Source organism: Nitrosomonas ureae (genome assembly GCF_900206265.1).
Lineage (GTDB): Bacteria > Pseudomonadota > Gammaproteobacteria > Burkholderiales > Nitrosomonadaceae > Nitrosomonas > Nitrosomonas ureae_C.
In genome coordinates, this window is record NZ_LT907782.1 from 2,998,287 (window position 1) to 3,053,021 (window position 54,735).

A 54,735-nucleotide genomic window follows, 5' to 3' on the forward strand; every position below is an offset into this window, starting at 1 on the left:
TGACGGGAGCGATAGAGTTGCCAGCGGGAACAGAGATGGTGATGCCTGGGGATAATGTTTCGGTGACGGTAAACTTAATAGCGCCAATTGCGATGGAAGACGGATTGCGTTTTGCGATACGTGAAGGTGGAAGAACTGTTGGTGCAGGCGTTGTGGCTAAAATTATTGAGTGATATGAGAGAAGGTAAGGAAAAATAAGCTCAATATTTGGCTTGGTGTTTTTAAATATTAAATATTGAACTTATTAACTCAGGAACGAGTGTATGCAAAATCAAAAAATCAGAATTCGTCTCAAAGCTTTTGATTATCGTTTGATAGATAAATCGGCTATAGAAATTGTTGAGACAGCAAAGCGAACAGGGGCGGTAGTTAAAGGGCCAATTCCATTGCCCACTAAAATTGAGCGTTTTGATGTGTTGCGCTCGCCTCATGTAAATAAGACTTCGCGTGATCAGTTCGAAATTAGAACGCATTTAAGGTTAATGGATATAATAGATCCGACAGATAAGACAGTAGATGCGTTGATGAAGTTAGATTTGCCTGCAGGCGTTGATGTAGAGATAAAGCTGTAAATGAGAATACAATACTCATAATTAATTAATATACTTTTTATTTTAAGAAATTAAATAAGAACGCTCCTAGAAAGAGAGATGAAATGAGTTTAGGATTAATTGGACGTAAAATTGGTATGATGCGGATTTTTACAGAAAATGGAGATGCTTTTCCGGTAACGGTAATTGATGTTGCCAGTAATCGTATAACTCAGATAAAGAAAACCTCTTCTAATGGTTATTGTGCAGCTCAAGTATCGTTTGGTCAGAAAAAGATATCAAGGGTGAATAAACCAACAGCAGGCCATTGTGCTAAAGCTGGCGTGATAGCTGGAAGTATCATAAGAGAGTTTAGAGTAAAGGATGATTCTATTCTAGGTTCATTCCAAAATGGAATGGAAATTAAAAGCGATATATTTAAAGTAGGGCAGAAAGTTGATATATCTGGGATTACGATAGGAAAAGGTTTTTCTGGGGCAATAAAGTTGCACAACTTTTCTTCGAATAGAGCAAGTCATGGTAATTCAAAGGCGCATAAAAAAACCGGCTCTATTGGTATGGCACAGGATCCAGGGCGTATTTTTCCAGGTAAACGTATGGCGGCGCATATGGGAAATGTCAAAAGAACTATACAAAATCTTGAGATATTACGAATTGATAGTGAAAGAAATTTGTTGTTAGTCAAAGGTGCAATTCCAGGATCAAAAGATGGATATGTAGTAATTCGATCAAGCGTAAAAGAAAAGAAATAAATTGATAAAGACAAAATATAAACAAGTAAGGTGAATGGGCAATGAAAATAGAGCTTATTGGCAATGAAGATCAGAAAACAGCAAGCATAATTGTTTCTGATGAGCTTTTTATGAGAAATTATAATGAAGCACTCGTTCATCAAGTTGTTACTTCATATTTATCTAACGCACGTACTGCAACTCGAGCGCAAAAAGGTAGATCGGATATTGCTAAGTCGACTCGTAAGCCTTGGCGGCAAAAAGGAACGGGCAGAGCTCGTGCTGGTATGGCTTCAAGTCCTATTTGGCGTGGAGGTGGAAAAATTTTTCCTAATAGCTCTGGGGAAAATTTTAGAAAAAAATTGAATAAAAAAATGTATCGCGCTGGAATAAGTTCTATATTGTCACAGCTAATTCGCGATAATAGACTGCTTGTTATTGAATCATTTTGCGTAGATTCGTATAAAACTAAAGCATTGTTGATGAAATTAGAGAATCTGGGCTTAAGTAATGTAATGATTATAACTGATGAGATTGATAATAATCTTTATTTGTCATCACGTAACATTCCAAATGTAGCAGTGGTTGAAGTAAATAATATAGATCCGATCAGTCTTTTAAAATTTAAAAAAACACTTGTTACAAGCGATGGTCTGAAAAAAATAGAGGAGCTTCTTACATGAGTAGTCAAAATATCAATCAGGGGCATTTGTTAAAAATTATATTAGCACCTCATATTTCAGAAAAATCAACTTATCTGGGAGAGAAAAATAATCAAACTATATTTCGCGTGGCGAGGGATGCTACTAAGCTGGAAATTAAGAGAGCTGTAGAGTTGCTATGGAAAGAGCAAAAAATTGAAGTTGAAAAAGTTCAGACAATTAATGTAAAAGGAAAGCAAAAGCGATTTGGACGTTTTGTAGGAAAAAGATCTGATTGGAAAAAAGCTATTGTGAGTATTAAAAATGAGCAAGAGCTTAATTTTACAAATTTTGCGAATATAGAGGCTAAGTAATGCAGCTTGTGAAATTAAAACCCACATCGCCCGGACGCAGATCGGTTGTTAAATTAATAAATAAAGGGTTATACAAAGGAAAGCCTCATAAAGGCTTACTTGAGAAGCAATCTAAAACTGCTGGTCGCAATCATCATGGACATATTACTACACGGCATCGTGGTGGAGGGCATAAACAGCACTATAGGGTAATCGATTTTAAGCGCAATAAAGATGGCGTTATCGCTACGATAGAACGTATTGAATATGATCCTAACAGATCAGCAAATATTGCTTTGGTATGTTATAGCGATGGAGAAAGAAAATACATAATTGCGCCAAAAGGTTTGGTAGTAGGCATGAAAATTGGGAGTGGGAAATTAGCACAAATTAAGCTTGGGGATACATTGCCACTACGCAATATACCAATGGGAACTATAGTTCATTGTGTTGAGTTGTTGCCTGGAAAAGGAGCTCAATTAGCTAGATCTGCAGGTTCGTTTGTGCAACTGCAAGCTAGGGAAGGTAATTATGCGCAAATAAAACTGCGTTCAGGTGAAGTGCGTAAAGTGCATATAGATTGTAGGGCTACTATCGGTGAGGTAGGTAATGCGGAGCATAGCTTAAGATCAATAGGTAAGGCTGGCGCAGTTAGATGGCGTGGAATTAGACCGACTGTTCGAGGTGTGGCAATGAATCCTATAGATCATCCTCATGGGGGTGGTGAAGGTAGAACATCGGCGGGGAGACATCCCGTAAGCCCATGGGGAGTGCCTGCAAAGGGATATAGGACTCGTAAAAATAAAAGAACAAATGTGATGATAATTCGTCATCGTTATTCAAAGAAAGGGTAATTAAATGCCGCGTTCAGTAAAAAAAGGGCCATTCGTTGATGCTCATTTAGTCACAAAAATTGAAAAAGCGCGAAATACGAATGATAAGCGCCCCATCAAAACGTGGTCAAGGCGATCAACGATATTGCCTGATTTCATTGGATTAACTGTAGCGGTCCATAATGGAAAACAGCATATACCGATATTTGTTACTGAGAATATGGTGGGCCATAAGTTTGGGGAGTTCTCATTAACGCGCACTTTTAAAGGACATGCTGGTGATAAGAAAATTGTTACTAAGCGTTAGAAAATAAAAATGGAAACAATTGCTAAATTACGTGGTGCAAGAATCTCGGCACAAAAGTGTCGCCTTGTTGCTGATCAGATAAGAGGCCTAGCAGTGGATAAAGCGTTGAGCATATTAACATTTAGCTCTAAAAAGGGCGCAGAGCTAATACATAAGTTGCTAGAGTCTGCAATAGCTAATGCCGAACACAATGATGGTGCCGATATTGATGAGCTTAAGATTTCGTCAATAATGGTTGATCAAGGTACATCTATGAAGAGAACAAGCGCGCGTGCTAAGGGACGTGGAAATAAAATTGTAAAACCGACTTGCCATATATCGCTGACTTTGAGTGATGGTAGTGGCTCTATTTATAAAAGGCACTAACTAATATGGGTCAAAAAATAAATCCAACTGGCTTTAGATTGTCTGTGCATAAGAATTGGTTATCAAGATGGTATGCGAATAGTAGTAATTTCGCATCCATGCTCAATGAAGACATAAAGGTTAGAAATTTTCTGGCAAATAAACTCAAAAATGCATCGGTTGGTAAGATTCTGATAGAGCGACCTTCAAAGAACGCTAGGATTACAATTTTTAGTTCTCGACCAGGTGTTGTTATTGGTAAGAAAGGTGAGGATATCGAAGTATTGCGTAGTGAACTACAAAAAAGAATGGGTGTTCCCGTACATGTAAATATAGAAGAAATTAGGAAGCCTGAAATTGATGCACAACTAATAGCTGATAATATTGCTCAGCAATTAGAAAAAAGGATAATGTTTCGAAGAGCAATGAAACGTGCAATGCAAAATGCTATGAGACTTGGCGCTCAAGGAATAAAAATCATGAGTTCTGGTAGATTGAATGGGATTGAGATTGCGCGTACTGAATGGTATAGAGAAGGAAGAGTTCCGCTTCACACGTTGAGAGCGGACCTTGATTATGGAACATCGGAAGCCAAAACTACTTATGGGATAATAGGAATAAAAGTATGGATTTTTAAGGGTGAATTACTTGGTAAGGACGATCAAGTGAATCATTTGACTACAAATACGAATTCAGAGAATGAAAAAAAGAAACACAATAAGCGACCTTCTTTATCATTTATAAATTCTTCAGATTCAAGAAATGAGAAAAGCAATAGCAAAAATTCAGAATTAGAAGATAATTCTGCTTATATTGAGCATATTGAAAAAATTGATAAAAAATGAATTGTGGAGAAATAAATGCTTCAGCCAGCTAGAACTAAATATAGAAAGCAACAAAAAGGAAGAAATACAGGGATTGCGACGCGTGGAGCTAAAGTTAGCTTTGGGGAATTCGGTCTAAAAGCAATAGAAAGAGGACGATTAACATCACGTCAAATTGAAGCGGCTCGTAGAGCAATGACAAGACATATTAAAAGAGGAGGAAGAATCTGGATTAGGATTTTTCCTGACAAGCCAATTTCCCAAAAACCGGCTGAAGTTAGAATGGGAAACGGAAAAGGAAGCCCTGAATATTACGTGGCTGAAATACAACCTGGAAAGGTGCTGTATGAGATGGATGGAGTTACAGAAGAATTGGCAAAAGAGGCTTTTCAATTAGCTGCAGCCAAACTTCCAATTAAAACGACATTTACTGTAAGACAAATTGGTGGATAGACTATGAAGTCAATCGAACTAAAAAATAAGCAATTATCGGAATTAAATATAGAATTGATTTCTTTATTAAAAGCACAATTTGGATTGCGAATGCAATTAGCGACACAACAATTGTCAAATACGAAGAAATTAAAAATGATTAAAAAAGATATTGCCAGAGTTAAAACATTTATAACCCAGCGACAAAATAATCATGAAGAGCGATAAATTAAACCGCACTATAAGTGGAAAAGTTATTAGCGATAAGATGGATAAAACTGTAACTGTTTTAGTGGAGCGTAGATTAATGCATCCGCTGTATGGAAAGTTTATTACAAGATCTAAAAAATATCATGCTCACGATGAGGTTAATCAATATTCAGTGGGTGATATTGTTCTATTGGAAGAATGTCGACCTTTATCTAAAACAAAAAATTGGAAAGTGGTAGAAAAAGTATAAAAATTCGAATGACCTAGTTCGTCGTGATAATAGAAAAAATATGTGATTCAACATTTAAGTTTGGAAGTGATAGATAAATATGATCATCATTACTATTACTTAAAATATTAACTATATAAGCTAGAGTCTTATGTAGCTAAAAATAAATTTAACGAAAGCGAATAAAAAATGATCCAAATGCAATCAATATTAAGGGTAGCGGATAATACAGGTGCTCGGTCTCTTATGTGCATAAAAGTACTTGGCGGATCAAAAAGAAAGTATGCGGGAATAGGTGATATCATTAAAGTCAGCGTCAAAGATGCAGCACCCAGAGGAAAGGTGAAAAAAGGTGAGGTATATAATGCTTTAGTGGTTAGAACAGCAAAAGGTGTTAGACGTAATGATGGTTCTTTATTAAAATTTGATGATAATGCTGCTGTATTGCTTAATAATAAATTTGAACCGATTGGAACACGTATATTTGGTCCAGTGACTCGCGAGTTACGAAGTGTGCATTTTATGAAAATCGTATCTCTAGCTCCAGAAGTATTATAGTGACAGTAGGAGATTAGTATGCAGAAATTAAGAAAAGGTGATGATGTGATAATTATTGCCGGTAAAGATAAAGGAAAAAGGGGAACTGTCCTTCGTGTTGAAAAAGGCGATTATTTAATTGTTCAAGGTATAAATATAGTTAAGAAACATCAAAAACCTAATCCAGCTAATGGTATCTCGGGTGGTATAATAAGCAAAGAGATGCCAATACATGTTTCTAATGTCGCAATTTATAATTTTAACTCAAAGAAACCTGATAGAGTGGGATTTAAATTTAACTTAGATAATAATAAGGTGCGCATATTTAAATCTAGTGGTGATTTGATTGAATCGTAGAGAGGGAATGGTTTAAATATGGCTCGCTTACAAGAATATTATAGAAATACGGTTGTAAAAAAATTAATGGAACAATTCAAGTACAATTCTGTTATGCAGGTTCCTTGTATAACTAAAATTACGTTAAATATTGGACTTGGTGAGGCAACCGTCGATAAAAAAATTATTGAGAATGCATTATCTGATATAAAAAAGATATCGGGTCAACAGCCGGTGATTACTAAAGCTAAGAAATCCATTGCGACATTTAAAGTGAGAAAGGATTATCCAATAGGATGTATGGTTACGCTGCGGCGTGTGAGAATGTACGAATTTCTTGATCGATTGATAACAATTGCAATACCTAGGATAAGAGATTTTAGAGGAATTTCGAGCAAATCCTTCGATGGCAGAGGTAATTATAACATGGGTGTGAAGGAACAAATTATATTCCCGGAGATAGATTATGATAAAATTGATAGTCTAAGGGGCATGAATATATCAATTACAACTACAGCCAAGAGTGATACAGAAGCGAAAGCGTTATTGACTGCTTTTAACTTTCCTTTTAAAAATTGAGATTAGAATGGCAAAGCTTGCTATCATTAATAGAAATATCAAAAGATATAAAATTGTACAAAAATATAATGAGCGAAGAGTAAATTTAAAGAAAATAATAAGTGATTCTACACTCAGTGATGCTGAGCGTGATAAAGCTCATTTGGCATTACAAAAACTACCGAGAGACTCTAGCCCTGTTCGCTTAAGGAATAGGTGTACGTTAACAGGCAGGCCACGTGGAGTGTACTCAAAATTTGGCTTGGGAAGAGGTAAGTTAAGAGATATTGCTATGAGCGGAAAAATACCAGGAATAATAAAGGCGAGTTGGTGATGGGGCAATATTTTAGTTAATCAAAGTTTGTTCATTAGGTTTTATAAATATAACTAATCGTTAGGTAGATATCATTATGAGTATGAGTGATCCAATTGCTGATATGCTAACACGCATACGTAATGCACAATTGGCTAAAAAAGAATCAGTAATAATGCCAAATTCTCGTATCAAGAAAGCAATAGCTAATGTTTTAAAAGATGAGGGGTATATTGAAAATTATAATATTCTTGAAGAAGGTATTAAAATTAATTTAGAGGTTAAATTGAAATACTATTCGGGTGATAGTGTGATTGAAAAGATATCGCGTGTCAGTAAACCTGGTCTAAGAATTTATAAATCTAGTAAAAATCTACCAAACATTATGAATGGCTTAGGTATTGCAATTATGTCAACCTCAAAAGGTGTAATGACCCAAAGAAAAGCGCGAATGCTTGGAGTTGGAGGGGAGCTATTATGTTATGTTGTTTAAAGGATATTTTAAATGTCTCGTGTAAGTAAAAATCCTGTAACTATTCCTTCCGGTGTGGAAGTAAGCACTTCTGACTTCAGCCTAACTGTTAAAGGTCCTTTAGGTGTTCTTCATCAAAAAGTAACTAATAATGTCATGTTGGAAGTGACTAGTAATGAGATTAGAGTGAAATGCGTATCAGAATCTAAGCAGGCTAATGCTATGTCAGGAACTATGAGAGCCCTGATAGCGAATATGGTTCAAGGTGTGACCGTTGGATTTGAAAAAAAATTGCAACTAGTGGGGGTTGGTTATCGAGCACAAGCAACTCAAGATAAAATTAATCTGGCACTAGGCTTTTCGCATTCAATTGATTATATAATACCTGAAGGAATAAAAATTGAAACTCCGACGCAAACTGAAATATATATTAAGGGAACAAATAAACAAATGGTTGGCCAAGTAGCTGCTGACTTACGGTCGTATAGAAAACCAGAGCCGTATAAAGGGAAAGGTATTCGTTACTCAAATGAGAGTATCATTCTTAAAGAAACGAAGAAGAAATAAGTGAAGTTATATGGAAAATTTGAAAGATAAACGTCTGAAGCGATCAAAAAAAACTCGATTCAAAATTGCAGAAATTGGAGCCATAAGATTGTCAATTCATCGAACTAATTTACATATTTATGCGCAATTAATCGATGATAAGCATCATAGGACTATTGCGTGTGCTTCTACTTTGGAGCCTGATGTAAGAAAAGAGATATCGCCTGGTAACACGGTATCAGCTGCAGCTCTCATTGGAAAAAGAATCGCAGAAAAAGGAAAGAAATGTGGAATAACGGATATCGCTTTTGATAGAGCAGGGTATAAATTCCATGGAAGAGTTAGAGCGTTGGCGGAAGCAGCACGTCAAAATGGATTGAGATTCTAATTAAGGATTAGTGATGGTAAAGGTTGGAAAGGCAAATGGAAAGCTCTTAGGAAGTGAAGACGTTAGTGATGATTTGCGTGAAAAAATGGTTGCTATTAATCGAGTTACTAAAGTTGTTAAAGGTGGGCGTATATTAGGTTTCGCGGCACTAACAGTTGTGGGTGATGGTGATGGAAGTGTTGGCATGGGTAAGGGAAAATCCCGTGAAGTTCCAGTTGCTGTTCAAAAGGCAATGGATGAAGCTCGTAGAAGAATGATAAAAGTTAAACTAAGAAATGGCACCATATATCATCCAATTATAGCTTCTCATGGAGCCGCAAAGGTATACATGCAACCTGCTCCAGAAGGAACAGGGATTATTGCTGGAGGCCCTATGCGGGCAATTTTCGAAGTTGTAGGCATGACGGATATTCTTGCTAAATGTATTGGTTCTACAAATCCATATAATGTGGTGCGAGCAACGCTCAAAGGATTGAATATGATGAATACGCCAGCGGGGATAGCTGCTAAACGCGGAAAGACGATTAAAGAAATTTTAGGAGAAAAATAAATGACTAAAGATATAACTCCAGATACAATAAAAATCTTTTTATTTAAGAGTTTGATTGGTGTAAAAAAATCTCATAGAGCAACCATCAGAGGGCTAGGATTAAGAAAAATGAATAGTTGTTCAATACTTGTTAAGACCCCAGAAATTCTTGGTATGATAAATAAAGTTAGATATTTAATAAAATTGGGTTAATATGTTTTTAAATAAAATTAAGCCTGGTATAGATTCTGTTAAAAAGAAAGTACGTGTGGGTCGAGGAATGGGATCAGGTTTGGGAAAAACTTGTGGTCGTGGCCATAAAGGACAAAAATCGCGCTCTGGTGGATTTCATAAAGTGGGGTTTGAAGGAGGCCAGATGCCAATACAAAGACGTTTACCTAAAAGAGGTTTTTCCGTTTTAAAAAAAAACGATTATCAGAGATTGCGATTAAGAGACATAAAGTTAATTTCTGAAGAAGTAATTAGCATTGATTTATTAAAGAAATTAAATATTATTCCAGATAAAGTGAAAAAAGTTAAAATTTATGGCGCAGATCAGATTGATAAAGTATTTTCATTACAAGGACTTTATGTTAGTAAAGGAGCAAGAGTAATGATAGAAGCTTCGGGTGGAAAAATATTATAGAGGTATAAGGAATAAAAGTGGCTATAAAAGGTGCATCGAATAAGCCTGTCGATAAATTTTCTGATTTAAAGCGACGTTTATGGTTTTTGTTATTGGCGTTAATTGTTTATAGAATTGGTGCGCATGTTCCGGTTCCTGGTATTGATTCAAATGTGTTAAAGGACTTATTTGAATCTCAGGAGAGTGGAGTTCTGGGAATGTTTAATATGTTTTCAGGAGGGGCTCTTTCACGTTTTTCTATATTTGCATTAGGTATCATGCCTTACATTTCTGCTTCTATCATTATGCAACTTGGAACAGTTGCTGTGCCTTATTTAGAGGCGCTAAAAAAAGAAGGAGAGAATGGTAGAAGAAAAATCACACAATATACAAGATATGGCACGCTTGCTCTAGCATTGGTACAAAGCTATGGAATATCGATCGCGCTTCAGTCACAAAACGGATTAGTAATTGAACCGGGCGGGATGTTTACACTAACTACCGTGATTACGTTAGTAACAGGAACAATCTTTTTGATGTGGCTGGGTGAGCAAATTACTGAGCGAGGTATCGGTAATGGAATTTCTTTAATAATTTTTGCAGGAATAGCTGCAGGACTGCCAAGTGCGATAGGAGGTACCTTAGATTTAGTTAGTACAGGTTCGATGCATTTTATTATCGCGTTGGGGATTTTTATTGCAGCTGCTTTGGTTACATGGTTTGTCGTATTTGTTGAGAAAGGACAGAGGCGTATTTTGGTAAATTATGCAAAACGCCAGATTGGTCAAAAAATATATGGTGGCCAAAGTTCTCATTTGCCTTTAAAAATAAATATGGCTGGAGTGATACCGCCGATATTTGCATCAAGTATTATTTTATTTCCGGCCACTTTGGCTGGATGGTTTGCAAATAACGAGTCAATGATAATATTGAGAGATATCAGTGCTGCATTAGCTCCGGGGCAGCCAATTTATGTAATGTTATATGCTATAATGATAATTTTCTTTTGTTTTTTTTATACAGCCCTTGTTTTTAATCCAAAAGAAACTGCAGATAATCTTAAGAAAAGTGGAGCTTTTATACCTGGAATTAGACCTGGAGAACAAACTACAAGATATATTGAGAAAATAATGCTTCGCTTAACTTTGGCTGGATCAATATATGTCACCCTTGTGTGTTTGTTGCCAGAATTTCTAATTCTAAAATGGAATGTGCCATTTTATTTTGGTGGTACATCGCTTCTAATTATAGTGATTGTTACGATGGATTTTATGTCACAAGTACAATCGCATGTGATGTCTTCGCAGTATGATAGTTTATTAAAGAAAACTAATCTCAAAACCAATAGTGGGAAACTAAATGTTAAATAGCAGGATATAAAAATATTTGATGGCTAAAGAAGAAACAATACAAATGCAAGGCGAAATACTAGAAACTCTTCCTAATGCTACATTTAGAGTAAAATTAGAGAATGGACATATCGTTCTTGGTCATATCTCAGGCAAGATGCGAATGCATTATATAAGGATTTTACCTGGCGACAAAGTTACGGTTGATTTAACGCCATATGATCTTACTAGAGCTAGAATTACATTTAGAGCTAAATGATCAACTTAAAACATTTTTGGAATTAATACTATGAAAGTAAATGCATCTGTAAAAAAATTTTGTAGAAAATGTAAAGTCATACGTCGCAATAGAATAATTCGAGTGATATGTGAGGACCGAAGACATAAGCAGCGACAAGGATAATTATTTAGTATCGATCTATCTATTTTTATCTATATTTTTTATATACAAGAAACAAGGAAATTGAATGGCGCGTATTGCTGGTGTAAATATTCCTAATCATAAACATATTGGCATAGCATTAACTTCTATTTATGGAATTGGTCGAACGAGCTCAACAGATATATGTAAAGCTGTAGGTATTGATATTGATATAAAGCTTAAAGATTTATCTGAAGATCAGATAGAATTGATACGTGATCAAGTTTCGAAGTTAACGATTGAAGGGGATCTCCGTCGAGAGATCTCAATGAATATAAAAAGACTTATGGATCTTGGATGTTACCGTGGCTTGCGACATAGACGCGGTTTACCTGTTCGTGGTCAACGAACACGTACAAATGCCAGAACGCGAAAAGGGCCTCGTAAAGCCATACGTGCTAGATAATATTTTTTTGTGTGGTTGTATAAAAGGAAATTAAATGGTTAAAATAACTTCTAGAGTACGAAAAAAAATAAAAAAGAATGTATCGGAAGGAATAGCTCATATACATGCTTCGTTTAACAATACGATTGTTACAATTACTGATCGTCAGGGTAATGCATTATCGTGGGCGACTTCGGGGGGGGCAGGTTTTAAGGGATCTCGTAAAAGCACTCCTTTCGCAGCACAAATTGCAGCCGAGAATGCGAGTAAAATCGCAATTGATTGTGGTGTTAAAAATTTGGAAGTCAGAGTTAAAGGCCCTGGACCTGGAAGAGATTCAGCTGTAAGAGCATTGAATTCTGCTGGCTTTAAAATAACTAGTATTTCGGATGTAACACCAGTACCACATAATGGATGTCGCCCTCCAAAAAAACGGAGAATTTGAGGAGATTAAACTTTGGCAAAGAATCTTGAACCAAAATGTAAACAATGTAGACGCGAAGGCGAAAAGCTTTTTTTAAAAGGTGGAAAGTGTTTTACTGATAAATGTGCGATAGAACGGAGAAATTATCCACCAGGACAACACGGTCAGAAGAAAGGGAGAACCTCAGATTATGGCGGTCAGTTACGAGAAAAACAAAAAATAAGAAGGATATATGGAATTTTAGAAAAACAATTCCGAAATATTTATAAAGTTGCGGATAAGCAGCGCGGTATAACAGGCGATAATCTTCTTCAATTACTTGAGGGTCGTTTGGATAACGTTGCTTTTCATATGGGATTTGGAGCATCTAGATCTGAAGCGAGACAGATTGTTAGGCATAATGGTATTTTAATAAATGGCAATCGTGTCAATATTCCTTCATATAGAGTAAAAGCTGGAGATACTGTTGAAGTTGCAGAAAAAGCAAAAGAGCAATTGCGAATTAAGAATGCACTTGAAATGGCAAATAATCGTAATTTTCCAACATGGATTGAAGTTGATGCTAAAGCAATGAAAGGAATTTTTAAGACAAAACCTGAGCGATCTGATTTACCTGCGACGATTAATGAATCTTTGATTGTCGAATTGTATTCTAAGTAATCAATAATATCATTGATTTTCTTTATTTAAGGCACATTTATTTACTATGTACGGTACAGATTTGCTAACGCCAAGAATTATTGATGTTCAAAATATATCTCCTCTTCATGCAAAAGTTGTCATGGAGCCCTTTGAGCGTGGTTATGGGCATACATTAGGAAATGCGTTGCGCCGGATATTATTGTCTTCTATGACAGGGTATGCTCCCACAGAAATTACAATCGCTGGTGTATTGCATGAATATTCAGCACTGGATGGTGTGCAAGAAGATGTCGTAGATATACTAATGAATATAAAAGGTATCGTCTTAAAGCTACATAATAATGATGAAGTAATACTTTCATTAAAGAAATCCGGCAAAGGAATTGTTACCGCTGCAGATATTGAACTTAGCCACGATGTTGAAATAATTAACCCCGAGCATGTAATTGCACATTTGACATCAGAAGGAAAGATTGATGTACAGCTTAAGGTGGAAAAAGGGAGAGGTTATGCTCCTGCTAATATTAGAAAAAGTGGCATTAATGAAAAGAATAGCATAGGTACTATATTATTAGATGCTTCTTTTAGTCCAATTAGACGTGTAAGTTATTCGGTTGAGAGTGCTCGTGTTGAGCAGCGAACTGATTTGGATAAACTGATTGTTGACATTGAAACAAATGGTGCAGTTGAGCCTGAAGAAGCAATACGTTTTGCTGCTCGAGTTTTAGTTCAACAATTATCTGTTTTTGCTGATCTTGAAAGCACACCTCTACCAAAAGAAAAACCACAAGCTCCACAGATCGACCCTATACTACTCCGACCCGTTGATGATCTAGAGCTAACGGTAAGATCGGCTAATTGTTTGAAAGTGGAAAATATTTACTATATAGGAGATTTAATTCAGAGAACTGAAGCTGAATTACTCAGAACGCCAAATTTAGGAAGGAAATCACTGAACGAAATTAAAGAAGTTTTAGCATCAAGAGAACTTACATTAGGAATGAAATTAGATAATTGGCCACCAGCTAACCTTGATAGTGTTTCAAAGGAAAATAATCATGCGGCACAGTAATGCTTTGAGGAAATTGAACCGAACGAGTAGTCATAGAAAGGCTATGTTCCAGAATATGAGTAATTCGTTGTTGCGTTATGAGGTCATTAGAACAACGTTACCTAAAGCTAAAGAACTAAGAAGATATGTTGAGCCTATGATTACTTTAGGAAAAAAACCTTCACTTGCAAATCGTAGATTAGCTTTTAATAGATTACGCGATCGCGAAAGCGTAACAAAATTATTTTCTGAGTTGGGACCTCGTTATGTTTCTCGCCCTGGAGGATATATTCGGATTCTTAAGTATGGTTACAGGAAGGGAGATAATGCTCCAATGGCTTTGGTAGAGCTAGTTGGTAGACCAGTATATGAAGCTGAATCTACATCTACATCAATTAATACTGAAGGTAATTAATTAAAATAAACTAACATAAATTGTAAAAAATATATTAAACAATTTGCGCTTTAGAAATTTCATACACGCATGTATGTGAATTTAAAAGCATTATGTTTGTTAAATGTACTGAATGATGGATTGAATCATTCAGCAAATTCTTTAGCAAAATATTTTAAATGTTCGTTAGCTTCGATACATTTCTTAGTGAGCCAATTACAGAAATATAATGTTGATGTAGTAAATATTGATGGATATGGGATTCGATTAAATAAGCCAATAGTATGGTTAGATACTGAGCTGATTGCTCGACATACATTGATGAAGTCAGAAAGATTCGATCTTAGATTGTTCGATATTATAGATTCGACAAATAATTATCTTCTTAGTCAATTAAAAAGAAATACATTAATTCAGCGTTCAAGCCCGGTTGTTATTGCAGAATTTCAAACAAATGGAAGAGGGCGAGAGGGTCGTATTTGGCAATGCGGTTTTGGTAATGGATTAATGTTCTCACTATGTTGGCGTTTTGAAAAAGGAGTATCTGATCTATCTGGTTTGAGTTTAGTCGTTGGTATTGCAATTTTAAGAGTTTTAAGATCTTATTCTATTCCAAATATCAACATAAAATGGCCAAATGATATTCTATGTAATTATTATAAATTGGCTGGTATTTTAATAGAAATTCGCGGTGAAGTGTGCGGACCATCGTGCGCGGTAATAGGCATCGGCATAAATTTTAATCTTTCTAAATCAATTATACCTTTGATTGGTCAGAGAGTTACTGATTTGTCAAGTGTAACTGGTAATTTAATCGATCGAAATCTAGTGTTAGGCAAGCTATTATCAGAACTATATAATGTTCTTGATGATTTCGCATACTATGGCTTTTCTTATTTTAAAAAAGAATGGATTAGTTATCATTCTTACGAAGGATGTGAAGTTGATTTGATCATTCCAAATGGCTTGACAATAACAGGTATAGTTGACGGAGTAACAGATGATGGTGCCATCTGCTTGTTAACTCTGGAAGGAAGGAAGTCATTTAATGTAGGTAACATTTCGATCCGACCTAGGATTCAGTAAGAATTCATGTCCTCTATACTTGCCATCGATTCTGGAAATTCGAATATAAAATGGGGATTGTATAGTGATGATCAATGGTTAAAACAGGGCAATGTATTTTACAAAAATGTTTCTATCCTAGAAAACGAATTCATAAAGATCTCGCGGCCAACTTCCATTATTATTTCTCATGTTGCTCGTGATGAAACTAAAAATCAAATAAATAACTTAATTTCTCTTTGGTCCACGAAACCACAATGGTTATGCGCTAGTGGGTCTAGATGTAGTGTGATTAACGGTTATACTAATCCGAGGCAGTTAGGAAGTGATCGTTGGGCAGCTCTAATTGCAGCTTGGAAAATTGAGAAGAAGCCCTGCTTAGTTATTAACACAGGAACAGCGGTGACAATTGATGTTCTTTCGGAGTCTGGTAAATTTCTTGGTGGGGTTATACTACCTGGATTTCATTTAATGACTAAAAGCCTTATGGCAGGCACTCAACTTACTAATATTGAATTGGGTCGCTACGAAGATTTTCCTGCTAATACCGAAAATGCGATACAAACTGGAATGTTGCATTGCATACTAGGCGCTATTGATCGAATGTACAATCTTTTGTTATCAAATGCAAACCTCGTTTCTGCCAATTGCATCATAAGTGGTGGAAATTCTTCATTATTAATACCTTTTTTTAAACTTCCAATTAAAGTTATTAATAATTTAGTGTTAGAAGGTTTGATAATAGTTGCTAATGACACATTAAAAAATTCAGAGTCTAATTTTTTGCTATAAATATGCCTCATTTATTGAATGCGACTTTTTATACTTCTGCGCATGAGAGACGGGATTTACCCAAGCATTCCGGTATTGAAATTGCGTTTTCTGGACGATCAAATGCTGGAAAATCAAGCGCTATCAATGCATTAACTAATAGAAATCACTTGGCATTTGTTAGTAAGACCCCAGGACGCACACAACTAATCAATTTTTTTCAATTAGCATCAAATCAATTTCTTGTTGACTTACCTGGGTATGGTTACGCTAAAGTTCCAGAGCATGTGCGGCTACACTGGAAAAATTTATTAAGTAACTATTTGCAAACTCGTAACTCACTTAGGGGATTGATATTAGTAATGGATATTCGTCATCCTCTGAAACCTCAGGATATTCAGATGCTTGACTGGTTCTCATCGACAGGAAAAGTAATTCATATCTTATTAACTAAAGCTGATAAATTGAGCAAACAGCAAGCAAATATTATTTTACAAAAAGTAGCTCTTTTTATAAAGGAATTCTATCCGCAATGCAGTGTGCAGTTATTTTCAAGTAAAACGAATATTGGTGTTGAGGATGCGATGATAGTTATAACTGAATGGCTGCGTATAAATTAGTACGCTATGATATTTAAATACAACTATTATGATCTAAATAAAAAACCCCGGTTAAAGGGGAGTAAAACCGGGGGAACCGCCTTAATATCACTTTCCCTGTCTCAGGGAGGAAAGACAGGTAGACGATCAAGATTGTCCATTTATGAGACACACAATCTTCGAGTCAGTTCCCGGATGATTTTTTAATTTATCTCATTTGCTATTATGTTCACCTATTGTCGTTTTCCTCAGAGAAGAATGCGTCGAATGCGGCACGATAAGTTCTCTCGTAATTTGATGCGAGAAGCTCATCTTCTGCCAGATGATTTTATTTACCCGGTTTTTGTTTTAGATGGAAAAAATCGTAGTGAAAATATCGAATCAATGCCTGGAGTAGTGAGGCAGAGTATCGATATTTTAATGGTTCAGGCAGAGCGATGCATGCGCCTTGGTATTCCAGCACTTGCTATTTTTCCAGTTATAGATATCGAGCAGAAGAATCTAACAGCTAGCGAGGCATATAATCCTGACGGACTTGTGCCGCGAACAATAAGACAACTAAAGACTAACTTTCCTGAGTTGGGAGTAATTACCGATATTGCTTTGGATCCATATACAATTCACGGTCAAGATGGTTTGGTCAATCAGTTTGGTTATGTGATGAACGATGAAACAGTACAAGTTCTTTGTCAGCAAGCATTGATTCATGCTCAGGCAGGTGCAGATATCGTTGCTCCTTCGGATATGATGGATGGGCGTATTTCAGCAATTAGAAATAGTTTAGACAATCATAAACTTATTCATACGCGCATTCTAGCCTATTCTGCTAAGTACGCCTCGAGTTTTTATGGCCCATTTCGTGATGCTGTGGGATCTTCTAAGAATCTAGGTACTGGTAACAAATATACTTATCAAATGGATCCTGCGAATTCCGATGAAGCGTTATGGGAAGTTGGATTAGATTTGGAGGAGGGTGCCGATATGGTAATGATTAAACCGGGCATGCCTTATTTAGATATCATTCGTCGTGTGAAAGATCAATTTAGGGCGCCTACATTTGTTTATCAAGTTAGTGGTGAGTATGCAATGCTCAAAGCCTCTGTAATCAACGGATGGTTAAATGAAGAATCTTGTGTATTGGAATCATTGCTTGCTTTCAAGCGCGCGGGCGCGGACGGGATTCTAACTTATTATGCTGTCGAGGCGGCTGAATGGCTCAAAAAAACTTAAATACATAAAATTAGAGTATGTTCTGATTTTTAGAATAATTGATCTTTGACATCTCTTGTTACTTTGGGTGAAAACTCAATAGAGCTGTCGATCATAGGAGGAAGCAATTCACTAAAGAAGTATTCTGTAATGTCTCCATAATCATCTCTAAATCCTGTGACTGAATTTATTTTTGCTGTCTTAACTCCATTAGGTGGCGGGTACCCAGCTATTGGAATACCCTTTAAAACTGGATTCATATAATCCATCCAGAGAGGTAATGCAACACGTCCGCCAGTTTCATTGCTGCCTAACGATTTGGGTTCGTCATATCCTATCCATGCAATAGTAACTAAATCTTTCTGGAAACCGCAAAACCAAGCATCTATAAAATTACTGGTAGTACCTGTTTTTCCTGCGAGATCACTGCGTCCTAGCTGTTTAGCTTTAACAGCTGTGCCACGGTTAATCACGTCTTGCATCATACTTGTCATAATAAATGCATTGCGTGGATCAATGACTCGTTTGGCTCCACTTGATACTGATATGGGATGAAATTGTTCAATAACGTTACCTTTTTCATCTTCAATACTTTTTATAAAGTATGGAGCAACACGGAATCCGCCATTCGCGAATACTGCATAACCTACAGCCATCTGCATCGGTGTGACTGAACCTGCTCCAAGCGCCATTGGTAAATAAGGAGGGTGGCGTTCCGCATCAAAACCAAATCGGGTTATATAGTCTTGTGCATAGCGTATGCCAATAGCTTGTAATATTCGGATAGATGCAAGATTTTTTGATTTAGTCAAGGCGGTGCGCATACGTATCGGCCCCTCAAATTTACCATCGAAATTTTTGGGTTCCCATAACTGGCTTCCTGTCTGAGTTGCACTGAACGAGAGGGGTGCATCGTTGATGATCGTCGCCGGAGTAAAGCCTTTTTCCAAGGCTGCAGAGTAGATGAAAGGCTTGAAGCTGGATCCAGGTTGTCGCCATGCCTGAGTAACGTGATTAAATTGATTCTTATAAAAATCAAAACCACCAACCAAAGCACGTATTGCACCATCGTTGGAATCAATTGAAACCAGCGCTGACTCAACTTCAGGCAATTGAACAATACGCCATACATTGTGAAGATCTTTCTGAATACGGATCAATGCACCAGGAGTGATATATTTTTTCCCAGGTTCTTTTTTTTCAGTAAGGGATTTTTGTACAAATTTAAGCCCATCACCCGTGATTTCGATGATTTCACCTCCTCTACGATAAGCCTGTACTTTATTTGGTTTTGCAAACAATACAACTGCTGCATAAATATCGTCACTGTCGTTAACTTCATCCAATGCATCATTCAATGTTTTTTCTTGGTTTGTTCCATTCTTCAGTAAATCAATAAATCCTTCAGGGCCTCGATAGCCCCAACGCCGATCGTATTCGATTACATTTTTTCGTAAAGCCTGATAAGCAGATTCTTGATCAAGTTGACGGATTGTTGTGTAGACCTTTATACCTTTATTATATGCGTCTTCCCGGTATCGATCATAGATTACTTGGCGAACCATCTCGGCAACATATTCTGCCGGCATTGTGGAGGTTGTTGAACGTTTTTTTACTGGAACGGATTGTTTTTCTAATTCGCTTAGTTCTTTACTAGAAATGTAGTTAAGTTTATATAATCTTCCTAAGACGTAAAGTTGCCGACTTTTAGCTCGCTTAGGATTACTGATAGGATTATAACTAGAGGGTGCTTTAGGAAGACCTGCCAGCATGGCGGCTTCTGCAATATTAATTTCCTGTAAAGATTTTCCGAAATATGTTTGCGCTGCAGCTGCAAAGCCATAGCTACGCTGCCCAAGATAGATTTGGTTGATGTAAAGCTCCAAAATTTTATCTTTAGTAAGATTATGCTCAATCTTAAAAGCCAATAGTGTTTCACTAAGCTTTCTGGTAAAGGTTTTTTCTCTTGTCAGAAAAAAATTTCGTGCCACTTGCATTGTTATTGTGCTGGCACCTTGTCGTACACTCCCTGCAGAAAAATTTGAATAGGCTGCTCGTAGAACGCCAAGATAGTCGACACCACCATGTTCATAAAAACGATCATCTTCTGCTGCCAGAATTGATTGTTTTAGATTTTCTGGAACTTGAGAAATAGTTACAACGTTTCTACGTTCTGCACCGAATTCTCCGATTAATAGACCTTCATCACTGTATACCCGTAAGGGAATTTTAGGACGGTAATCCGTTAATGTTTCCAACGATGGTAAATTTGAATAGATAACCAATGCAGCAAAACCTGCTAATAGGATTCCAATCAGGCCTAGTGCTGAGAATGTAAAGAAAAAATAATATAACCAACGAGCTAACATGAAAATTGATAGGGACTTATCATATAATGGTATTGTCGATTTATCCAGTGAAAGGAGGGGTATATCCAGCGCTTTTCTTTGAATAGGATTTTACAGATTCTGTCAAAATCAATGCCAGTTTTTTCAATCTGGTGAATGGTTTCATCGAATTTATACGGACAATAAAGATTTTACATATTCTAGTTCTGATAGGGCAACTTTTAATTTGCGAGTATCGTCGCTAATCAAACAATGTTCAAGGAAAATTTTGCTATTGATCTGGGCTTCTTAAAAATGAAGTCTCCACCACTGATCGGTGTGGACATCAGCTCCTCCTCGATAAAAATGGTTGAGTTATCATTAACTGGTAAAGGAAGCCAAACTTATCGGATAGATCGCTATGTTATAGAGTCTTTGCCGGTAGATGCAATGCTGGATGGTGGAATCGCCAATATGGAAGCCGTGAGTGAATGCTTACTACGTGGCTGGAAGCGGATGGGAACTCGCTATAAAAATGTAGCATTAGCGTTGCCTGCAACAGATGTAATTACAAAAAAAATAATTGTTCCGGCGGGGCAGCGGGAAGATGACTTAATTTTTCAAGTGGAAAATGAGGCCAGTCAATATATTCCATTTCCATTAGATGAAGTTGATCTGGATTTTCAAATTACCAGATCAATTTCCGATAGTTCAGATGAAGTCGAAGTCCTAATTGCAGCATCACGTAAAGAGAAAGTCGAAGATCGTGTGGCAGCAGCGCTATCTGCAGGTCTGAAGGCCATGGTCATGGATGTAGAGCCATATGCGGCGCAAGCTGCATTTGAGTTAACGCTGAATCAATTGCCAGGAGGGGGGAAAGACCAGATAATCGCACTGGTTGATATCGGTGCAACGGTCATGAAAGTTAATGTGCTGCTCAATGGTGAGTCGATATATTCCCGGGATCAATCCTTTGGCGGCAATCAATTAACACAAGAAATACATAATCAATTCAATCTCTCGTTGGAAGAATCTGAAGCAGCCAAGCGTAGCGGAGAGTTACCTAAAAACTACCAGGCAGATGTTTTGCGACCATTCTGCGAGACATTGGCCATCGAAGTGATGCGTGCTATTCAGTTTTTTTATACCTCCACGCAATATACTGAAGTGAACTATATTTTTATAGCGGGTGGAAGTGCAGTCATACCCGGATTGGATGCGGTTATTGCAGCACGTACGCAAGTCAGCACTCTGATTCTGAATCCTTTTGCAACTATGGAATTGTCGAGTCGTATTATTCCGCGGCAATTGAATCTCGATGCACCCTCCCTTTTGATTGCTTGCGGTCTGGCTTTAAGAAATTTTGATCCATCATGATTCGTATTAACTTACTTCCTCATCGTGAACTTAAACGTAAAGCAAGACAGCAGCAAATCGCAGCACTAGCCGGATTGGCCGGGTTTTTAGGTTTGCTGGTGGTTTGGGGTGTTCATGACATGATTGCTGAAAAGATAGAATTTCAGAATAGCCGTAATCAATACTTAAATGAGCAGATTGCAATTTTGGATAAAGAGATTGCAGAGATCCGAGAAATTAAGAATCAGACACAAGAGCTGCTTACACGTAAGCAAATCGTGGAGACCTTGCAAAACAGTCGATCCGAGGTTGTTCATTTACTGGATCAATTGGTACGGCTGCTTCCCGATGGCGTATATCTGCAAAGTATCAAACAAGAGGGGCATAACATTACTTTGGTTGGATATGCGCAATCCAATGCATGGGTATCGACACTGATGCGTAATCTTGAATCTTCACCATGGCTTGAGTCGCCGTTATTGATAGAAATTAAAGCAATGACGATCAATAATGTGCGTCAAAATGAATTCAATATGAAAATAAAACTCAAGCAAGCATTCATCAATGATGCGCAAGACTCTTCTTTTAATGCTGCCGGATAAAATACATACAAACTGCGATGAATAATTTACTCATGGAATTGCGTCAGCTAGATATCAATCAAGCTGGGAATTGGCCGGCAGCATTTAAGATTGCCGCATTGGTAATATTATTTATTGCGATCATCGTGGCAGGACATTTTCTAGTTTGGCAAGATCAAATCGAAATGCTGAGAAATATACATGCTGAAGAAGAAACGCTAAAAAACGCTTATCTGGTTAAGAAAAGTAGCGCTGTCAATCTATCTGCTTTGCGTTTGCAGTTGAAAGAAATTGAGCAATCCCTTAGTGCGTTGCTCAAACAGCTTCCTGATAAATCGGAAATGGAAGCGCTATTGGTGGATATCAATCAAGCTGGCTTAGGTCGTGGCTTGCAGTTTGAATTATTTAAACCCGATGCGCAGGAAACGATTCATGCATTTTATGCCGAGTTGCCAGTGTCAATCCGGGTGACCGGCAGCTATCATGATATTGGCGCATTTGCCAGTGATGTTGCGCAATTGCCACGGATTGTCACGTTAAATGACGTTAGCATTTTACCTGCGAATGATGGGAAACTAGTATTGGATGCGGTTGCAAAAACATTTCGTTATCTGGATGAGGAAGAAATGTTAAAGCAGACAGGAAGCAAATAAATTATGATTAGAAACATATATCTGCTAGTATTATCTACAATTTGGTTGAGCATGATAACTGGGTGCAGTCAGAATGATTCCAGGGATCTGGAAGCGTTTATATATAACTCGGGGGAGGGCTTGCAAGGTAAAATTGATCCATTGCCTGAAGTTGTTCCATATAAATCTTTTACTTATCAGGCATTTGATATACCCAGTCCTTTTGTGCCGCGCAAAAATAATCAGGTACAGGTGCTTACAAGTGAAATTCAACCTGATTTGAATCGGCGTAAGGAGTTTCTGGAATCCTATCCGTTGGAGAACTTATCCATGGTTGGTTCATTACAACAGAAAGATATGATTTTTGCTGTAATAAAATCACCAGATGGAGCACTATATCGTGTCAAGGTTGGTAATTATTTAGGTTCGAATTTCGGAAAAATTAACTATATTTCGGAATCGGAAATTAAGCTATCAGAAATCGTACAAGACGGGGTGAATGAATGGATTGAAAGGACAAGTGTACTTACGCTGAAAAATTAGCAACGTAACAACCATTAAGCTAACAATAGCTATGAAAGGGTATGGCCTTAATATGGTATTTGCTGCAATATTAATTTGTTTCTCAGTGGTAATTTTTTCTCCGCAAACAGTAACAGCAGAGGCACTTCAAAATAGTATCCGTTCAATCGATATTTCTACCTTCCAAAATAGCGAGGTAATTGCAAAGATTACTCTCGATTATCCGCTCCAAGCACTCCCGACAGGAGTAGCTCTGGACAATCCAAATCGTATTTATTTTGACTTTTATCAGGTTTCCAACGGGTTGGGAAAGAATGAGCAGGAAGCTTCTGAAGGGGATTTGCGCAGCGTAAATGTCGTTCAGGTAGGTGATAGAACACGGTTGGTATTAAACTTGGCCAGGTTAATGCGGCATGAAATGATAGCGCAGGAAAATATATTGTTAATCAAGCTGTTCACTGTACCGGAGAATCGAACATCTACTACCGTTGTGCGATTTGCTGAGGAAACCTTTAACACTCATATGAATAGGCTACAAGATATCGATTTTCGCCGCGGTGCGAATGGCGAGGGTCGTATTGAAGTTGATATGACAAAAGCCGGTACAAGCGTTGATGTGCAGCAACAAGGTGACGATATTTTTGTTGAATTTGTCGATACATTACTGCCTGGTAGTCTTAGAAAACGCCTCGATGTGATGGATTTTGCTACGCCTGTGCAAATCATTGAAACATCCAAGAAGGGAAATAATGTTCGCATGCATGTTAAGTCCGGCGGACGTTGGGAGCATTCGGCACGTCAGTCAGGGACAAGATTTATCCTTGAAATACGGGCGCTGACCGAAGATGAAGAGGAGCAAGCGAAAAAAAGACGTGCTAATGGAGGATATACCGGTGAAAGATTATCGCTTAATTTCCAAGATGTAGAGGTTAGGGCGGTGTTGCAAGTGATTGCTGATTTTACTAATTTGAATATTATCGCCAGTGATTCGGTGGGAGGTAATCTTACTTTAAGATTAAAGGACGTACCTTGGGATCAGGCACTTGATATTGTGTTGCAGGCGCATGGGCTGGATAAACGCAAGGTAGGAAACGTCATTTTTGTGGCACCGCGAAAAGAGATGGCAGACAGAGAATTGCTCGATGTGGAAGCACAAATGCAAATAGCCGATATGGAGCCGCTACGTTCGGAAACTTATCATCTGAATCATCGGAGGGTTAATTCAATTTCGTTTGAAGGGATGCTGAGCAGGCGAGGTACGATCAATATCGATGAGATTAGCAATACAGTGACGGTCACCGATATTCCTGTCCGAATAGATGAAGTTAGAAAGCGCATACAGAAGCTGGATGTGTTTGAAAGACAAGTCATGATCGAGGCGCGCATTGTCGAAGCGACAGATAATTTTAGCCGCAATCTGGGCGCGCGTTTTGGTATACAGAATGCGAGTGGTCTGGGTGATCAAACCTTGGGGGTTTCGGGTAATTTAACCGGTTCAAGCGCTCTTGCTGCCGGAGGTGGGGTAAGTGGGGCCAATAACCTGAATGTAAATTTACCTGCGGCGGCGGCTACTGGCTTGTTGGGTGGTCCGGCTGCACTGGGTTTGAGTTTAATGAAAATTAATAATAACCGATTAATTAATCTTGAGCTGTCGGCATTGGAAACAGACCAGAAAGGAAGGGTGATAGCCAGTCCACGAGTAGTCACAGCGCATGGCGTCGAAGCGATTATTGAGCAAGGTGATCGAATTCCCTTCCAACAAGCTACCAGCAGTGGAGCCACGAGTATTCGCTTTATGGATGCGACGCTGCGATTAAGGGTAAAACCATTGATTACCTATAATGGTCAGATTGATATGGAGTTGAATGTCAATCAGGACAGAATTGGTGCGATTATTAATCAATTTCTACCGCCGGCAATTAATACCAAACAAGTGACCACTAAGGTATTGGTGGAAAATGGCGGAACCGTGGTAATTGGCGGTATTTTTGATCGAACTGAGAATCGGGTGGTCAATAAAGTACCGATGCTGGGAGATATTCCGGTGCTTGGTCACGTTTTTCGCAATACAACCAGGGTCGACAATAAACGCGAGTTGTTGATTTTTGTGACGCCACGCATTTTAAATGATAGCTTGAATCTGCAATAGAACTGCCTAGATTCCCATGGAAAAACCGGATTGTCGCCATGCTTCATAAGCAATGATGGCGACAGTATTGGATAAATTAAGACTGCGGCTATTAGCTACCATCGGTACCCGAATGCGGTGCTGCTCCGGGAAGGTATCCATAATATGAGAGGGCAATCCCCGGCTTTCCGTGCCAAACAGAAAGGCATCCCCCGCTGCGTAGCTTACTTTGTCATAACCCTGTTTTCCTCGTGTGGTGATGGCAAACATTCGATGATCTCGTAGGTTGTGGCAACAATCTGCCCAGCTGTCGTGTACTATAATTTGAGCAAATTCGTGATAATCCAGACCTGCGCGTAATAATTGCTTATCTTGGAGTGGAAATCCTAAAGGTTTGACAAGGTGCAATTGCATACCGGTATTGGCACAGAGACGGATAATGTTGCCTGTATTGGGTGGAATTTCGGGTTGGTAAAGGATAATATTATACATAGGGATGTGATTATTGGCCTGTTAGGATAAATACGGCCCTATTTGATTTTTTTCGGACAAAGCCCGGGCTATTATCCAGTTGCTGATCTCAATTACACCATGTTTACGTAGTGTTTTTGCCACTTCATTTAATGTGGCGCCCGTTGTCATGACATCATCAACCAGCGCAACATGCTTGCCGGAAAGATCTATTGTACAATCAAAAGCGCTGCGAATATTTTTCTGCCTATCTTTCCACGGTAATCCGGTTTGCGGAAGTGTATGCTTGATGCGGGTACAGCTATCGGGTAATACGGTAATGCCAAGCGACTCCGAAACATAACGACTGATTTCCATCGCCTGATTAAATCCGCGTTCACGTAACCGGATGGGATGCAAAGGCATCGGGATAATGACATCCGGCAATCTATCGGTGGCCTTTAATTTTTCAATGAGCAGGTTTGCCAGAGTCGACGCCAAGAAAAGATTGGCGCGATATTTGAATGCATGAATCAGCGCATCGATAGGAAATGTGTAACGTAGTGCAGCGATGGTGCGAGTGAATGCAGGGGGGGTATTCAGACAAGCACCACATATTTCCGAGGTTGGGACTGGCCACAGGCAAATAGGACAATGATTTTCTGGCAGTTGCGGTAAGTCGAGCAGGCAGGATTCGCAGAAATCCTGATTTGCCGATGCACCACATAGTACACAGTTTATTTGGGTCATGATGAGAATAGTGTCGATCTGTTATGAATAAAGCGTAACGGAAAAATTGACAGGGCCACTTGAATCCTTGATCATCCAAAGTATCGATGGTAGAAGATAGTGTTCACTAAAAATAAGGTAGATTAATCGGCATGAATTTGAATTCACTTATCACAAATAGCGAAACGAAAGGCAATCCAGGAAAAATTACCGAGGAATCGCAGAGCTCCAAGTTTTGGAGCGTGACCGAGGTTGAGTCGTTGTTGAATGCGTCTTTTAACGATTTGATTTTTCGTGCGCAGACGGTACATCGTCAGCACCATGATCCGAATGGGGTGCAATTATCCACGCTGATATCCGTGAAGACGGGTGGTTGTCCGGAAGATTGCGGCTATTGCCCGCAAGCGGCACGCTATCATACCGGTGTTGAAAATCAGGATATGCTGTCGCTGGATGAAGTGGTATCTGCTGCGACAGCAGCAAAAGATAAGGGCGCATCGCGGTTTTGTATGGGTGCCGCCTGGCGCGGTCCGAAGCAGCGCGATATCGAAAAGATGACTGAAATGGTACGTGCGGTCAAGTCGCTGGGTCTGGAAACCTGTGCCACACTCGGTTTATTAAAGCCCGGACAAGCTCGGCAACTGGGAGAAGCAGGGTTGGATTATTATAATCACAACCTTGACACAGCGCCTGAGTATTACGAGGAAATCGTTACCACGCGGCAGTATCAGGATCGTCTGGATACATTGCAACAAGTGCGCGAGGCCGGGATCAATGTATGTTGCGGCGGTATCGTCGGCATGGGGGAAACGCGCCGTTCACGCGCCGGATTAATCGCACAGTTGGCGAACATGAATCCTTATCCCGAATCGGTTCCGATCAACCATCTGGTGCAAGTTGAAGGCACACCCCTGTATGGTACCGCAGCGTTGGATCCTTTTGAATTCGTTCGTACTATCGCTGCCGCACGGATCACTATGCCAAAAGCAATGGTGCGGTTATCCGCAGGACGGCAGGAAATGTCTGAAGCGATTCAGTCATTATGTTTCCTGGCGGGAGCAAATTCCATTTTCTATGGCGATAAGTTGTTGACGACGGGAAATCCCGAAACTGACCGCGATCGAGCGCTGATGGAAAAATTGGGACTTCACGCACTGTCATAGATGTTTTCCGACCTGTCCGAGCAATTACGCCAGCGTGAACAGCAAGGCTTGCTGCGGCAGAGAAAAATTCTCGAAAGCCCGCAATCAACCCATGTCACTATGGATGGGCGTGATTATCTGGCTTTCTGCAGCAACGACTACCTGGGGTTGGCCAATCACCTGGATTTGATTGAATCAGCCAGTAAAGGCGCACGGCGTTATGGTGTTGGCGCAAGCGCATCTCATTTGATCAACGGCCATTCTTCCGCGCATCATGTTCTAGAAGAAGCATTGGCGGAATTTACCGGATTTCCGCAGGCATTGCTGTTCTCTACCGGTTACATGGCCAATATCGGGGTTGTCACAGCATTAGTCGGCCGCGAGGATGCTATTTTCGCCGATAAATTGAACCATGCGTCGCTGAATGACGCGGCTTTGCTATCACGCGCTGAGTTTATCCGCTATCCGCATGGCGATCTTGCGCGACTGGAACAGCAATTGTCTTCGAGCAACGCGCGACGCAAATTGGTGATCTCAGACGCAGTATTCAGCATGGAAGGTGATATCGCACCCATTTCTGAGCTGGTAGCAGTATGCGAAAAACATCAGGCGGTATTATTGTTGGACGATGCGCACGGCTTTGGTGTGTTGGGCAGGCAGGGGCGCGGCAGCTTGTTTTTGCCGGATTGTACCTCTATCCATTCGCCAAACATCATTTATATGGCGACATTGGGAAAGGCTGCGGGCGTATTCGGAGCCTTTGTCGCAGCGCAAGCGGAAGTTATCGAAACGTTGATTCAATCCGCACGCAGTTATATTTACACTACGGCAACCCCGCCCTTGTTAGCTCAGGCGCTAATGACCAGCCTGAAATTAATTCAACAGGATGAATGGCGGCGGAATGCGTTAACGCAAAATATCGCAAGATTGAGAGAAGCATTGCAATCATTGCCTTGGAAATTATTGCCTTCCAGTACCCCGATTCAGCCTTTGCTGATAGGGGAAAGTACTGTGGCAGTGTGCATCAGCCAGCGTTTGCGCGAACGCGGGATTCTGGTGCCAGCCATTCGCCCGCCGACGGTTCCGCCGAATACGGCGCGATTGCGTATTTCATTGTCCGCGGCGCATCAACCGCACGATGTCCTGTGCTTGGCGGAAGCATTGCACGAAATCGCATTGCAGGCATGACGCAGTTGCACATTGAGTCCTTGGGGCATGGCCCCGATCTGGTGTTATTGCACGGCTGGGCGATGCACAGCGGGATCTGGAGCGGGGTTCAGGATCAGCTGGCGCGACAGTTCCGCTTGCATCTGGTGGATTTGCCGGGGCATGGGCTGAGTCCTATGTCCGAGCCGGGCACATTGGAACATTGGGTCGGAATTATTACGGAAATTTTGCCCGAGCGTTGCATGCTAGGCGGTTGGTCATTGGGTGGGCAGATCGCGATGGAATTGGCGTTGCGTGAACCGCAACGGGTGCAGAAACTGATTCTGATTTCCACCACACCGTGTTTTGCTAAAAACGAGGATTGGGAATCAGGCATGGAGCGCAAATTGCTGCAGCTTTTCCTGGAGAATCTGAAACTTAATTATGCGACGACCATTAATCGGTTTTTGACCCTGCAAATGAGTGGTGATTGCAGTGCGAGCAAGATTCTGTCGCAATTACGCAAGCATTTCTTTCAACGTGACGAGCCAAATCCAGCCGCATTGGAAAAAGGATTGAATATCTTGCAGCAAAGCGATTTGCGTGATCGGATCGCCGCAATCCAACAACCGGTTTTATTATTGCATGGCGAGAATGACGTGATAACCCATCCCGCCGCTGCCGATTGGATGCACCGACAATTGCCGCAATCCCGACGGGTGATGTTTGCGCACTGCGGGCACGCGCCGTTTTTATCTTATCCTGAACAATTTGTGACTTGCCTCAATGAATTCCGAATACACGCTTGATAAAAAACAATTGCGCACTGCATTCGGGCGTGCCGCCCATAGTTACGATCAGGCAGCAGTGCTGCAACGTGAGATCAGCCACCGCATGCTGTCGCGCCTGGAATACATCAAATACCGGCCCGATATTATTCTTGACGCAGGTAGCGGCACCGGCTACGGCAGCCAGCAACTGGCCAAACGTTATCCTAAAAGTCAATTGATTGCACTCGATATTGCCTGGACGATGCTGTCTCATGCGCGCCCCAATACGGCTTGGTGGCAACGCATACTGCCGTTGCAGCAGCAACGCGCGGATTATGTGTGCGCCGATATTGAGCAGCTGCCGATTAAGAATGAGAGTGTCGGCCTAGTGTGGTCGAATCTTGCATTTCAGTGGTGTAACGATCTGGAACACACGTTCGCCGAGATGCATCGCATTCTGCGCACGGATGGCCTGCTGATGTTCAGCACCTTCGGTCCGGATACGCTGAAAGAGTTGCGCCATGCGTTTGCACGTATCGATGGCTATCAGCACGTCAATCGGTTTGCCGACATGCATGACATCGGCGATATGCTGGTCAACAACCGCTTCTCCACGCCGGTGATGGACATGGAATACATTACCCTGACGTATGACGACGCGGTCAGCGTGATGCGTGACCTCAAAGCCATTGGCGCACATAACGTGTTGCAGGGCAGGCAGCAGGGATTGATGGGAAAAAACAAATGGCAACAAGCCATCAGCGAATACGAAAAACTGCGTCGTGATGGCAAGCTCCCCGCCACTTTTGAAGTGGTGTACGGCCATGCCTGGAAACCATTCGACCCACGCTCGATTCTGACGCCGGAAACGCGCCGGCAATTGGGTCTGCCGCCTTGAAATGAGTCAAGGCTACTTTGTGACCGGCACCGACACCGGTATCGGAAAAACCACCGTCAGTTGTGCGCTGCTGCACGCATTTGCCGCACAAGGCAAAAAAGTCGTCGGCATGAAACCGATTGCCGCAGGCAGTGAGAATGGAAAATGGCTGGATGTCGAACATTTACTCGCTGCCAGTAACATAAGCGTTACACGTCAGCAAATCAATCCGTATGCATTCGATCCACCCATTTCTCCGCATCTCGCTGCGCAACAGGCGGATATGGAAATTGATCTGACGGTTATCCATCACGCTTACCAGGAACTGAGCAGCAAAGCGGATATTGTCGTCGTCGAAGGTGCGGGCGGGTTTCTGGTGCCAGTCAATCAACAGCAGACCGGCGCGGATTTAGCGAAGCTGTTGAATCTGTCGGTGATCCTTGTGGTCGGCATGCGTTTGGGTTGTTTGAGCCATGCGCTGTTGACAGCGCAGGCTATGCGGGCTGCCGGTTTGACCTTGGCGGGGTGGGTGGCGAATTGTATCGATCCTCAGATGCTGGTTTTGAAAAAAAATATTGCGACATTGGAACAGCGGTTGGATTGTTCGTTGATGGGTGTATTGCCATTTGACAAAAGAATAGATGCTCAAGAAAGTGTTAAATACTTGGATGTTACAAAATTGAATTGTTATTCGATAGGATAGTGATGTGTGAATTGGATAATTTACGGCAAGAGCGAGTGTTGTCCAATGTCGAAATAGAACGACAAATTCGCATATGATATTCATAGATTAAGTTTCTAAAATTTTTTAGTATGAATCGAAAAACCTAATATTATTTAGCTGATTATTCTGATGTCTCTACTTTCTGAATCACTGGTTGAGGAGTGGCTCAATCGAGCCGGATATTTCACGATTCGTGGTGTACGTTATGGGGTAAATGAAATAGATTTGCTTGCTGTGCGCCATACGGCACAAGGTATTGAAGCAAGGCATATTGAGGTCCAGATAAGCATCAATCCAATATCTTATATTTCACCACTTACCAAAGAACAATCTAAAACTCTTGGCAAGAACAGAACATCCTCTTGGACTAGGCCTTCTAATATTCTTGAAGAGTCGATATCAGCTTGGTTGGATAAGAAATTTTACTCACGCAGCAAGGAAGCCGCACGGGAAAAAGCATGGCCCGGTCTTAAGTGGTCGCTGGAGTTTGTACATGGTGAAGTTAGACATCAGGCTGAGCTTGAGGCTATTCGCGCGAATGGAATAAATACTATTTCATTTTTTACAATACTTTCTTCTCTCTGCCATGATCCGGCCTTTGCGTACAAAGGAGGTGCAGGTACAGACATTGCTGAAATGTTATCCTATTATGTCTGGCATAAAGAGAGTTGTGGTTCCGATTGAAAGAGTACTCAGTATGCTATATAACATTTCGATTAATAATCTTATCAATGTCTGATTATAAACCCAATGCCCCAAAACAACCTGCAAAATTGGTCACAACAAATCACCGAATCCAGCAATTCATTGGATCTCGAACCCGGCGTGTTCACTTGGAATGATCCGCGTAAAATCGCGTTGTCTTTGAAACATTCCGCTGACAGCAGTCAGCGGCGTAAGGTTGGATCATTTGCATCGGCGATGGCGATGCTTAATTTCTATATCAATCGGGCGGGAAAGCATTTGTCCGTACAGCAAAGGGAAGTTTTGGAGAAGACTAAGCATGAGTTGCGGGAATTGTATGGAAAATTACCCGTCAAGATGTGATGTTTTTTTATAATCTGTTTCTTCGTAATATATTATTAGCTTCATGAGTTATATCGATTTAAGCGACCATCAGTTCACTCCAAACGGTTATTGGAATCGATCGTTGGAAAACTCGAATCCACCGATAGCCCGGGAGCTTGCGCTGTTCGATCAGAACGGCTATGACCTGACCGATTTGGAACAACGCTATGCTGAGGTCAATTGCGCGCTTGCGAAAGCACACCGCGAGCATCGGCGTGCTTTAAAGTCACCTTGGTTCACGCAACCGGAACGGGTGGAAGGTGCCGTGTTGAATCACAGCTTGTTGTTTGAACGCAAAGGGTACAGCGGTGAAGCCTTGGAACAATTGAAGCAATGGGCGCAAGCGAACCCGCTGGTGTATAAAATTATCCGGATGCGCCCCAAGTGGGGGTTGGACTTCAGCATGGACTACGTGGATCGCGCTGGCAATGTATTTGAAGTGTTGCACTGGGAATATGATGGTTTTGACTTTGAGGAAGTGGAAACACGCAAACAGCAGTTGGAGCCCAAGCTTGCCGCTATCGATTGGGACGATGCTGCTGCCAGTATTCTGAAATTGAAAGATCAATGGCATCATCTGGATTTTTTTGCGCAAAGCGATTGGAGGTGCAATTACTTTGGTATTGCCAAAGAGCGCTTCAAGATGGTGATTTGGGAGTAAAAGAGCCCTTGATCAATGAATTCTCGGGCACTTCGGATTCAATCGTGTCAGCGATTACTTTTCAAGATGATTTGCGTAGGTAATTAATCAGCATTTCCTTAAGCCACCATATCGACCTTGCCTGTTTTCAGGTTGTAAACACCACCGACTACAAGAAGCTTTTTCTCCGCTACCAATCGACTGAGAATGGGGGTTTGCTTTTTCAATTCCTTCACATTTTGTATGACGTTCATTCTGACGACATCATCGATGCGGTTTTTCGATTGCTTGTCAATCGCTCTTACCGCCGGTGCTAAGGCACTGGCGATCGATTGAATATGCCCTGGAAATTGCGTGCTGTTATCTGAGGCGTCAATTGCAGCTTTGATCGCACCGCAGCTTTCATGACCCAATACCATGATCAGTGGAGTATGCAAAACAGCCGCTGCATATTCGAGTGTAGCAACAAAATCTGTTGTTAAATAATTTCCGGCAACCCGGGCGACAAACAAATCCCCCCGTTGCTCGTCAAAGCAGAATTCAGGGCTCACTCTTGAATCAGCGCAGCTTAATATACTGGCATAAGGATTCTGTCCTTTGACCAAAGCTGCGCGCTCATCTTTAAAATTCAATGGTGTGGAGAGGCCGGCAACATAACGATCATTACCCGCCATCAATCTTTCCAGGGCTGCTTCCGGTGTGAGTACATTTTCCGGTTGAGGTGGCGTCTTAATAACGCCTGATGTGGCTATGACCTGATGAGTTGCGGTGATTCCCAGTCCCAGCGCGGATGCCATGGTGAGCTTTAGAAATGAACGCCGTTGCTGATTTTGCTGCGGATTACTGTTTTCCGATGGGTTGGATAGTTTGCACACTTTTTGTTCTTTTCCTTAAAATAATAAATGTATGGATTGCTTCTATTGTATAAGAACATACAACGCTTGCGAATAAATGAAGCGAGAATAAGCATGCGGTGCTTTGAGAGAAATGTGTTTCCGTTTTTCTTCAGCATTGTGTCATGGGGGATACAGCCTTATTATCCCTCTTTAAATCCGGAAAGAAATTATGCGCTTGACTGTCGTCACATACGGAACCGAAGGGGATTCTCGCTCACTGGTCGGATTATGTCGTGGTTTGCTGGATGCAGGCCATGAAGTTCAGTTTTTGGCTGACCGATCCGCATTGGCGGCTGCGCAAGCGCAGGGAATTTCCTTCCATGCGTTGAGTGGCGATATGAAGGCAACGGTCGATCCCGAGGGAGCATTGTCGAAACTGATGCAGAAGGGCGGCGACGTTACGCAATTGGCCAAGGCAGTTGCACGTATTGCGGATGAGAATACGGTTGAATGGATGCGGGAAATTATCGCTCAAGCCCAATCTTCGGATGCGATCCTGTTTTCAGGCATTGCGAGTTATGTCGGGTTATCGGTAGCGGAATATTTGCATATCCCTGCTATTGGACTGGGTCTCTGGCCGATGTCACCGACCCGCGCATTTCCATCTCCGTTGCTGCCACCCTGGCAGATGCCTGGTTGGTTGAATCTGTTGAGTCATCATGCGATTAATGCGCTCATGTGGTGGTCATTCCGCAAACGAATAAATGAGGCGCGACGCGAGGTGTGCGGACAAATGCCGCGTCAGCAGATGTGGCGTGATTATCTGGTACTTTATGGCGTTTCTCGCTACCTTATACAGCAGCCAGTCGACTGGCCCGAGATGTGGAAAATATGCGGTGCATGGTTTGTCGATTCCGGAGCCTGGGAACCGCCAGCAGCTTTGGCTGAGTTTTTGAATGCCGGCGAGGCGCCTATTTATGTCGGCTTCGGCAGCATGGGTGGATTCGATCGGGAAAAACTTCTCACTGCGATTGTGCAAGCGATAGACGGAAGACGTGCATTGTTTTATCCGGGATGGAGCGGTATTAATCCTGTAGAGCTGCCGGGAAATTTTCATGTGGTTGGTGATACGCCGCATCATTGGCTGTTTCCTAGAGCCTCGATGGTGATTCATCATGGCGGTGCGGGTACATCGCATACCGCATCCCGTGCCGGAGTACCGTCAGTCGTTATCCCATTTACCGGAGATCAATTCTTTTGGGCTGATAAATTGGCTTCAGCCGGGATTGCACCAAAGTACGCGCACCATACCCAGATTAATGCGCAGAAACTTTCCAGTATGATCGACTTTGCGGCCAAACCCGACGTAGCCGGGCGCGCGAAAGTGCTGGGGACAGCGATGGCGCAGGAAGAGGGTGTTGCATGCGCAGTACGGTACATTGAAAGACACATGACCAAAGGGGTTTGATTTCCACGGGCTTCGCAATAGATCATGATTTACAGGAGAAAATAATGATGCGTAAAAAGATTCTTGTTGTTCTTACCAGCGTTGAGAAATATCCCAATTTGAAACGGGCTACGGGTTTGTGGCTTGCTGAGGCTGTTCATTTTGTCAAAAAAGTAGAAGAAGCGGGTTATGAAGTGGATTATGTCAGCCCGGCAGGGGGGTATACGCCGATTGATCCGCATAGCCTTGCGATGGCGGATGATACGGATTGGGATTGGTATCACGATAAAGCGTTCATGAACCGCCTCGGTGCAACACTGAAACCAATCGACATCAACCCGAATGATTATATTGCAATTTATTTTTCCGGGGGGCATGGTGTTATCTGGGATTTTCCGGACAATGAAGCATTGCAATCGATCAGTCGCAAAATTTATGAGAATGGGGGTTATGTGTCATCGGTTTGCCATGGTGCAGCGGGTTTGTTGAATATCAAACTTTCTGATGGCAGCTTGCTCGTGAAAGGGAAGAAAGTCACCGGTTTTTCAAACGAAGAGGAAAAGCTTGCCGAACTGGATCAATATGTGCCCTTTCTGACCGAAACGGAATTGATCAAGCGCGGCGCGGTTTATCAGAAAGCGACTGAGCCCTGGGCGGTGTTTGCGGTGCAGGATGAAAGACTGATTAGCGGGCAGAATCCGGCTTCTGGTGCTGCTGTAGCCGAGTTGTTGATAAAGACTTTGGAGTGAAGAGATGATTGATAGGACATTTTGTTTTTCCAATCAGATCATCTTGCAGCCTACCCACGAGCTTTTGATGTTCGGCAAAAAGTATTAAACAATCATGTATTACAAACCGGTTTTTAGCATCATCGCCATTGCGCTCACATTGATAGCTTTTATTCCCTATATCCGTGCGATTCTGAATGATACGGTCAAGCCGCATGTGTTTTCCTGGATTATTTGGGGTGCAACGACGTTGCTGATTTTTCTGGCGCAGCTTGAGGATAAGGGTGGCGCAGGCACATGGCCGATTGGTGTTTCAGCGGGTATTACAATATTCATTGCTTATCTGGCTTATTTGAAACGTGCAGACGTAAGCATTACCCGAACGGATTGGTTATTTTTTATTTCAGCGCTGTCTGCGTTGCCATTGTGGTATTTGACATCCGATCCGTTATGGGCGGTCGTGTTGCTGACAGCGATCGATGTCGTCGGATTCGGGCCTACCGTCAGAAAAGTCTATCATTTTCCTTATTCGGAATCATTGCTGTTTTTTGCCCTATTCACGGTGCGTAATACACTGGTGATGCTGGCACTGGAAAATCTTTCGGTTACAACGCTATTATTCCCTGCCGTCATGGCGGCGGTGTGTGTTTTTTTGATCGCTTTAATTTCGTATCGCAGGCGGGTTCTTGCAACGCTCAAAATAGAATCGGTTTGATACGGAAGCGATTCAAGATACTCTATTGCCGTGCTATGATGGAATGCAAGCCCGTTGAGGGGAAACGGTTTCCGTTATCCAATTCCGCTTATCTGCAGGGAGGTGATCATGGCTGATATTTTCTTTGACGTAAACAGCAATATCCGTGCGGTGGGTTCTATCCGCCGCGGCGTCGATGGCAATCCGCAATCCCTCGATGCATCCATTGCGGATGGCGATACCATTGGTTTTCATTGTGCCGGTAGTGGATCGTTGCGTTTTTTAGGTGTGGATACGCCGGAAAAGAATTTTCAACTTCCAGGCTCATCCGCACATCGTCGTCTTGATTCGGAGGAATGGGAAAATTATTTGACGGATCCTTTCCTACCTCACTTGGGCCCTTATAATCTTGATGCTGATCTTATCGCTTACTTGCGTCCCCGCCTCGGCCCAGGTGCAGGCATCAATCATCGTTTTCATGGGAACAACGCCGAACAGACATTGATTGCGCACGTGCAAGCCGATATGGATGCATTGGGGCAAGATCCGAATACGTTTGGATATTTTCTGTCTTTCTCCTTCGAAGTATTTGATTCTTACGGGCGTTTCCTGGCGTTTATCAATCGTAACCAGCCTGATGCTCATATTCCTGGTCCGCGGCCGTTTTCTTACAACGAACGGCAACTGGAAAGGGGTATGGCTTTACCGTATTTTATCTGGCCGAATATTGCGCCATTCCGCAAAGGATCCTTGTTGGAGGCTGTTTTTGCGCCGGGTACGGCAAGACGGACTGCGGAGGCGAGTGCGGATTTAAGTCGTGCTCGCAATTTTGTGCGTCAAGCACGCGCAAACGGAATAGGTGTGTTCAATCCAGCCGATCCATTACGACTCGAGGCATTTGAGGTGCGCTATCTGGGACGGCGCGAATTGCCCAGTCGCGCAGTGATTGATTTGAGTCGCGATGATGATGTCATTCTACAAGCGCAGCATTACTTTCGCATTCCTAATGCAGAAGACCGGTTGTTTATTCCGCCTGCATTCATTCCACTGTTCGTCATGCGTGGGTGGCGGCTTGAAGGCTGGTTTTGAGAAATGTTTTAATTAAATCAAAGGAGACTGAATAATGGCTTACAAGGAGTACAAAGTATTACACGTGACGGAAGGTGGGGTGGGAACCATTTTCCTGGGTGCATCCGGAATTCCGATCAAGCGACTGGAAACAACGCTGAATAAAGAGGCCGCCGATGGTTGGACGCTGGTGTTCCAGTTTGTCGAGCAGAAACGGTTTTTGCTGTTCTGGAAGCGTGAGGCGGTGATCATCACCCTGGCACGCTAGTGTATGAGATCGAAAGAAGCGGTTCAGGAAGAGGAGGAGCGTCTGCGTCATCTGGTGCGTGAATTGCCGGATGATAAACGGCTGCAATTTTTCCAGCAAGCCGAGAAGAATCTGAAAGACCCGGATACCTATGCGGCGCTCAATTTTTTATTCATTGCCGGATTGCATCATTTTTATCTGGGCAAATGGTTGCGGGGTTTGGTCAATTTGAGTATTTTTTTGCTGGGAGTCATTTTGCTGTTTACGCCTGCAGTTATTCTGGGTGTGTTTTTGTTGCTTGCTGTTACGATCATCGAACTCAGGGCCTTGTTCAATTCACAGATTGTAGTCCAGGAATACAATAACAGCGTGATGGAAAGAATTTACCGTGTGCTTATAAGATCCGATTAATTGTCGCCAATCAGAGATCTGTATGCCGCACTAGAATACAAGCTAATTCATGGTTGCGGGGGGGCGCTCAGACCATCCCCTTACTTGTGATTCGATGTCGGATAATTCATTCAGACTCAGGAAATCCAGTTCAGATAATAAGGAAGGAATGGATGCTGTTTCGCCTTTTTCTTTGGCTTCTATCAATTTCAATGCTTGACCCAAGCGTCCTTGGCGGTTTAATAAGGCTTGATTCATGTCGTCAGAAATTCCTAATTTATTGACGATTTGCTGCATGTCAATACCTAATAATTGATCCAGAAGAGACAAAATACCTACCATATAAGCACGTTCGTGATGATTTTTATCATGAGGGCGTTCGGCTTTTGCAATCAATTCCATCAATTTCCCGCGGGTTACAGCAGTTTGTGTGATTTCATCGGACAGGCTATCCGCCGATTGGCTGGAGGTATACAGTAACAGTTGTATCCATTTCTGTAACTGCTTGCGTCCCATTAACTGCACAGCTTGTTTTATGGAATTAATTTTTAAGGGTAGGCCGTCGCTACCGGTGTTCACCATACGCAACAGGTTATAACTCAAACCCGGTTGATGCTTGAATGCCTTCTCAATTTCGTCGATATCGCTTTCTTGATCATGTTCCTGCATTACCAAAGCTAATAACTTTAATAAGGGTATCTTGCCGGGATCAGCCCGTTTGACTGACATGACTTCGGGTTTTGCAAAATAATATCCTTGAAACATTTGGAAACCTAATTGCCTGCAATGCGCCTCCTGTTTCCGGTTTTCAACTTTTAGCGCCAGCAGCAATACTGGCCAATGATTGAGCTGATTGACCAGTTCGGTGAGCTGGTTTCCGGTCAATGCCAGAACATCGATTTTGACGACACTGACCAAGGGTAACAGCAGCTCCACCTGGCTGGTGATCGCTACGATATTGTCGAGCGCAAACTGGTACCCTTTTTGTTTCAGTTCCTTACAACGTTGTAAGAATTCGAGTGTAATGGCTGCAGATTCCTTCACTTCCAGCACAATGTGCTTGCTGGGCAGTAAGCTGATAATGTCGCTTAGGATGAGATCAGGATCCGCGTTGATAAAGCCACGCTGATGACCAAGCACGTTATGAATTCCGAACTTGCCATAAGCATTGACGATAACGTTTGCCGATGCCGACAGATCATTCGTGATATGAGCGGTTTCTTCAGCTTCTTCGTGTCTGAACAGCAGCTCAAATGCCACCAGATTGTGATTACGATCTAGAATAGGTTGACGGCCAAGGCAGATGCTTTCCATAAATTCCTCCGGAATAATCGATTGCGTTCTGGTATTTGATGCTATTGCTAAGATTTTAGAGAAACTCGCACAGTACGTGCAGATGCGAATCATTTTCCAAGCAGAGGAGAATATCGCAAAGCCGATGGTTGCTTTGTGATAATAAAACGGGTTTTTGCTGGCTAAATAGCAAATTTGATCATGTGCTTATTTTTTTATTACTTTTTTCAATGAAGACTATTTTTTGGTATTTGCAAGAATATGTAAAGACTGTAGATAAGGGGTTGTTATTTTTTTGCAGTGTATGGATTAGTCTCATGATGGCTCTGAATTATCAGTGGGATATTGAGCGCGTCATGATCGTTGGTATGAGTTCCCGATATTATCAATTTATTGCACTTTTTACGGTCTACTGCTGCGCTTTTGTCGTTCCCTATTTATTTGCCATCCAATTCAGGAGGCATGTGATCACCCCTGCGCCTGCTTTTTGGTTGCTGCTGCTATTTGCGCCAGCCTTGTTTGCGCTCAAAGTGAGCATTGCCAATCCGCTGGAAAATATGCTGCAAGGCGTCTGGGGTGATTATTTGACGGCAGTGACTACATTGCCATTCAAATTTCTGGTCGTACTGATTCCATTGGCAGTTTTATACCAAATGCTTCCCATACAACCCAGTTTCTGGGGTGCAACAGTAAAAGATATTCGGTGGGGACCTTATTGCTTGATGCTGTTGCTGATGATGCCGCTGATCATTTTTGCCAGTATGCAACCGGATTTTTTGAATGCTTACCCCCGATTAAAGCATGTTGCTTTTATTGCATCCCATACGGAGGATGTGCTGATGTATCAACTGTTGTACGAAATCAGCTACGGGATCGATTTTGTGACCATTGAACTATTCTTCCGCGGTTTTCTGCTATTCGCTTTTGTACGCTACGCCGGAGCAGCGGCAATTCTACCGATGGCTACGTTCTATTGCAGTATTCACTTCGGTAAACCGCTGCTGGAGTGTATTTCTTCCTTTCTGGGTGGATGGATATTGGGCGTTATTGCCTATAGAACCCGATCCATCGTAGGAGGATTGGCAGTACATCTGGGAATTGCCTGGATGATGGAAGTCGGAGGGTATATGGGAAATCTCTGGTTGGGTCGGAATATTCCATAAATACTCGGAAATGAAGAGAGTATTTATGGAATGAAGAAAGGGTTAAGGAAATTCCGGAAGCAGTACTCAGACTTCTGGGGCAGCGACTTACAAAGGATGTCAGTGCTCCATGAGCGCAGGGTGTAAAGAATATCGTTTCCCGGCTAATTTATCAGCCCGTCAAATTTGTAATTCTCTAATATTAACTGTTGCGGTTAGCGATTGAATTCACCATACTATGAATGCACCCAACGATGTTTGGTGTTGTTCTTCGTAGCACAAGGATTCTTGTTTTAAACTTGAACACCATCTTGAGTTTTTAAATTAGAAGTATCACTAATGAAAGGTGGCGACTTTATTAGGAGAATATGACATGAAGAACTTATATTTCAAGTTGTTTTTGCTGACGGCTTTGTGTGTTGGAGTAAGTGCCGCATATGCCGCAAATGAGTTGAAATTCAGGGCGGACTTAAGCGGTGCACAAGAGGTTACCACGCCTGCAGGCGGGGTTGCTACTGATACTGCCGGCACAATTGAAGTGGAATTTGATGCGGCGTTAACCAGAACCCAGTTTCGTCTCACTGTACGCAGCGGTAGCGGGATCATACAGGCGCATTTTCACTGTGCCTCTGCAGGCGTGAACGGACCGATCGTGGCCTTTCTCTTCGGCCCCGTAGATCCGCCAGTGGATGTGGGTGAAGGATCCGTTGAAGTAACCTTGGATAACAGCGACATCTTGCCGCCTGCAACGCCTGAGAATATTGAGGCATGTGGCGTGCCGCTCAATAACATTGCTTCCCTGGCTTTCGCAATGCGTGCTGGAAAAATCTACGCGAATGTGCATAGCACGACTTTCCCGGCAGGTGTAATTCGGGGGCAGCTACTGGAAGATAAGTCTGATGACTCAGACTCGATTCAGTAGCAAGGTGGAGTAAATCTACTATCATGATCTGATGACGGATGGAATGATGGAAAGCGTTGATGTCTTTAATCAGGTCTGAGATCGATGTGCCGAGCGTTCCTCGTCCGGCACATCGTATTGCTTAAAACACACTCATTAATATGAGTAACCCGATGCAAACCTTAATATCATGTGACATTTTCATTTTATTCTTTTTGTGTAATTTTCTCAGTCGGGGTCAAAGCAATAAAGAGGATACGCAATATTAAGCCCTGACCCCGTATACTGATTTACGTGATCAAGGGGGATTGTAATGCGTGAAAGAAAGGAAAAAATCACGGTCTATTATGATGGCGCATGTCCCAGTTGTATCAAGGATCGCGAGAACTATGAGAAGCTAGCTGGAAAAAGTGGGGAAGGTGTATGTTGGTTCGATATCACCGGTCAAGACAACCATTTGCGTGATATCGGAATCGATCCTCGTTTGGCCCTGACTCAGTTGCATGTCCGTGATGAACATCAACAAATAGTTTCGGAACTGGATGCTTATATTGTGTTGATGTCCCGTGTATTTCTGCTAAAGCCCCTGGCCTGGTTTATCGGTTTGCCAGTGATTCGTCCATTGTTGTCGTCACTTTATCATTGGATGGTCAACCGGCGTTTGGAAAAGAGTGGACGCCTGTAGATGGATGAGAAACGATATTCCAGATGAAGGCGGTGTGAAATGTATATCGGGGATAAAAACCGGTGCAAAGCAAGCGGAATAGGCCAGTCGCACTCCTGCATGGTGTTGCAAGTAACGCTACGCGTTAGTGGCATTTCGTTAAGCACATAGCCACTTGACTAACGATCGGCCGCTCCTTCGTCCGAATCTGCGCGGACACGGGGAATTCCTTTGGCGCCGCCCGGCCTGCAATCGATGATTGGAGTTAGAATATTGTCGGTATGTCTCGTCAGGATAAATATAGAAATAAGAGCTTATTTTTAAATATGCAATGCCTTGTATCGATATATTCTCAAATCACGTTAAACTAACTTGGATTAATTGCTATGAATACTCATGCAAGAAAAACGATTGGCTTTATATGTTCTATTTTAGTTCTGGGATTAACGGTATTAAATCCGGCTCCGGTGCAAAGTAATCCCATTTATTATGGCATGGTGGATAGGGATACCAGTATTTTGGTAAAAGTTGAACCAGGTAATTCTTATCACATTGATAGTGGCACACTTTCGATACCCGGGGTCGTTTTGTTTGATCAACACGCCAACAAGACGTGGTATCACAAAATTAAGTTACAGTATGATCCGGATATTGATGCGAGCTGACGCAGTTTCATTTAATGAAAATATCGTAGAGCAGGTGGATCTTGTCATGACGGGCGAGCAGCCCGTTCAGGTTTTTCTTAAATTAAGCGGATATTTCAACTATTCATGCGGAAATGTTCTCATTGTTAACCACGGACGAGCAAAATATATGGATAAACCGCAATATGTCTCGCGATTCGAAGTAACAGTGTCATCTTACAATCAATTCTCGGGAAGTGAGGTAGAAGCTCCCTGTAGACAGATGGCAAGCTATATACACTCGTCCTGCCGCTGGAAGTGTATGATTTATCGGCTGGTGCTTATGAATATGCAGTCAATGGCGCACATACAGGAACGTTTGAATTGAAGAGCAAAAATGCTGTGCCGGATGATTTGTTAAAAGTTCAAAGTGAAAATTGATTCTGTCGGTTATTTTGAATTTTTGTTTTTGCTTACAATGTAAATCCACCTTTTTTGTGTAGTGTTCGAACAAGGATAGTGTGGTCTGCGTACCGTGATCTGTCGGCTTACATTTGATTCTGGAGAGCTCTAATTCAAGATCATTCAGCGTTTTCTGCGGTTATTGTTCTATTCCTATCCTTCAATCTATATTTTATGAAATTCTAGACGCCACGAATTTTGCACGCTTCATGAGCATCATTTTAGTTTCAACGTAGCTGCAAACCATTCGGAACGATTGCCAATAGATTGAATGATTTTTGGCTCGAATCTCACGAGAAATGTCCCGCGGGACACTGCTATTTTCCAGCCATTTGCTCATAATATTCCTCATCCAACACAGAAAAGGAGTACATGCCAATGGAATTCACACAAATCCGGAACGCAACCGTCAAGATTAGCTATGCAGGGAAGAAAATACTGATCGATCCTTGGCTGGCAGAAAAAGGGGCAGTGCCGGGATTTGGCGGGACGATCAATGAACACATCCGCAATCCGACGGCTGAACTGCCGATTCCTGTCAAACAAATCGTTGATGTGGATGCGGTTATTTTAACGCACGATCATCCCGATCATTGGGATGATACAGCCAGGAACGCCATCCCCAAAGATATGCTATTTTTCGTGCAGCACGAAAAAGACGCGCAAGCGGTGAGGTTGGCGGGGTTTAGTAATATTCGTGTACTTGGTGAAAGTAATGATTATGAGGGCATTACGCTGATCAAAACACCGGGCCAGCACGGCAAACCTAGGGTGCTGGAAGACATGAAAGCGTTGCTTGGGGAAGTCAGTGGCGTCATTCTCAAGCACCCGGATGAGAAAACGTTTTACATTGCCGGGGATACGGTCTGGTGTCAGGCGGTCGAAGATAGCCTGAAGAAATACCATCCTGACATCGTTGTCCTGAATAGTTGCGATGCTCAAGTCATTGGCAACGAATCGATCATCATGGGCAAGCAGGACATTTACGAAGTCTATAAAGCCGCGCCTGAGGCTACGATCATTGCCAGCCATATGGAAGCGGTGAACCATGCTACGTTATCCAGGAAGGAATTGCGTGAATTTCTGAACGAAAAGGCAATGACGCAACGGGTACGGGTCCCTGAGGATGGTGAATCTTATACCTTCTGATTCAAGGCTGGAGTGAACGATAAATCAGTCTTGTCAGATGTTTCATTTCTTAATATTGTCTGAGACCTTTGCACGGTGTCATGAGCGGTACGAGAATAAGGCAAAAATTTGCGAAAAAGCGGAGTTTACACGGGGTAAATGAGCATTTTTCGCGAATTTTTAACGCAATTATCGTGCCGCGTAATAACCGTGCAAAGGTCTCTGTCTAAGTATTTACGAGTATCCGTTATAAGACGCTATCTGAACAGTGAAAACGATTTAATCAGCGAGGTTTTGTCATGTCTGTTCCATTAGTTGCAGTTATTGCCTTTAACCATTTCAGTCCTTTCCACTTGTCAGTGCCGTGCATTATTTTCGGCGATCTCTTACATGATCAGAAATTATTTGAACTCAGGATCTATGCCGATGAATCCGGAACACTACGCTCGAATGAGGGGTTGAGTGTTGAATCATCACTGAGCGTGGATGAATTGGCGCAAGCTGATATCATTATCGTACCTTCATGGCGGGATCCTGACGAAAAACCAGACCAGTCAATGCTGGATGCCTTGGTGGCGGCATATGCGCGCGGCAGTCAGATTGTCGGGCTGTGTCTGGGCACTTATGTGCTTGCCTATGCCGGTTTATTGAAGAATCACAAAGCTGCTACACATTGGGAGTTTGAACAGGATTTCATCCGTCGTTTTCCTGATGTAAAACTGGACTGCAACGCATTGTATGTCGATGATAATCGCTTGATCACTTCCGCAGGAACAGCAGCCGGTCTCGACTGTTGTTTATACTTGGTTCGTCAGCATTACGGCAGCATGATCGCCAACAAACTGGCCAGACGCATGGTGATTCCTCCTTACAGAGAGGGTGGTCAGGCGCAATTTATCGAAAGGCCTGTTCCTGTTTCAACGCAGGACATCAGAATCAATACGCTTCTGGATTACTTGAGAAATAATTTAAATCGCGCGCATGGTTTGAACGAACTGGCGCAGTATAGCAAGATGAGCCGACGTACCTTCACGCGGCAATTTTACAAGGCTACGGGAATGTCTGTGGGTGAATGGCTGATAGCAGAACGCATACAGCGAAGTCAGGAGTTGCTGGAATCCACTTCCTTGCCGATCGATATCATTGCAGCGCAGGTGGGTTTTCAATCTGCCACATCATTGCGCCAGCATTTCAAGCACAGGCTTGATGTAACGCCCAGTGAATGGCGAAAAACCTTTCAGGGCAAACATGTGACAATAGCTAATTAATAATCGAGCGAGTCACTTTTTTCTTTTATCTATATCATTTTTTGGAGAGTTATCTATTGTAGGCTATGTTGATGAGGTCGCCATTCCTTACGATCGTGATCTGGGCCCTGTACTTTTTGACCGCTATGGTTTAGACACCGCGCGACGTATTGCGGAACAATCGCCCCGCGATGTGCTTGAGATCGCTGCGGGCACCGGCATTGTCACCCGGCACTTGCGTAACTTGCTGGCCAAAGATGCCCACTTGACTGCGATTGACGTCAGCGACTCGATGATGGATCTTGCGCGCACAAAATTTCTTCCCGATGAGCAGGTTATGTTCCAAAATGCAGATGCCACCTTGCTGCCGTTCAATGATGAAACATTCGATACGGTAGTGTATCAGTTCGGGATCATGTTTTTCGATCAAGCAACGGCGTTTCGGGAGGTGCATCGGGTGCTGAGGCGCATAGGTCGTTACCTGTTCCGTGTCTGGGATTCGGAGCGGTACAATCCATTCGCCAGTTTGAGCTTTGGGGTATTAAAGCAATTCTTTCCGTCGAATCCGCCCCGATTTCTGTTCGACCCTGTTTCCTGCCATCAAATAGATCCGCTCAAAGAACAACTGATACATATTGGCTTTGATCCCATCGTGATCTCGGTTCAGCGCCACGTATACGATATTTTCGATGTGTCGGCCTTCGCGCGCGCACTCGTGTACTCTCCGGTTATTTTTGAAATAAGAGATCACGGCGGCGTTGATCCTGAGGAGATCGTGGAGGCATTAACGGCAGCATTTAAAAAAGAATATGGCTCAAATCCGCTACGTTATCCGATGCAGGCCATACTGTTCGAAACGGAAAAGCGTTAAGTTTCGATGTGCTGTCATGCTCTTGCTCAAAGAAGAGCCAATGGGCATTCAGCGATTCCTGGGAATGTCTAAAAGTAATCAGTCATCAATCAAAGATTGAGAAGTTTTGGTAAAAGTGCTTTACGGCGTATCCACTAACCATAACACGATCACCGTTGTTTTTACTTTGTACCTGGATGGATGGCATGGAAGCGTGCCATAAAAACAATAAACCCCGAGTTACCCGGTTGGTATTAGCGCAGCATGACACTGTGCGTATTCGTAGAACCATTGTCACAGGCATCTGTAGGTATGATTTCCCTCTGGATGTGATCGCAAACCGGACAAGTCAGTGTGTATTGAGGAATGACAGCATTTATGAAGGATTTCTTTTGATAACAGCGATGGATACCTCACTAAACAAGCGATTCGGTAACCACCACAGATAGAGCACCATCCCAAACAACTCAACCAGCGACTGGAACACGATGATCACCGCGGTTGCCTCCCAGCCGGCCGGCAGTGCCAGCGCGAATGGCAACACCACAAAAGAATTGCGTGTACCGAGACTGAAAGCCAGCGTACGTCCGGAAGTCATCGGCAGCCGCAGTACCCGGGTAAGCAGGCGTGCAATCAGTGCTGCAACCAGTAAAAAGCCCGCAAAAACGGGCAGCACCGTCAGCAGCAATGGCGCAGCGTGGCGCACTGTGCCCACTTGCGCTCCGGCGATCAGAAACACCACCACCGCGAGCAAAGGCACGGGCCACCAGCCCAGGCGTTCACGCCAGATCGCGCGTGCGGGTTTGGCTTCGATCCAGTATTCCGTGAATACCGCAACCAGTAGCGGTACGCCGATCAAAGTGAGCGCGGCGGGCAGCATGTCTTCGATTCGCAGCGCGGCGTTGAAATCCGCAGCCGGCAGCATCAGCCACAGATAAACTGGTAACAACAGCAACTGCGCCAGCAGGTTCAGCGGCGTGACGGCAACCGCCCGCGCCGTGTTACCACGTCCAAGCTGTGCGAAGGTGATAAACCAGTCGGTACAGGGTACCAGGAGCACCAGCAGCACACCGAGTTGCAAGGCCGGGTCAGCGGGTAACCATTGCAGAATGAACCAGATCACCAATGGAATCAGCAGGAAGTTGCCGGTCATTACAGCAAGCACGAAACGCCGGTCGCCAAAGGCATCGCGGATATGCAGCAGCGGCACTTGCACGAAGGTGGCGTAAAGCAGTGCAGCCAGTACCGGCCACAGTAAAGCTTCCAGATGCGACCCGATACCGGGCCAGGTACTGCCCAGCGCCAACCCGACAACGATGGCGGCGAGATAGAGCCAGACCTGATGCCGTTCAAGCGTCAAGCGATCCATTAGCCGCGCACCCGCGAGATCAGTAATGTACCGGCCAGCATGAATCCGGCCGCTAAGGTAAAGGCAAATTCCGGAGAAACCATCGTCCAAACCACGCCGACAGTTGTGCTCGACAGAAATTTGGCCGTTCCGTTAACGGTACCGAGCGCACCGATGCTCATCGTCATCGTTTCCGCCCGCACCATGTTTGCGGTCACGGTGGATTCCAGCGCTTCCTGTACGGCTATGTACAAACCGGCGATAAAGAAAATGCTGGCAAGCACCGTGATGCTTTCAACTGCGAACCAGAACGCCAGCGCAGCCGACACCGCCGTGGCGACACCCAGGAAATACCCGGCGACAAGGACGGGCAAATGGCCAATATGATCGGCCAGCCATCCCACCGGCCAGGAAACGGTAACCTGCACGACGTTGCGCCATACATACAGCAATCCCGCCACCTGCGCCGCTTGCACTACACCCATCGACGGAGTGAGCAGCGTGGTGGCCGCCAAGATCAACAACGCATGGGAAAAATCGCCGATGCCAAAGACACCCACCGCGCCTAGGTATCGTTTGAAACGTACCGGCAATCCGCGCAGCGTGCTGAAAAACTTCAGCACCGGATTCGGCGAGTGCTGCGGATCCTTGACCAGCCACAGAAACGCCAGCACCGCCAGCACGCCGGGAATAACCGACAACCACAATACGAAGCGGAACGGCCCGGCAGCATCCTCCCAGTGCCAATCTTGTGCCAATCCCAGCAATGCCACACCCAGCAGAGGGCCAAGCACCGCGCCCACTGAGTCTGCCGCGCGATGAAAGCCGAAGGCGCGTCCACGCGTAGCCGGGCTTATCGCCTGAATCACAATGGCGTCGCGCAACGGGCTGCGCAAACCCTTGCCGAACCACGACACCATGCGTCCAAGCAGGATGAACAACCACCCTGAGGATAGCGCAATCAATATCTGGCCAACCGGCGTCAATCCGTAACCGATCAGTACAAGCAGCTTACGGTGCCCGAGTTTGTCGGCGATGTAGCCCGAAACCATTTTGGTAAAACTCGCCACCGCATCTGCAATGCCTTCGATAAAACCCAGCATCGCCGCCGGAATGCCGAGTACCACGAGAAAACCCGGTAAAATAACCGTGGTTGTCTCGTAGCAAAAATCGCCCAGCGCGCTGGTAATGCCCGCACCCGCGACCGTGCGGTTAAACCAGCCTTTCGCATCGGCTGCTTGAATATCGTTTTCCGGCATCAGGTTTCTCCGGTCATACCGAACTCGATCGGTGTTTTGACGTAGAACACTTTCACGCCTTCCCGCTTTAGGTGCGCGAACATGCGTTCCGTCTGCTGTTCACTGGCAGCCATTGTCACTTCGAGCGGTTGATCGGCCAGTTCAAAAAAATGTGCGGAGTGCAGCTTGCGATCATGCCCAAAGCCTTCAGCGGCAACAATCAGCGTCGCGCCCGCAATATCCAGTTTCATGGCTGCTTGCACCAACCATTCCCCTAACGGCATGTGATTGTGCTTGCGGTCTTGCTGGGTGAAAAAAGTCAATTGATAGCCTTTCATGGCATTCTCCTTGGAGTCAGATGGCCTTGAATGCGGAAACGGTCGCCAGCCCCAGCATCGTCATCAGCAAAGAACCGATCACGTGAGCACTGATTGCGCCGACAGCCCACAGTATGCGCCCTTCCTGGATCAGCACTGTAACCTCGGCGGAAAAAGTGGAAAAGGTAGTCAACCCTCCGAGAAAACCGGTAATTACAAGCAAACGCCACTCGGGTGCAAAGCCAGGATGATTGGCAAAAATGGCAAGTGCCACGCCGATCAAGTAACCGCCAATCAGATTTGCCGCCAAGGTGCCCAGCGGAATGGTCGGGAACAGCGCATTGAGCGACATTCCCAGTAGCCATCTCAGCACAGCTCCGAGCGATGCACCAATACAAATGGCAAATATGGAGTTGAAAATAAACTTGTCCTTGTTATTGAGAATTTCCAAGAGATGTGCGGAAAAGGAACACGCTGAATCTTTGGAAAAGCAGTATCATGCCTTAATCTTACTATTATTTATAGCTGTTAACTGTAGCCTCTAATATTATTTGAAATGAGTAAGTTATGGAAGACTGGCTGGTTATTTCATTGGCAGCGCTTGTCGCATCAACGGTAGCGGCAATAGCAGGGACGGGAGGCGGAATTATTTTGCTTCCCGTTCTAATTGAAGCAGTCGGTGTTCGCGAAGCCGTTCCGATGTATGCAGTGATTCAGTTAATTGGAAATTTGAGCCGAGTTGCCTTTAATCGACAGTTGATTCAGCTGACAGTAGTTTTTTGGTTTTGTGTCGGAGCAATTCCATTTTCCATTCTTGGCGCTTGGCTCTTTACCAAGATTCCGGATAGCAAACTTTTAAACATCATTGGTACTTTTCTGATTTTTACTGTTGTATGGCGTCATTGGCGAGGACACGCCATAGCCAGCTTTAATCCGAAATATTTTGCCCTCATAGGCGGGATTTTTCAGTCATTTCAGCAATCGCTGGTAGTGCAGGCCCGTTTCTTGCGCCGTTTTATCTTTCTTACGGACTTGTCAAAGGTGCGTTTATTGGCACTGAGGCTTTAGGAACCGCCATAATGCATGTCATGAAGCTTGGCACTTATCACGAACTGGGTGCAATCTCCCCAACCACATGGCTCAATGGCATAACCATCGGTCCAATAATGATCCTTGGTTCATATGTCGGGAAGCATGTGTTAGAAAGATTATCAATCCGAGTATTCATGATTATTGTCGAAGTCGCAATTGTCGGATTCGGATTATGGTTTCTTAGCAAGTAATTTATTACGAAGTATTAGATAGTGATCAATAATAGAACTCCGGGATCAGTTTTTTTGAAAAAGATAATATGACTTATAATCAAACAGTAATCCTTATCATTCTGCTGGTTACCATGACTATGTTCTTATGGGGGCGTTGGCGTCACGATATGGTTGCAGTAGGCTCGTTACTTGCTTGTGTGCTAACTGGATTGATTGCAACAGCAGATGCCTTTACTGGTTTCGGTCATCCCGCAGTGATAAGTGTGGCCTGTATTCTAATATTGAGCAGGGGTTTACAAACTTCCGGAGCAGTCAATGTATTAGTTCGTCATACCTTACCGAAGAATGCTGGCCCCACGTTAAATCTGATAGCTCTGGTCGGGCTGGGGGCAGCACTTTCCGGCTTCATGAACAATGTGGGTGCAATGGCTCTTTTAATGCCGGTGGCTATTCAGCTGGCTGAGCGTCTTGATCTGCCACCCGGACGAATATTGATGCCATTGGCTTTTGGCACCATTTTGGGCGGCATGATGACTATGATCGGAACACCGCCGAACCTGATCGTATCAGGCTTTCGTGCTCAAAGCGGTGCAGGCAGCTTTGGTATGTTCGATTTTACCCCTGTCGGTTTGGCTGTAGCCTTAAGCGGAGTAATTTTTATCGCGGTTGTCGGCTGGCGACTGGTACCGATGCGCAAGCAAGCTGACATAGAAGGTTTTGAGACCGGTGCTTACATCACCGAAGTGCGCGTAGCGGCGGATAGTAAAGCTGCCGGGATGACCTTGCGCAAACTTGAAACTGTTCTCGATGAACATGGCGCGCAAGTCGTGGGTTTGGTGCGAAAGGAAAAACATTTAACTGTGCCCCGAACCCGATTCAAAATAGTCGCTGATGATATTCTGATTATTGAAGCTGAAGTTGAAACACTGGCAGATATTCTGTCCAGCCTCGGCTTAAGTCTGGAAGAAGCGGATACAGCGTTTACTCAATACAACGATAGTAAGAAGAATCGCAATGAGACCAAGAGCTCCCCGGGTAACAGTGATATCAAGGCGATTAGCGAAGATCCTGGCGCTGAGAAACCCAATGAAGTAGAAGAAGAATCTTCGCAGAGCGATGAAGTCATTTTGATGGAGTTCGTTGTTCGTCCGGAATCAACGATCTCAGGCCGATCAGCTGCAGATTTACGGTTACGTACCCGCTATGGACTCAATCTGCTAGCGGTATCTCGTGAAGGCTCACGCGCTAAGACCCGGTTGAGGACGCTCAAGATTCAGCCTGGTGACTTGCTGTTGCTACAAGGTACGGCAGAAGTTCTGGCTGAATTTGCAGCTGACTTCGGCTGTGTGCCATTGGCTAACCGTGAGCTACACATCCCCGATAAACGCAAGGCACTGATTGCCGGTGGTATCATGGCTGCCGCAGTCAGTGGTGCGGCTTTCGGTTTGTTGCCGGCAGCTATTTCGTTCGCCCTCGGCGTACTGGCTTCGATGGCTTTGCATATCGTCCCGCCGCGAGCGGTTTATGAAGCGATCGATTGGCCGGTAATTGTGTTACTCGGGTCACTCATTCCCGTAGCCGGCGCACTGGAATCTACCGGGATGGCAGATCTGGTGGCGCGTTTCTTGATTGATAATATTGTCCAGGGTCATGCCATTATGGGGCTGTTACTTATTCTGATTATTACAATGTTTTTGTCCGATCTAATGAATAATGCCGCCACTGCAGCCGTGATGTGCCCGATTGCGATTGGCACCGCGACTGCGCTAGGAGTGAACGCCGATTCTTTTCTGATGGCGGTGGCGATCGGTGCTTCCTGCGCATTTTTGACTCCGATTGGACACCAGAATAATACTCTTATCCTGGGTCCGGGCGGTTTTCGTTTCGGCGATTACTGGCAGCTTGGGTTGCCGCTCGAAATATTAGTTATTATTGTCAGTATTCCCTTGCTGCTGATCTTTTGGCCACTCTGATTGATGGAAATAAAACGAAACCGGAGACTGAGCAAAAATGACCTTTGAAATCATGTTGGTGCTTGGAATTCTTTTTTCCTGTTTTATCCTGTTTGTCACTGAATGGGTACGCATGGATGTGGTGGCGTTAATGGTGCTGTCAAGCTTGGCGATCTTTGGGTTGGTCTCACCTGCTGAGGCAATTAGCGGTTTTAGCAATCCGGCAGTGATCACGGTATGGGCAATGTACATCATGAGCGAGGGACTCACTCGCGCCGGTATCGCCGATCGGATTGGCAGCCTGGTAATGCGAGTCAGTGGACGTAGCGAAGTACGTATAATCACGATCTTCATGATCACAGCGGGCATATTGTCGGCTTTCATGAACAATATAGCGGTAGCGGCATTAATGCTGCCGGTGGTGATCGAAGTTGCCCGACGTTCCGCAATTGCCCCTTCTCGGGTGCTGATGCCATTGGCCTACGCTACACTCCTTGGTGGACTCATGACGCTTATTGGTACCCCTCCGAACCTGTTAGTGAGCATCGCACTGCATGAGGCTGGAGAAACGGAATTTAATTTCTTCGATTTTGCTTTTATCGGGGTACCCATCCTGTTGACCGGTACCGCTTTTGTCGCGCTGATGGGGCGCTACCTGCTGCCGATAACCGATACCACGCGCCTTCTCGAGAAGCAACGGAACTTGCATGCTGAGTATGGGTTGCAGGAACGTATTTTTGCGCTACAGGTGCCCACCGATGCTTTACTGATTGGCAAGACGATTGCCGAATCCGGGATGACCTGGGCTGCAGGTCTAGTAATTATCGCACTAACCCGTGCAGGGCGAACCGAAGTGTTACCCCGGGCAAACACAATGTTGCAAGCGGGGGACATTCTGCTTACTCAGGGTCGTTTTGATCACTTCGAGCGATTACGCAGTTGGAGTACGCTCAAAATTGAGCGCGAGGCGCCAATCTTGCACGAGAGATTATTGGTCGACAACAAGCTTGCCGAATTGACGGTGGCCGATCATGCTTCCATGATTGGTAAGTATTTGTATCATAGAGAATTTAGAGAGCATTTCGGAGTCAATATACTGGCAATTCGACGCGCAGGGTTAGTACGCCGTACACGATTGGCTGAAATGATAATTGCTAAGGATGATCGTTTGCTGGTACAGGGTACACCGCAGGCGCTGGCGGCGTTACATGATGTGTCGGAGTTTTCGGCTGAAGCACCGGTTACGCCTGATGAAATGCGGAAAAACTATCAGCTTGATGCGCGCCTGTTCGTGTTGCGTGTACCGAACGATACGCCATTATCCAACTCCACATTAGCCGAGAATCAGCTAGGAGATGCATTTGATTTCCGTTTGCTCGGTATTTTTCGTGGTGGTGAAGTACTGGAATCACCGGTTTCTGAAGAGATTATTCAAGCAGGGGATCTATTGCTGATCCAGGGACGGGAAAGCGATCTGGATATGCTGCGTGGTTTGCAGCAACTGGAGCGGTTGGATGATGTACCTCCTTATCTGGATGTCTTCGAGCAAGGTGGGCTCGATCTTGTCGAGGCAACGCTACATCCACATAGCAAGTTTGTCGGTCGCCGCGTTGAAGATTTACGGTTCGATGAGCATTATCAGGTGGAATTAGCCGCAATCTGGCGTACAGGAAAACCGCATCGGTCCAGCCTGCGCACCATGACTCTGCAATCGGGTGATGGATTACTCTTTG

At 43.3% G+C, this 54,735-nt stretch carries 73 protein-coding genes (2 of these 73 running past the window's edge); 64 read left to right on the forward strand and 9 right to left on the reverse strand.

Annotated features, from left to right (window positions below; genetic code table 11):
* The 34 genes from tuf to hemB form a co-directional block, all read left to right on the forward strand.
* Positions 1–173: the 3' portion of an elongation factor Tu gene (tuf, locus tag CPG39_RS13880; RefSeq protein WP_013647103.1), read on the forward strand. Its footprint begins 1,018 nt before the window's first position; only the last 173 of its 1,191 coding nucleotides appear in the window; its start codon lies off the left edge, out of view; the stop codon is at positions 171–173.
* Positions 174–263: 90 nt separating this feature from the next.
* A complete protein-coding gene (gene rpsJ / locus CPG39_RS13885) occupies positions 264–572 on the forward strand; it encodes a 30S ribosomal protein S10 (RefSeq protein WP_013647104.1) in 309 nt (102 codons plus the stop codon).
* A gap of 83 nt (positions 573–655) precedes the next feature.
* The gene (gene rplC / locus CPG39_RS13890) at positions 656–1,303 is read left to right on the forward strand and encodes a 50S ribosomal protein L3 (protein ID WP_096294136.1); all 648 of its coding nucleotides are present in this window, start codon (positions 656–658) and stop codon (positions 1,301–1,303) included.
* 41 nt (positions 1,304–1,344) lie between these two features.
* A complete protein-coding gene (rplD, locus tag CPG39_RS13895) occupies positions 1,345–1,965 on the forward strand; it encodes a 50S ribosomal protein L4 (RefSeq protein ID WP_096294137.1) in 621 nt (206 codons plus the stop codon).
* On the forward strand, positions 1,962–2,297 hold the full coding sequence (rplW, locus tag CPG39_RS13900) for a 50S ribosomal protein L23 (protein ID WP_096294138.1): 336 nt from the start codon (positions 1,962–1,964) through the stop codon (positions 2,295–2,297). The genes rplD and rplW overlap by 4 nt, the downstream gene beginning before the upstream one ends.
* Complete coding sequence (gene rplB, locus CPG39_RS13905; RefSeq protein WP_096294139.1) at positions 2,297–3,130, forward strand: 50S ribosomal protein L2; 834 nt, start codon at positions 2,297–2,299, stop codon at positions 3,128–3,130. The genes rplW and rplB overlap by 1 nt, the downstream gene beginning before the upstream one ends.
* A gap of 4 nt (positions 3,131–3,134) precedes the next feature.
* Entirely contained in the window at positions 3,135–3,416 is a 282-nt protein-coding gene (gene rpsS, locus CPG39_RS13910; RefSeq protein ID WP_013647109.1) for a 30S ribosomal protein S19, read from the forward strand.
* Between the two features lie 9 nt (positions 3,417–3,425).
* Positions 3,426–3,782, forward strand: coding sequence for a 50S ribosomal protein L22 (gene rplV, locus CPG39_RS13915; protein WP_096294140.1), 357 nt, complete (start codon positions 3,426–3,428; stop codon positions 3,780–3,782).
* Between the two features lie 5 nt (positions 3,783–3,787).
* Entirely contained in the window at positions 3,788–4,606 is an 819-nt protein-coding gene (rpsC, locus tag CPG39_RS13920) for a 30S ribosomal protein S3 (protein ID WP_096294141.1), read from the forward strand.
* A 15-nt stretch (positions 4,607–4,621) separates the two neighbouring features.
* Entirely contained in the window at positions 4,622–5,038 is a 417-nt protein-coding gene (gene rplP / locus CPG39_RS13925; protein ID WP_013647112.1) for a 50S ribosomal protein L16, read from the forward strand.
* Positions 5,039–5,041: 3 nt separating this feature from the next.
* On the forward strand, positions 5,042–5,245 hold the full coding sequence (rpmC, locus tag CPG39_RS13930; RefSeq protein ID WP_096294142.1) for a 50S ribosomal protein L29: 204 nt from the start codon (positions 5,042–5,044) through the stop codon (positions 5,243–5,245).
* Positions 5,232–5,477, forward strand: coding sequence for a 30S ribosomal protein S17 (rpsQ, locus tag CPG39_RS13935; protein ID WP_096294143.1), 246 nt, complete (start codon positions 5,232–5,234; stop codon positions 5,475–5,477). The genes rpmC and rpsQ overlap by 14 nt, the downstream gene beginning before the upstream one ends.
* A gap of 168 nt (positions 5,478–5,645) precedes the next feature.
* Positions 5,646–6,014, forward strand: coding sequence for a 50S ribosomal protein L14 (rplN, locus tag CPG39_RS13940; protein ID WP_013647115.1), 369 nt, complete (start codon positions 5,646–5,648; stop codon positions 6,012–6,014).
* 18 nt (positions 6,015–6,032) lie between these two features.
* A complete protein-coding gene (gene rplX, locus CPG39_RS13945) occupies positions 6,033–6,350 on the forward strand; it encodes a 50S ribosomal protein L24 (protein WP_096294144.1) in 318 nt (105 codons plus the stop codon).
* A gap of 18 nt (positions 6,351–6,368) precedes the next feature.
* The gene (rplE, locus tag CPG39_RS13950; RefSeq protein WP_096294145.1) at positions 6,369–6,908 is read left to right on the forward strand and encodes a 50S ribosomal protein L5; all 540 of its coding nucleotides are present in this window, start codon (positions 6,369–6,371) and stop codon (positions 6,906–6,908) included.
* A 7-nt stretch (positions 6,909–6,915) separates the two neighbouring features.
* The gene (gene rpsN, locus CPG39_RS13955; protein WP_096294146.1) at positions 6,916–7,221 is read left to right on the forward strand and encodes a 30S ribosomal protein S14; all 306 of its coding nucleotides are present in this window, start codon (positions 6,916–6,918) and stop codon (positions 7,219–7,221) included.
* 76 nt (positions 7,222–7,297) lie between these two features.
* Positions 7,298–7,693 (forward strand): 30S ribosomal protein S8, encoded by a 396-nt coding sequence (rpsH, locus tag CPG39_RS13960; RefSeq protein ID WP_096294147.1) that lies wholly within the window; start codon positions 7,298–7,300, stop codon positions 7,691–7,693.
* 12 nt (positions 7,694–7,705) lie between these two features.
* Positions 7,706–8,239: a 50S ribosomal protein L6 gene (gene rplF, locus CPG39_RS13965; protein ID WP_096294148.1), complete on the forward strand. Its 534-nt coding sequence runs from the start codon at positions 7,706–7,708 to the stop codon at positions 8,237–8,239.
* 10 nt (positions 8,240–8,249) lie between these two features.
* Entirely contained in the window at positions 8,250–8,606 is a 357-nt protein-coding gene (gene rplR / locus CPG39_RS13970; protein ID WP_096294149.1) for a 50S ribosomal protein L18, read from the forward strand.
* Between the two features lie 13 nt (positions 8,607–8,619).
* Positions 8,620–9,156, forward strand: coding sequence for a 30S ribosomal protein S5 (gene rpsE / locus CPG39_RS13975; protein ID WP_096294150.1), 537 nt, complete (start codon positions 8,620–8,622; stop codon positions 9,154–9,156).
* A complete protein-coding gene (gene rpmD, locus CPG39_RS13980; protein WP_096294151.1) occupies positions 9,157–9,348 on the forward strand; it encodes a 50S ribosomal protein L30 in 192 nt (63 codons plus the stop codon).
* A 1-nt stretch (position 9,349) separates the two neighbouring features.
* The gene (gene rplO, locus CPG39_RS13985; protein WP_096294152.1) at positions 9,350–9,781 is read left to right on the forward strand and encodes a 50S ribosomal protein L15; all 432 of its coding nucleotides are present in this window, start codon (positions 9,350–9,352) and stop codon (positions 9,779–9,781) included.
* A gap of 17 nt (positions 9,782–9,798) precedes the next feature.
* Positions 9,799–11,130, forward strand: coding sequence for a preprotein translocase subunit SecY (secY, locus tag CPG39_RS13990; RefSeq protein ID WP_096294153.1), 1,332 nt, complete (start codon positions 9,799–9,801; stop codon positions 11,128–11,130).
* Between the two features lie 19 nt (positions 11,131–11,149).
* A complete protein-coding gene (infA, locus tag CPG39_RS13995; protein WP_013647126.1) occupies positions 11,150–11,368 on the forward strand; it encodes a translation initiation factor IF-1 in 219 nt (72 codons plus the stop codon).
* A 30-nt stretch (positions 11,369–11,398) separates the two neighbouring features.
* Positions 11,399–11,512: a 50S ribosomal protein L36 gene (rpmJ, locus tag CPG39_RS14000; RefSeq protein ID WP_083810514.1), complete on the forward strand. Its 114-nt coding sequence runs from the start codon at positions 11,399–11,401 to the stop codon at positions 11,510–11,512.
* A 64-nt stretch (positions 11,513–11,576) separates the two neighbouring features.
* A complete protein-coding gene (rpsM, locus tag CPG39_RS14005; protein ID WP_096294154.1) occupies positions 11,577–11,936 on the forward strand; it encodes a 30S ribosomal protein S13 in 360 nt (119 codons plus the stop codon).
* A 34-nt stretch (positions 11,937–11,970) separates the two neighbouring features.
* Positions 11,971–12,360: a 30S ribosomal protein S11 gene (gene rpsK, locus CPG39_RS14010; RefSeq protein WP_013647128.1), complete on the forward strand. Its 390-nt coding sequence runs from the start codon at positions 11,971–11,973 to the stop codon at positions 12,358–12,360.
* Between the two features lie 12 nt (positions 12,361–12,372).
* Positions 12,373–12,999 carry a 30S ribosomal protein S4 gene (gene rpsD / locus CPG39_RS14015; RefSeq protein WP_096294155.1) on the forward strand — a complete coding sequence of 209 codons (627 nt, stop codon included), beginning with the start codon at positions 12,373–12,375 and terminating at the stop codon, positions 12,997–12,999.
* Between the two features lie 46 nt (positions 13,000–13,045).
* Positions 13,046–14,053 carry a DNA-directed RNA polymerase subunit alpha gene (locus CPG39_RS14020; protein WP_096294156.1) on the forward strand — a complete coding sequence of 336 codons (1,008 nt, stop codon included), beginning with the start codon at positions 13,046–13,048 and terminating at the stop codon, positions 14,051–14,053.
* Positions 14,040–14,447: a 50S ribosomal protein L17 gene (rplQ, locus tag CPG39_RS14025; protein WP_096294157.1), complete on the forward strand. Its 408-nt coding sequence runs from the start codon at positions 14,040–14,042 to the stop codon at positions 14,445–14,447. Before CPG39_RS14020 ends, rplQ begins: the two co-directional genes overlap by 14 nt.
* A 96-nt stretch (positions 14,448–14,543) precedes the next feature.
* A complete protein-coding gene (locus tag CPG39_RS14030; RefSeq protein WP_231990320.1) occupies positions 14,544–15,512 on the forward strand; it encodes a biotin--[acetyl-CoA-carboxylase] ligase in 969 nt (322 codons plus the stop codon).
* A gap of 6 nt (positions 15,513–15,518) precedes the next feature.
* The gene (locus CPG39_RS14035; RefSeq protein ID WP_096294159.1) at positions 15,519–16,283 is read left to right on the forward strand and encodes a type III pantothenate kinase; all 765 of its coding nucleotides are present in this window, start codon (positions 15,519–15,521) and stop codon (positions 16,281–16,283) included.
* A 2-nt stretch (positions 16,284–16,285) separates the two neighbouring features.
* Positions 16,286–16,882 carry a ribosome biogenesis GTP-binding protein YihA/YsxC gene (gene yihA / locus CPG39_RS14040; protein WP_096294160.1) on the forward strand — a complete coding sequence of 199 codons (597 nt, stop codon included), beginning with the start codon at positions 16,286–16,288 and terminating at the stop codon, positions 16,880–16,882.
* Positions 16,883–17,128: 246 nt separating this feature from the next.
* A complete protein-coding gene (hemB, locus tag CPG39_RS14045) occupies positions 17,129–18,091 on the forward strand; it encodes a porphobilinogen synthase (RefSeq protein WP_419866135.1) in 963 nt (320 codons plus the stop codon).
* Positions 18,092–18,120: 29 nt separating this feature from the next.
* On the opposite strand, the gene CPG39_RS14050 is transcribed toward hemB, so the two are convergent.
* The gene (locus CPG39_RS14050; protein WP_096294162.1) at positions 18,121–20,439 is read right to left on the reverse strand and encodes a penicillin-binding protein 1A; all 2,319 of its coding nucleotides are present in this window, start codon (positions 20,437–20,439) and stop codon (positions 18,121–18,123) included.
* Between the two features lie 231 nt (positions 20,440–20,670).
* Between CPG39_RS14050 and CPG39_RS14055 the strand changes: the two genes are divergently transcribed.
* From CPG39_RS14055 to pilQ, 5 genes are all read left to right on the forward strand, one after another.
* Positions 20,671–21,774 carry a pilus assembly protein PilM gene (locus CPG39_RS14055; protein WP_096294163.1) on the forward strand — a complete coding sequence of 368 codons (1,104 nt, stop codon included), beginning with the start codon at positions 20,671–20,673 and terminating at the stop codon, positions 21,772–21,774.
* Positions 21,771–22,355, forward strand: coding sequence for a PilN domain-containing protein (locus CPG39_RS14060; protein ID WP_096294164.1), 585 nt, complete (start codon positions 21,771–21,773; stop codon positions 22,353–22,355). The genes CPG39_RS14055 and CPG39_RS14060 overlap by 4 nt, the downstream gene beginning before the upstream one ends.
* 17 nt (positions 22,356–22,372) lie before the next feature.
* Positions 22,373–22,987, forward strand: a complete 615-nt coding sequence (locus tag CPG39_RS14065) for a type 4a pilus biogenesis protein PilO (RefSeq protein ID WP_096294165.1) — start codon at positions 22,373–22,375, stop codon at positions 22,985–22,987.
* A 120-nt stretch (positions 22,988–23,107) separates the two neighbouring features.
* Entirely contained in the window at positions 23,108–23,509 is a 402-nt protein-coding gene (locus CPG39_RS14070) for a pilus assembly protein PilP (protein WP_231990321.1), read from the forward strand.
* Positions 23,510–23,540: 31 nt separating this feature from the next.
* The gene (gene pilQ / locus CPG39_RS14075) at positions 23,541–25,637 is read left to right on the forward strand and encodes a type IV pilus secretin PilQ (protein ID WP_096294167.1); all 2,097 of its coding nucleotides are present in this window, start codon (positions 23,541–23,543) and stop codon (positions 25,635–25,637) included.
* Positions 25,638–25,643: 6 nt separating this feature from the next.
* Here pilQ and trmL read toward each other — a convergent pair whose 3' ends face one another.
* Together trmL and CPG39_RS14085 are read right to left on the reverse strand one after the other, a co-directional pair.
* Positions 25,644–26,108 carry a tRNA (uridine(34)/cytosine(34)/5-carboxymethylaminomethyluridine(34)-2'-O)-methyltransferase TrmL gene (trmL, locus tag CPG39_RS14080; RefSeq protein WP_096294168.1) on the reverse strand — a complete coding sequence of 155 codons (465 nt, stop codon included), beginning with the start codon at positions 26,106–26,108 and terminating at the stop codon, positions 25,644–25,646.
* 21 nt (positions 26,109–26,129) lie between these two features.
* Positions 26,130–26,816: a ComF family protein gene (locus CPG39_RS14085; RefSeq protein ID WP_096294169.1), complete on the reverse strand. Its 687-nt coding sequence runs from the start codon at positions 26,814–26,816 to the stop codon at positions 26,130–26,132.
* Positions 26,817–26,947: 131 nt separating this feature from the next.
* Here CPG39_RS14085 and bioB point away from each other — a divergent pair, with 131 nt between their 5' ends.
* The 8 genes from bioB to CPG39_RS14125 all read left to right on the forward strand — a co-directional run bounded on the left by bioB (position 26,948) and on the right by CPG39_RS14125 (position 33,183).
* The gene (gene bioB, locus CPG39_RS14090) at positions 26,948–27,958 is read left to right on the forward strand and encodes a biotin synthase BioB (protein WP_096294170.1); all 1,011 of its coding nucleotides are present in this window, start codon (positions 26,948–26,950) and stop codon (positions 27,956–27,958) included.
* A complete protein-coding gene (bioF, locus tag CPG39_RS14095; RefSeq protein WP_096294171.1) occupies positions 27,959–29,125 on the forward strand; it encodes an 8-amino-7-oxononanoate synthase in 1,167 nt (388 codons plus the stop codon).
* Entirely contained in the window at positions 29,122–29,892 is a 771-nt protein-coding gene (gene bioH, locus CPG39_RS14100; protein ID WP_096294172.1) for a pimeloyl-ACP methyl ester esterase BioH, read from the forward strand. The genes bioF and bioH overlap by 4 nt, the downstream gene beginning before the upstream one ends.
* The gene (gene bioC, locus CPG39_RS14105; protein WP_096294173.1) at positions 29,870–30,751 is read left to right on the forward strand and encodes a malonyl-ACP O-methyltransferase BioC; all 882 of its coding nucleotides are present in this window, start codon (positions 29,870–29,872) and stop codon (positions 30,749–30,751) included. The genes bioH and bioC overlap by 23 nt, the downstream gene beginning before the upstream one ends.
* A gap of 1 nt (position 30,752) precedes the next feature.
* Complete coding sequence (gene bioD / locus CPG39_RS14110) at positions 30,753–31,433, forward strand: dethiobiotin synthase (protein ID WP_096294174.1); 681 nt, start codon at positions 30,753–30,755, stop codon at positions 31,431–31,433.
* 150 nt (positions 31,434–31,583) lie between these two features.
* Positions 31,584–32,138 (forward strand): hypothetical protein, encoded by a 555-nt coding sequence (locus CPG39_RS14115; RefSeq protein ID WP_096294175.1) that lies wholly within the window; start codon positions 31,584–31,586, stop codon positions 32,136–32,138.
* A 66-nt stretch (positions 32,139–32,204) separates the two neighbouring features.
* Positions 32,205–32,501, forward strand: a complete 297-nt coding sequence (locus CPG39_RS14120) for a DUF3175 domain-containing protein (RefSeq protein ID WP_096294176.1) — start codon at positions 32,205–32,207, stop codon at positions 32,499–32,501.
* A 43-nt stretch (positions 32,502–32,544) separates the two neighbouring features.
* Entirely contained in the window at positions 32,545–33,183 is a 639-nt protein-coding gene (locus CPG39_RS14125; RefSeq protein WP_096294177.1) for a hypothetical protein, read from the forward strand.
* Positions 33,184–33,281: 98 nt separating this feature from the next.
* On the opposite strand, the gene CPG39_RS14130 is transcribed toward CPG39_RS14125, so the two are convergent.
* Complete coding sequence (locus CPG39_RS14130; protein WP_096294178.1) at positions 33,282–34,037, reverse strand: carbonic anhydrase; 756 nt, start codon at positions 34,035–34,037, stop codon at positions 33,282–33,284.
* 190 nt (positions 34,038–34,227) lie between these two features.
* Here CPG39_RS14130 and CPG39_RS14135 point away from each other — a divergent pair, with 190 nt between their 5' ends.
* From CPG39_RS14135 to CPG39_RS14160, 6 genes are all read left to right on the forward strand, one after another.
* A complete protein-coding gene (locus CPG39_RS14135; protein ID WP_096294179.1) occupies positions 34,228–35,466 on the forward strand; it encodes a glycosyltransferase in 1,239 nt (412 codons plus the stop codon).
* A gap of 44 nt (positions 35,467–35,510) precedes the next feature.
* Entirely contained in the window at positions 35,511–36,194 is a 684-nt protein-coding gene (locus tag CPG39_RS14140) for a type 1 glutamine amidotransferase domain-containing protein (protein ID WP_197702887.1), read from the forward strand.
* A 94-nt stretch (positions 36,195–36,288) separates the two neighbouring features.
* Complete coding sequence (locus CPG39_RS14145) at positions 36,289–36,888, forward strand: hypothetical protein (RefSeq protein WP_096294180.1); 600 nt, start codon at positions 36,289–36,291, stop codon at positions 36,886–36,888.
* 108 nt (positions 36,889–36,996) lie between these two features.
* Positions 36,997–37,956, forward strand: coding sequence for a hypothetical protein (locus CPG39_RS14150; protein WP_096294181.1), 960 nt, complete (start codon positions 36,997–36,999; stop codon positions 37,954–37,956).
* 34 nt (positions 37,957–37,990) lie between these two features.
* Positions 37,991–38,203: a DUF4177 domain-containing protein gene (locus CPG39_RS14155; protein ID WP_013647157.1), complete on the forward strand. Its 213-nt coding sequence runs from the start codon at positions 37,991–37,993 to the stop codon at positions 38,201–38,203.
* A gap of 3 nt (positions 38,204–38,206) precedes the next feature.
* On the forward strand, positions 38,207–38,593 hold the full coding sequence (locus CPG39_RS14160; RefSeq protein ID WP_096294182.1) for a hypothetical protein: 387 nt from the start codon (positions 38,207–38,209) through the stop codon (positions 38,591–38,593).
* A 42-nt stretch (positions 38,594–38,635) separates the two neighbouring features.
* On the opposite strand, the gene CPG39_RS14165 is transcribed toward CPG39_RS14160, so the two are convergent.
* Entirely contained in the window at positions 38,636–39,886 is a 1,251-nt protein-coding gene (locus CPG39_RS14165; RefSeq protein ID WP_096294183.1) for an EAL and HDOD domain-containing protein, read from the reverse strand.
* Positions 39,887–40,182: 296 nt separating this feature from the next.
* Here CPG39_RS14165 and CPG39_RS14170 point away from each other — a divergent pair, with 296 nt between their 5' ends.
* The 7 genes from CPG39_RS14170 to CPG39_RS14200 all read left to right on the forward strand — a co-directional run bounded on the left by CPG39_RS14170 (position 40,183) and on the right by CPG39_RS14200 (position 46,903).
* Positions 40,183–41,028: a CPBP family intramembrane glutamic endopeptidase gene (locus CPG39_RS14170; RefSeq protein WP_231990322.1), complete on the forward strand. Its 846-nt coding sequence runs from the start codon at positions 40,183–40,185 to the stop codon at positions 41,026–41,028.
* A 352-nt stretch (positions 41,029–41,380) separates the two neighbouring features.
* Positions 41,381–41,929 carry a CHRD domain-containing protein gene (locus tag CPG39_RS14175; RefSeq protein ID WP_096294184.1) on the forward strand — a complete coding sequence of 183 codons (549 nt, stop codon included), beginning with the start codon at positions 41,381–41,383 and terminating at the stop codon, positions 41,927–41,929.
* 292 nt (positions 41,930–42,221) lie between these two features.
* On the forward strand, positions 42,222–42,593 hold the full coding sequence (locus CPG39_RS14180; protein ID WP_096294185.1) for a thiol-disulfide oxidoreductase DCC family protein: 372 nt from the start codon (positions 42,222–42,224) through the stop codon (positions 42,591–42,593).
* A 365-nt stretch (positions 42,594–42,958) separates the two neighbouring features.
* On the forward strand, positions 42,959–43,237 hold the full coding sequence (locus CPG39_RS14185) for a hypothetical protein (protein ID WP_096294186.1): 279 nt from the start codon (positions 42,959–42,961) through the stop codon (positions 43,235–43,237).
* Positions 43,238–44,035: 798 nt separating this feature from the next.
* Positions 44,036–44,806 (forward strand): MBL fold metallo-hydrolase, encoded by a 771-nt coding sequence (locus CPG39_RS14190; RefSeq protein WP_096294187.1) that lies wholly within the window; start codon positions 44,036–44,038, stop codon positions 44,804–44,806.
* A gap of 278 nt (positions 44,807–45,084) precedes the next feature.
* Positions 45,085–46,053, forward strand: coding sequence for a GlxA family transcriptional regulator (locus tag CPG39_RS14195; RefSeq protein ID WP_096294188.1), 969 nt, complete (start codon positions 45,085–45,087; stop codon positions 46,051–46,053).
* Positions 46,054–46,225: 172 nt separating this feature from the next.
* The gene (locus CPG39_RS14200) at positions 46,226–46,903 is read left to right on the forward strand and encodes a class I SAM-dependent methyltransferase (protein ID WP_231990323.1); all 678 of its coding nucleotides are present in this window, start codon (positions 46,226–46,228) and stop codon (positions 46,901–46,903) included.
* 355 nt (positions 46,904–47,258) lie between these two features.
* Here the strand turns inward: CPG39_RS14200 and CPG39_RS14205 are convergent, their stop codons facing one another.
* Genes CPG39_RS14205 through crcB form a run of 4 tightly spaced genes read right to left on the reverse strand, consistent with a single transcriptional unit; the run spans position 47,259 to position 50,206 of the window.
* Positions 47,259–48,251: an arsenic resistance protein gene (locus CPG39_RS14205; RefSeq protein ID WP_096294190.1), complete on the reverse strand. Its 993-nt coding sequence runs from the start codon at positions 48,249–48,251 to the stop codon at positions 47,259–47,261.
* The gene (locus tag CPG39_RS14210) at positions 48,251–49,489 is read right to left on the reverse strand and encodes an MFS transporter (RefSeq protein ID WP_096294191.1); all 1,239 of its coding nucleotides are present in this window, start codon (positions 49,487–49,489) and stop codon (positions 48,251–48,253) included. Before CPG39_RS14210 ends, CPG39_RS14205 begins: the two co-directional genes overlap by 1 nt.
* On the reverse strand, positions 49,489–49,806 hold the full coding sequence (locus CPG39_RS14215; protein WP_096294192.1) for a DUF190 domain-containing protein: 318 nt from the start codon (positions 49,804–49,806) through the stop codon (positions 49,489–49,491). Before CPG39_RS14215 ends, CPG39_RS14210 begins: the two co-directional genes overlap by 1 nt.
* A 16-nt stretch (positions 49,807–49,822) precedes the next feature.
* Positions 49,823–50,206, reverse strand: a complete 384-nt coding sequence (gene crcB / locus CPG39_RS14220) for a fluoride efflux transporter CrcB (protein WP_096294348.1) — start codon at positions 50,204–50,206, stop codon at positions 49,823–49,825.
* Between the two features lie 146 nt (positions 50,207–50,352).
* Here crcB and CPG39_RS14225 point away from each other — a divergent pair, with 146 nt between their 5' ends.
* The 4 genes from CPG39_RS14225 to CPG39_RS14235 form a co-directional block, all read left to right on the forward strand.
* Entirely contained in the window at positions 50,353–50,853 is a 501-nt protein-coding gene (locus tag CPG39_RS14225) for a sulfite exporter TauE/SafE family protein (protein ID WP_197702888.1), read from the forward strand.
* Between the two features lie 11 nt (positions 50,854–50,864).
* Complete coding sequence (locus tag CPG39_RS14605; protein WP_197702889.1) at positions 50,865–51,068, forward strand: hypothetical protein; 204 nt, start codon at positions 50,865–50,867, stop codon at positions 51,066–51,068.
* A 68-nt stretch (positions 51,069–51,136) separates the two neighbouring features.
* Positions 51,137–53,023 (forward strand): SLC13 family permease, encoded by a 1,887-nt coding sequence (locus CPG39_RS14230; protein WP_096294193.1) that lies wholly within the window; start codon positions 51,137–51,139, stop codon positions 53,021–53,023.
* Between the two features lie 37 nt (positions 53,024–53,060).
* On the forward strand, positions 53,061–54,735 hold the 5' portion of the coding sequence (locus CPG39_RS14235; RefSeq protein WP_096294194.1) for an SLC13 family permease. Its footprint extends 671 nt past the window's final position; the window shows 1,675 of its 2,346 coding nt (coding positions 1–1,675); its start codon is at positions 53,061–53,063; its stop codon lies off the right edge, out of view.

Excerpts from the sequence above, each read along its gene's own strand:
- rpsJ (WP_013647104.1), top strand. The coding sequence starts at position 264 with ATGCAAAATCAAAAAATCAGAATTCGTCTCAAAGCTTTTGATTATCGT.
- rplC (WP_096294136.1), top strand. The coding sequence starts at position 656 with ATGAGTTTAGGATTAATTGGACGTAAAATTGGTATGATGCGGATTTTT.
- rplD (WP_096294137.1), top strand. The coding sequence starts at position 1,345 with ATGAAAATAGAGCTTATTGGCAATGAAGATCAGAAAACAGCAAGCATA.
- rplW (WP_096294138.1), top strand. The coding sequence starts at position 1,962 with ATGAGTAGTCAAAATATCAATCAGGGGCATTTGTTAAAAATTATATTA.
- rplB (WP_096294139.1), top strand. The coding sequence starts at position 2,297 with ATGCAGCTTGTGAAATTAAAACCCACATCGCCCGGACGCAGATCGGTT.
- rpsS (WP_013647109.1), top strand. The coding sequence starts at position 3,135 with ATGCCGCGTTCAGTAAAAAAAGGGCCATTCGTTGATGCTCATTTAGTC.
- rplV (WP_096294140.1), top strand. The coding sequence starts at position 3,426 with ATGGAAACAATTGCTAAATTACGTGGTGCAAGAATCTCGGCACAAAAG.
- rpsC (WP_096294141.1), top strand. The coding sequence starts at position 3,788 with ATGGGTCAAAAAATAAATCCAACTGGCTTTAGATTGTCTGTGCATAAG.
- rplP (WP_013647112.1), top strand. The coding sequence starts at position 4,622 with ATGCTTCAGCCAGCTAGAACTAAATATAGAAAGCAACAAAAAGGAAGA.
- rpmC (WP_096294142.1), top strand. The coding sequence starts at position 5,042 with ATGAAGTCAATCGAACTAAAAAATAAGCAATTATCGGAATTAAATATA.
- rpsQ (WP_096294143.1), top strand. The coding sequence starts at position 5,232 with ATGAAGAGCGATAAATTAAACCGCACTATAAGTGGAAAAGTTATTAGC.
- rplN (WP_013647115.1), top strand. The coding sequence starts at position 5,646 with ATGATCCAAATGCAATCAATATTAAGGGTAGCGGATAATACAGGTGCT.
- rplX (WP_096294144.1), top strand. The coding sequence starts at position 6,033 with ATGCAGAAATTAAGAAAAGGTGATGATGTGATAATTATTGCCGGTAAA.
- rplE (WP_096294145.1), top strand. The coding sequence starts at position 6,369 with ATGGCTCGCTTACAAGAATATTATAGAAATACGGTTGTAAAAAAATTA.
- rpsN (WP_096294146.1), top strand. The coding sequence starts at position 6,916 with ATGGCAAAGCTTGCTATCATTAATAGAAATATCAAAAGATATAAAATT.
- rpsH (WP_096294147.1), top strand. The coding sequence starts at position 7,298 with ATGAGTATGAGTGATCCAATTGCTGATATGCTAACACGCATACGTAAT.
- rplF (WP_096294148.1), top strand. The coding sequence starts at position 7,706 with ATGTCTCGTGTAAGTAAAAATCCTGTAACTATTCCTTCCGGTGTGGAA.
- rplR (WP_096294149.1), top strand. The coding sequence starts at position 8,250 with ATGGAAAATTTGAAAGATAAACGTCTGAAGCGATCAAAAAAAACTCGA.
- rpsE (WP_096294150.1), top strand. The coding sequence starts at position 8,620 with ATGGTAAAGGTTGGAAAGGCAAATGGAAAGCTCTTAGGAAGTGAAGAC.
- rpmD (WP_096294151.1), top strand. The coding sequence starts at position 9,157 with ATGACTAAAGATATAACTCCAGATACAATAAAAATCTTTTTATTTAAG.
- rplO (WP_096294152.1), top strand. The coding sequence starts at position 9,350 with ATGTTTTTAAATAAAATTAAGCCTGGTATAGATTCTGTTAAAAAGAAA.
- infA (WP_013647126.1), top strand. The coding sequence starts at position 11,150 with ATGGCTAAAGAAGAAACAATACAAATGCAAGGCGAAATACTAGAAACT.
- rpmJ (WP_083810514.1), top strand. The coding sequence starts at position 11,399 with ATGAAAGTAAATGCATCTGTAAAAAAATTTTGTAGAAAATGTAAAGTC.
- rpsM (WP_096294154.1), top strand. The coding sequence starts at position 11,577 with ATGGCGCGTATTGCTGGTGTAAATATTCCTAATCATAAACATATTGGC.
- rpsK (WP_013647128.1), top strand. The coding sequence starts at position 11,971 with ATGGTTAAAATAACTTCTAGAGTACGAAAAAAAATAAAAAAGAATGTA.
- CPG39_RS14020 (WP_096294156.1), top strand. The coding sequence starts at position 13,046 with ATGTACGGTACAGATTTGCTAACGCCAAGAATTATTGATGTTCAAAAT.
- rplQ (WP_096294157.1), top strand. The coding sequence starts at position 14,040 with ATGCGGCACAGTAATGCTTTGAGGAAATTGAACCGAACGAGTAGTCAT.
- CPG39_RS14035 (WP_096294159.1), top strand. The coding sequence starts at position 15,519 with ATGTCCTCTATACTTGCCATCGATTCTGGAAATTCGAATATAAAATGG.
- yihA (WP_096294160.1), top strand. The coding sequence starts at position 16,286 with ATGCCTCATTTATTGAATGCGACTTTTTATACTTCTGCGCATGAGAGA.
- hemB (WP_419866135.1), top strand. The coding sequence starts at position 17,129 with ATGCGGCACGATAAGTTCTCTCGTAATTTGATGCGAGAAGCTCATCTT.
- CPG39_RS14050 (WP_096294162.1), bottom strand. The coding sequence starts at position 20,439 with ATGTTAGCTCGTTGGTTATATTATTTTTTCTTTACATTCTCAGCACTA.
- CPG39_RS14055 (WP_096294163.1), top strand. The coding sequence starts at position 20,671 with ATGTTCAAGGAAAATTTTGCTATTGATCTGGGCTTCTTAAAAATGAAG.
- CPG39_RS14060 (WP_096294164.1), top strand. The coding sequence starts at position 21,771 with ATGATTCGTATTAACTTACTTCCTCATCGTGAACTTAAACGTAAAGCA.
- CPG39_RS14065 (WP_096294165.1), top strand. The coding sequence starts at position 22,373 with ATGAATAATTTACTCATGGAATTGCGTCAGCTAGATATCAATCAAGCT.
- pilQ (WP_096294167.1), top strand. The coding sequence starts at position 23,541 with ATGAAAGGGTATGGCCTTAATATGGTATTTGCTGCAATATTAATTTGT.
- trmL (WP_096294168.1), bottom strand. The coding sequence starts at position 26,108 with ATGTATAATATTATCCTTTACCAACCCGAAATTCCACCCAATACAGGC.
- CPG39_RS14085 (WP_096294169.1), bottom strand. The coding sequence starts at position 26,816 with ATGACCCAAATAAACTGTGTACTATGTGGTGCATCGGCAAATCAGGAT.
- bioB (WP_096294170.1), top strand. The coding sequence starts at position 26,948 with ATGAATTTGAATTCACTTATCACAAATAGCGAAACGAAAGGCAATCCA.
- bioF (WP_096294171.1), top strand. The coding sequence starts at position 27,959 with ATGTTTTCCGACCTGTCCGAGCAATTACGCCAGCGTGAACAGCAAGGC.
- bioH (WP_096294172.1), top strand. The coding sequence starts at position 29,122 with ATGACGCAGTTGCACATTGAGTCCTTGGGGCATGGCCCCGATCTGGTG.
- bioC (WP_096294173.1), top strand. The coding sequence starts at position 29,870 with ATGAATTCCGAATACACGCTTGATAAAAAACAATTGCGCACTGCATTC.
- bioD (WP_096294174.1), top strand. The coding sequence starts at position 30,753 with ATGAGTCAAGGCTACTTTGTGACCGGCACCGACACCGGTATCGGAAAA.
- CPG39_RS14115 (WP_096294175.1), top strand. The coding sequence starts at position 31,584 with ATGTCTCTACTTTCTGAATCACTGGTTGAGGAGTGGCTCAATCGAGCC.
- CPG39_RS14120 (WP_096294176.1), top strand. The coding sequence starts at position 32,205 with ATGCCCCAAAACAACCTGCAAAATTGGTCACAACAAATCACCGAATCC.
- CPG39_RS14125 (WP_096294177.1), top strand. The coding sequence starts at position 32,545 with ATGAGTTATATCGATTTAAGCGACCATCAGTTCACTCCAAACGGTTAT.
- CPG39_RS14135 (WP_096294179.1), top strand. The coding sequence starts at position 34,228 with ATGCGCTTGACTGTCGTCACATACGGAACCGAAGGGGATTCTCGCTCA.
- CPG39_RS14140 (WP_197702887.1), top strand. The coding sequence starts at position 35,511 with ATGATGCGTAAAAAGATTCTTGTTGTTCTTACCAGCGTTGAGAAATAT.
- CPG39_RS14145 (WP_096294180.1), top strand. The coding sequence starts at position 36,289 with ATGTATTACAAACCGGTTTTTAGCATCATCGCCATTGCGCTCACATTG.
- CPG39_RS14150 (WP_096294181.1), top strand. The coding sequence starts at position 36,997 with ATGGCTGATATTTTCTTTGACGTAAACAGCAATATCCGTGCGGTGGGT.
- CPG39_RS14155 (WP_013647157.1), top strand. The coding sequence starts at position 37,991 with ATGGCTTACAAGGAGTACAAAGTATTACACGTGACGGAAGGTGGGGTG.
- CPG39_RS14160 (WP_096294182.1), top strand. The coding sequence starts at position 38,207 with ATGAGATCGAAAGAAGCGGTTCAGGAAGAGGAGGAGCGTCTGCGTCAT.
- CPG39_RS14165 (WP_096294183.1), bottom strand. The coding sequence starts at position 39,886 with ATGGAAAGCATCTGCCTTGGCCGTCAACCTATTCTAGATCGTAATCAC.
- CPG39_RS14170 (WP_231990322.1), top strand. The coding sequence starts at position 40,183 with ATGATGGCTCTGAATTATCAGTGGGATATTGAGCGCGTCATGATCGTT.
- CPG39_RS14175 (WP_096294184.1), top strand. The coding sequence starts at position 41,381 with ATGAAGAACTTATATTTCAAGTTGTTTTTGCTGACGGCTTTGTGTGTT.
- CPG39_RS14180 (WP_096294185.1), top strand. The coding sequence starts at position 42,222 with ATGCGTGAAAGAAAGGAAAAAATCACGGTCTATTATGATGGCGCATGT.
- CPG39_RS14185 (WP_096294186.1), top strand. The coding sequence starts at position 42,959 with ATGAATACTCATGCAAGAAAAACGATTGGCTTTATATGTTCTATTTTA.
- CPG39_RS14190 (WP_096294187.1), top strand. The coding sequence starts at position 44,036 with ATGGAATTCACACAAATCCGGAACGCAACCGTCAAGATTAGCTATGCA.
- CPG39_RS14195 (WP_096294188.1), top strand. The coding sequence starts at position 45,085 with ATGTCTGTTCCATTAGTTGCAGTTATTGCCTTTAACCATTTCAGTCCT.
- CPG39_RS14205 (WP_096294190.1), bottom strand. The coding sequence starts at position 48,251 with ATGGATCGCTTGACGCTTGAACGGCATCAGGTCTGGCTCTATCTCGCC.
- CPG39_RS14210 (WP_096294191.1), bottom strand. The coding sequence starts at position 49,489 with ATGCCGGAAAACGATATTCAAGCAGCCGATGCGAAAGGCTGGTTTAAC.
- CPG39_RS14215 (WP_096294192.1), bottom strand. The coding sequence starts at position 49,806 with ATGAAAGGCTATCAATTGACTTTTTTCACCCAGCAAGACCGCAAGCAC.
- CPG39_RS14225 (WP_197702888.1), top strand. The coding sequence starts at position 50,353 with ATGGAAGACTGGCTGGTTATTTCATTGGCAGCGCTTGTCGCATCAACG.
- CPG39_RS14605 (WP_197702889.1), top strand. The coding sequence starts at position 50,865 with ATGCATGTCATGAAGCTTGGCACTTATCACGAACTGGGTGCAATCTCC.
- CPG39_RS14230 (WP_096294193.1), top strand. The coding sequence starts at position 51,137 with ATGACTTATAATCAAACAGTAATCCTTATCATTCTGCTGGTTACCATG.